48 protein-coding genes (1 of these 48 running past the window's edge) are annotated in these 57,671 nt (G+C 40.8%); 24 read left to right on the plus strand and 24 right to left on the minus strand.

Features of this window, described 5'->3' with window-relative positions; genetic code table 11:
• From FRX45_RS16890 to FRX45_RS16925, 8 genes are all read left to right on the plus strand, one after another.
• Positions 1–481: ExbD/TolR family protein (locus tag FRX45_RS16890; RefSeq protein WP_152269635.1), on the plus strand; the 481-nt coding region annotated here is incomplete at its 5' end.
• Between the two features lie 20 nt (positions 482–501).
• Entirely contained in the window at positions 502–1,881 is a 1,380-nt protein-coding gene (gene mnmE, locus FRX45_RS16895; protein WP_152269636.1) for a tRNA uridine-5-carboxymethylaminomethyl(34) synthesis GTPase MnmE, read from the plus strand.
• A gap of 255 nt (positions 1,882–2,136) precedes the next feature.
• Positions 2,137–2,514 (plus strand): helix-turn-helix domain-containing protein, encoded by a 378-nt coding sequence (locus FRX45_RS16900; RefSeq protein WP_152269637.1) that lies wholly within the window; start codon positions 2,137–2,139, stop codon positions 2,512–2,514.
• 21 nt (positions 2,515–2,535) lie between these two features.
• On the plus strand, positions 2,536–3,774 hold the full coding sequence (locus FRX45_RS16905; RefSeq protein ID WP_152269638.1) for a tyrosine-type recombinase/integrase: 1,239 nt from the start codon (positions 2,536–2,538) through the stop codon (positions 3,772–3,774).
• An 18-nt stretch (positions 3,775–3,792) separates the two neighbouring features.
• Complete coding sequence (locus FRX45_RS16910; RefSeq protein WP_152269639.1) at positions 3,793–5,088, plus strand: hypothetical protein; 1,296 nt, start codon at positions 3,793–3,795, stop codon at positions 5,086–5,088.
• Between the two features lie 79 nt (positions 5,089–5,167).
• Positions 5,168–5,500: a helix-turn-helix domain-containing protein gene (locus FRX45_RS16915; RefSeq protein ID WP_152269640.1), complete on the plus strand. Its 333-nt coding sequence runs from the start codon at positions 5,168–5,170 to the stop codon at positions 5,498–5,500.
• Position 5,501: 1 nt separating this feature from the next.
• Complete coding sequence (locus FRX45_RS16920; protein ID WP_152269641.1) at positions 5,502–6,575, plus strand: protein rep; 1,074 nt, start codon at positions 5,502–5,504, stop codon at positions 6,573–6,575.
• A gap of 203 nt (positions 6,576–6,778) precedes the next feature.
• Positions 6,779–7,909 (plus strand): hypothetical protein, encoded by a 1,131-nt coding sequence (locus FRX45_RS16925; RefSeq protein WP_152269642.1) that lies wholly within the window; start codon positions 6,779–6,781, stop codon positions 7,907–7,909.
• A 219-nt stretch (positions 7,910–8,128) separates the two neighbouring features.
• Here the strand turns inward: FRX45_RS16925 and FRX45_RS16930 are convergent, their stop codons facing one another.
• Together FRX45_RS16930 and FRX45_RS16935 are read right to left on the minus strand one after the other, a co-directional pair.
• Positions 8,129–8,962, minus strand: a complete 834-nt coding sequence (locus FRX45_RS16930; protein WP_152269643.1) for a GNAT family N-acetyltransferase — start codon at positions 8,960–8,962, stop codon at positions 8,129–8,131.
• 134 nt (positions 8,963–9,096) lie between these two features.
• On the minus strand, positions 9,097–9,831 hold the full coding sequence (locus tag FRX45_RS16935) for a helix-turn-helix domain-containing protein (RefSeq protein ID WP_152269644.1): 735 nt from the start codon (positions 9,829–9,831) through the stop codon (positions 9,097–9,099).
• An 83-nt stretch (positions 9,832–9,914) separates the two neighbouring features.
• On the opposite strand from FRX45_RS16935, the gene FRX45_RS16940 reads away from it, so the two are divergent.
• From FRX45_RS16940 to FRX45_RS23340, 6 genes are all read left to right on the plus strand, one after another.
• Positions 9,915–10,931, plus strand: a complete 1,017-nt coding sequence (locus FRX45_RS16940; protein ID WP_152269645.1) for a DNA-methyltransferase — start codon at positions 9,915–9,917, stop codon at positions 10,929–10,931.
• Between the two features lie 503 nt (positions 10,932–11,434).
• Positions 11,435–11,893 carry a mobile mystery protein A gene (locus tag FRX45_RS16945; protein WP_152269646.1) on the plus strand — a complete coding sequence of 153 codons (459 nt, stop codon included), beginning with the start codon at positions 11,435–11,437 and terminating at the stop codon, positions 11,891–11,893.
• The gene (locus FRX45_RS16950; protein ID WP_152269647.1) at positions 11,884–12,480 is read left to right on the plus strand and encodes a mobile mystery protein B; all 597 of its coding nucleotides are present in this window, start codon (positions 11,884–11,886) and stop codon (positions 12,478–12,480) included. The genes FRX45_RS16945 and FRX45_RS16950 overlap by 10 nt, the downstream gene beginning before the upstream one ends.
• A 671-nt stretch (positions 12,481–13,151) precedes the next feature.
• A complete protein-coding gene (locus tag FRX45_RS16955; RefSeq protein WP_152269648.1) occupies positions 13,152–13,490 on the plus strand; it encodes a 2Fe-2S iron-sulfur cluster-binding protein in 339 nt (112 codons plus the stop codon).
• 63 nt (positions 13,491–13,553) lie between these two features.
• The gene (locus tag FRX45_RS16960; RefSeq protein ID WP_152269649.1) at positions 13,554–13,802 is read left to right on the plus strand and encodes a hypothetical protein; all 249 of its coding nucleotides are present in this window, start codon (positions 13,554–13,556) and stop codon (positions 13,800–13,802) included.
• Positions 13,803–14,098: 296 nt separating this feature from the next.
• A complete protein-coding gene (locus tag FRX45_RS23340) occupies positions 14,099–14,764 on the plus strand; it encodes a transposase (protein ID WP_193311748.1) in 666 nt (221 codons plus the stop codon).
• A gap of 150 nt (positions 14,765–14,914) precedes the next feature.
• Here FRX45_RS23340 and FRX45_RS16970 read toward each other — a convergent pair whose 3' ends face one another.
• Complete coding sequence (locus FRX45_RS16970) at positions 14,915–16,663, minus strand: hypothetical protein (protein ID WP_152269650.1); 1,749 nt, start codon at positions 16,661–16,663, stop codon at positions 14,915–14,917.
• 180 nt (positions 16,664–16,843) lie between these two features.
• Positions 16,844–17,773 (minus strand): c-type cytochrome, encoded by a 930-nt coding sequence (locus FRX45_RS16975; protein ID WP_226805426.1) that lies wholly within the window; start codon positions 17,771–17,773, stop codon positions 16,844–16,846.
• A gap of 177 nt (positions 17,774–17,950) precedes the next feature.
• Between FRX45_RS16975 and FRX45_RS16980 the strand changes: the two genes are divergently transcribed.
• Together FRX45_RS16980 and mqnE are read left to right on the plus strand one after the other, a co-directional pair.
• Entirely contained in the window at positions 17,951–19,111 is a 1,161-nt protein-coding gene (locus FRX45_RS16980) for an FG-GAP repeat domain-containing protein (RefSeq protein ID WP_152269651.1), read from the plus strand.
• Positions 19,112–19,205: 94 nt separating this feature from the next.
• Entirely contained in the window at positions 19,206–20,360 is a 1,155-nt protein-coding gene (gene mqnE, locus FRX45_RS16985; RefSeq protein WP_152269652.1) for an aminofutalosine synthase MqnE, read from the plus strand.
• Between the two features lie 11 nt (positions 20,361–20,371).
• Here the strand turns inward: mqnE and FRX45_RS16990 are convergent, their stop codons facing one another.
• From FRX45_RS16990 to mraZ, 15 genes are all read right to left on the minus strand, one after another.
• On the minus strand, positions 20,372–21,085 hold the full coding sequence (locus FRX45_RS16990) for a head GIN domain-containing protein (RefSeq protein WP_152269653.1): 714 nt from the start codon (positions 21,083–21,085) through the stop codon (positions 20,372–20,374).
• A gap of 82 nt (positions 21,086–21,167) precedes the next feature.
• The gene (locus tag FRX45_RS16995; protein WP_152269654.1) at positions 21,168–22,100 is read right to left on the minus strand and encodes a TIGR01777 family oxidoreductase; all 933 of its coding nucleotides are present in this window, start codon (positions 22,098–22,100) and stop codon (positions 21,168–21,170) included.
• Positions 22,101–22,269: 169 nt separating this feature from the next.
• Positions 22,270–24,096, minus strand: a complete 1,827-nt coding sequence (ftsZ, locus tag FRX45_RS17000) for a cell division protein FtsZ (RefSeq protein ID WP_152269655.1) — start codon at positions 24,094–24,096, stop codon at positions 22,270–22,272.
• A gap of 150 nt (positions 24,097–24,246) precedes the next feature.
• Positions 24,247–25,620 carry a cell division protein FtsA gene (gene ftsA / locus FRX45_RS17005; protein WP_152269656.1) on the minus strand — a complete coding sequence of 458 codons (1,374 nt, stop codon included), beginning with the start codon at positions 25,618–25,620 and terminating at the stop codon, positions 24,247–24,249.
• 13 nt (positions 25,621–25,633) lie between these two features.
• On the minus strand, positions 25,634–26,470 hold the full coding sequence (locus FRX45_RS17010) for a cell division protein FtsQ/DivIB (protein ID WP_152269657.1): 837 nt from the start codon (positions 26,468–26,470) through the stop codon (positions 25,634–25,636).
• Between the two features lie 44 nt (positions 26,471–26,514).
• A complete protein-coding gene (murC, locus tag FRX45_RS17015) occupies positions 26,515–27,903 on the minus strand; it encodes a UDP-N-acetylmuramate--L-alanine ligase (RefSeq protein WP_152269658.1) in 1,389 nt (462 codons plus the stop codon).
• A gap of 12 nt (positions 27,904–27,915) precedes the next feature.
• Complete coding sequence (gene murG / locus FRX45_RS17020) at positions 27,916–29,004, minus strand: undecaprenyldiphospho-muramoylpentapeptide beta-N-acetylglucosaminyltransferase (protein ID WP_152269659.1); 1,089 nt, start codon at positions 29,002–29,004, stop codon at positions 27,916–27,918.
• A gap of 11 nt (positions 29,005–29,015) precedes the next feature.
• The gene (locus FRX45_RS17025) at positions 29,016–30,227 is read right to left on the minus strand and encodes an FtsW/RodA/SpoVE family cell cycle protein (RefSeq protein WP_152269660.1); all 1,212 of its coding nucleotides are present in this window, start codon (positions 30,225–30,227) and stop codon (positions 29,016–29,018) included.
• A 33-nt stretch (positions 30,228–30,260) separates the two neighbouring features.
• Positions 30,261–31,601 (minus strand): UDP-N-acetylmuramoyl-L-alanine--D-glutamate ligase, encoded by a 1,341-nt coding sequence (gene murD / locus FRX45_RS17030; RefSeq protein ID WP_152269661.1) that lies wholly within the window; start codon positions 31,599–31,601, stop codon positions 30,261–30,263.
• Between the two features lie 114 nt (positions 31,602–31,715).
• Positions 31,716–33,035 (minus strand): phospho-N-acetylmuramoyl-pentapeptide-transferase, encoded by a 1,320-nt coding sequence (gene mraY, locus FRX45_RS17035; protein WP_152269662.1) that lies wholly within the window; start codon positions 33,033–33,035, stop codon positions 31,716–31,718.
• A gap of 83 nt (positions 33,036–33,118) precedes the next feature.
• Positions 33,119–34,585: a UDP-N-acetylmuramoyl-L-alanyl-D-glutamate--2,6-diaminopimelate ligase gene (locus FRX45_RS17040; RefSeq protein WP_152269663.1), complete on the minus strand. Its 1,467-nt coding sequence runs from the start codon at positions 34,583–34,585 to the stop codon at positions 33,119–33,121.
• Positions 34,586–34,630: 45 nt separating this feature from the next.
• Positions 34,631–36,781 carry a penicillin-binding protein gene (locus tag FRX45_RS17045; RefSeq protein ID WP_226805427.1) on the minus strand — a complete coding sequence of 717 codons (2,151 nt, stop codon included), beginning with the start codon at positions 36,779–36,781 and terminating at the stop codon, positions 34,631–34,633.
• A 37-nt stretch (positions 36,782–36,818) separates the two neighbouring features.
• Positions 36,819–37,160 carry an FtsL-like putative cell division protein gene (locus FRX45_RS17050; RefSeq protein ID WP_152269664.1) on the minus strand — a complete coding sequence of 114 codons (342 nt, stop codon included), beginning with the start codon at positions 37,158–37,160 and terminating at the stop codon, positions 36,819–36,821.
• 26 nt (positions 37,161–37,186) lie between these two features.
• Positions 37,187–38,095, minus strand: coding sequence for a 16S rRNA (cytosine(1402)-N(4))-methyltransferase RsmH (rsmH, locus tag FRX45_RS17055; protein ID WP_152269665.1), 909 nt, complete (start codon positions 38,093–38,095; stop codon positions 37,187–37,189).
• A 79-nt stretch (positions 38,096–38,174) separates the two neighbouring features.
• Positions 38,175–38,633, minus strand: coding sequence for a division/cell wall cluster transcriptional repressor MraZ (gene mraZ / locus FRX45_RS17060; protein ID WP_152269666.1), 459 nt, complete (start codon positions 38,631–38,633; stop codon positions 38,175–38,177).
• Between the two features lie 392 nt (positions 38,634–39,025).
• On the opposite strand from mraZ, the gene FRX45_RS17065 reads away from it, so the two are divergent.
• On the plus strand, positions 39,026–40,252 hold the full coding sequence (locus tag FRX45_RS17065) for an S-adenosylmethionine:tRNA ribosyltransferase-isomerase (RefSeq protein ID WP_152269667.1): 1,227 nt from the start codon (positions 39,026–39,028) through the stop codon (positions 40,250–40,252).
• On the opposite strand, the gene FRX45_RS17070 is transcribed toward FRX45_RS17065, so the two are convergent.
• Positions 40,245–41,579 carry a sensor histidine kinase gene (locus FRX45_RS17070; protein ID WP_152269668.1) on the minus strand — a complete coding sequence of 445 codons (1,335 nt, stop codon included), beginning with the start codon at positions 41,577–41,579 and terminating at the stop codon, positions 40,245–40,247. The genes FRX45_RS17065 and FRX45_RS17070 overlap by 8 nt on opposite strands.
• A 236-nt stretch (positions 41,580–41,815) precedes the next feature.
• Here FRX45_RS17070 and FRX45_RS17075 point away from each other — a divergent pair, with 236 nt between their 5' ends.
• A complete protein-coding gene (locus FRX45_RS17075) occupies positions 41,816–42,367 on the plus strand; it encodes a YqgE/AlgH family protein (protein WP_152269669.1) in 552 nt (183 codons plus the stop codon).
• Positions 42,368–42,420: 53 nt separating this feature from the next.
• On the opposite strand, the gene FRX45_RS17080 is transcribed toward FRX45_RS17075, so the two are convergent.
• Positions 42,421–43,038 (minus strand): outer membrane beta-barrel protein, encoded by a 618-nt coding sequence (locus tag FRX45_RS17080; RefSeq protein WP_152269670.1) that lies wholly within the window; start codon positions 43,036–43,038, stop codon positions 42,421–42,423.
• Between the two features lie 35 nt (positions 43,039–43,073).
• The gene (locus FRX45_RS17085; protein ID WP_152269671.1) at positions 43,074–43,721 is read right to left on the minus strand and encodes a DUF4136 domain-containing protein; all 648 of its coding nucleotides are present in this window, start codon (positions 43,719–43,721) and stop codon (positions 43,074–43,076) included.
• A 349-nt stretch (positions 43,722–44,070) separates the two neighbouring features.
• Here FRX45_RS17085 and FRX45_RS17090 point away from each other — a divergent pair, with 349 nt between their 5' ends.
• The 3 genes from FRX45_RS17090 (at position 44,071) to FRX45_RS17100 (ending at position 47,517) form a co-directional block, all read left to right on the plus strand.
• Positions 44,071–46,218, plus strand: coding sequence for a PAS domain S-box protein (locus tag FRX45_RS17090; protein WP_152269672.1), 2,148 nt, complete (start codon positions 44,071–44,073; stop codon positions 46,216–46,218).
• Between the two features lie 18 nt (positions 46,219–46,236).
• Complete coding sequence (locus FRX45_RS17095; protein WP_152269673.1) at positions 46,237–46,869, plus strand: response regulator; 633 nt, start codon at positions 46,237–46,239, stop codon at positions 46,867–46,869.
• A gap of 222 nt (positions 46,870–47,091) precedes the next feature.
• Positions 47,092–47,517, plus strand: a complete 426-nt coding sequence (locus FRX45_RS17100; RefSeq protein ID WP_152269674.1) for a response regulator — start codon at positions 47,092–47,094, stop codon at positions 47,515–47,517.
• A gap of 186 nt (positions 47,518–47,703) precedes the next feature.
• Here FRX45_RS17100 and FRX45_RS17105 read toward each other — a convergent pair whose 3' ends face one another.
• The gene (locus FRX45_RS17105; RefSeq protein WP_152269675.1) at positions 47,704–49,212 is read right to left on the minus strand and encodes a RagB/SusD family nutrient uptake outer membrane protein; all 1,509 of its coding nucleotides are present in this window, start codon (positions 49,210–49,212) and stop codon (positions 47,704–47,706) included.
• 11 nt (positions 49,213–49,223) lie between these two features.
• Positions 49,224–52,325, minus strand: coding sequence for a SusC/RagA family TonB-linked outer membrane protein (locus tag FRX45_RS17110; RefSeq protein ID WP_152269676.1), 3,102 nt, complete (start codon positions 52,323–52,325; stop codon positions 49,224–49,226).
• A gap of 935 nt (positions 52,326–53,260) precedes the next feature.
• On the opposite strand from FRX45_RS17110, the gene FRX45_RS17115 reads away from it, so the two are divergent.
• The 3 genes from FRX45_RS17115 to FRX45_RS17125 form a co-directional block, all read left to right on the plus strand.
• Positions 53,261–54,169: a helix-turn-helix domain-containing protein gene (locus tag FRX45_RS17115; protein ID WP_152269677.1), complete on the plus strand. Its 909-nt coding sequence runs from the start codon at positions 53,261–53,263 to the stop codon at positions 54,167–54,169.
• A 282-nt stretch (positions 54,170–54,451) separates the two neighbouring features.
• Positions 54,452–56,926, plus strand: a complete 2,475-nt coding sequence (locus FRX45_RS17120; RefSeq protein ID WP_193311749.1) for a DUF1549 domain-containing protein — start codon at positions 54,452–54,454, stop codon at positions 56,924–56,926.
• Positions 56,927–56,964: 38 nt separating this feature from the next.
• Positions 56,965–57,671, plus strand: the 5' portion of a protein-coding gene (locus FRX45_RS17125; RefSeq protein WP_152269678.1) for a DUF1501 domain-containing protein. The gene runs 733 nt beyond the window's last position; the window shows 707 of its 1,440 coding nt (coding positions 1–707); it begins with the start codon at positions 56,965–56,967; the stop codon falls past the right edge of the window.

Below are 57,671 nucleotides of genomic sequence, written 5' to 3' on the forward strand. Positions count from 1 at the left end.
CGCTTCTTTAGCCAGGGCATTACGCATAGACATGACACCCATGGTTGACCTGGGGTTTTTGCTCATTACATTTTTTATTTTTAATTCGGTGGTAAGCAAACCGTCGGCTATGCAACTGTTACTGCCTGCTGATGGGCCAACCACTCCTTTTGCGGCAACCCGAACGCTTACCGTATTATTAGGAAACAATGGCACTGCAATATGCTATGGAGGCTTTGCACATCAGCCATCCGGTTTAAGTGTGGTGAACCTCTTTTCGGATCAACAGGCTTTGCGTAATGTCATCGTAAAGCAGCAGCTTACCGTTAAACAGGCATTAGGTAATCAAGCTTCGCTGACGGTTATTATTAAGCCGGGTTGGCAAAGCAACTACCGGCAACTTGTAGCTGCATTAGATGAAATGACCATCAGCGGCATAAAAAAATATGCCATAGCAGATATGGATGAAGCCGATAGAAAATTACTCGCGTTCCCACATTAGCAGAGTTGTATTTTTGCGCCATGTCGCACACATTTTCAACATGGGATGATACAATTGTGGCCCTTGCAACGCCCCCTGGCATTGGAGCCATAGGTGTTATACGATTGAGCGGACAAAACAGTATTGCCATTGCAGATATATTATTTACGGGCAAAAATCTTTTGCACCAGGCTTCTCATACCCTGCATGTGGGAATGCTAAAAAATGAAAACGAGGAACTGGATGAGGTGGTGATATCATTGTACAAAGCGCCCAAATCCTATACAGGCGAAAATATAGTGGAGATCAGTTGCCATGGCTCACCCTTTATTCAGCAGCAGATCATTGAAGCCTGTATACAAAAAGGCGCCCGCCTGGCTAAGCCGGGTGAATTTACCCAAAGAGCATTTTTAAATGGAAAGATGGATCTTACCCAGGCCGAAGCAGTAGCAGATGTAATTGCAGCGCATTCCCTGGCTGCTCAACAAACAGCGCTTAAACAATTGCGGGGCGGCTTTTCTTCCGATTTAAAAGAGCTACGCAACCAGTTGATCGGGTTTGCGGCCCTCATTGAACTGGAACTCGATTTTTCGCAGGAAGATGTGGAATTTGCCGACCGTTTGCAATTAGAACAACTCATAGCCAGGTTAATGCTGGCGACTACTCAGTTAATCAACTCTTTTAAATTAGGCAACTCAATAAAAAATGGTGTGAACGTAGCTATCATTGGCAGGCCCAATGCAGGCAAATCAACCTTGCTGAATGCATTGTTAAATGAAGAAAGAGCTATCGTAAGCGAAATTGCAGGAACCACACGCGATACCATCGAAGAAGTATTGAACATCAATGGCGTATTGTTTCGCCTGGTAGATACAGCAGGTATAAGGGAACATTCAACCGATAGCATCGAAAACCTGGGCATTGAACGCAGCAAACAAAATGCTGAAAAATCGGATATTATTATTCACCTGGCAGATGTTACCTGTGAAGACAAGGAAGAAATTACATGGTTGAAAAATTATAGAAACAAGGTTATTGATGTATTCAATAAATATGATGAAGCCTGGCCGGGCTATCGCAATGCCAGTGCTATAGCCGAATCCGCAGCAGGGATATACATATCTGCTAAAAACAAGCAGGGCATTGAAGAGCTGAAATCAATGATGTTTGAAAAAGCCATTGGTGAAACCATTCAAACCGAAAACACTATCGTTACCAATGCCCGCCATTATGCCGCTTTAAAAAAAATATCAGAATGCCTGAACGATATTAAAACAGGGATGGACAATAACCTCACCGGCGACCTGCTGGCGCCCGACATCCGCCGCTGCCTGCATTACTTAGGCGAAATAACGGGGCAGGTGGAAACAGACCGCGATATACTGGGAACAATATTCGGGAAGTTTTGTATTGGAAAGTAACTGCCATAAACAATCAAATAATAAACATTTAAGAAAACACTATAAAGCCCTGTAAATAGGGCTTTATAGTGCCTATTGCCTGAGGTTGTTTTGTTTTAATAGTGGTTTGTTACGGTAATAATTGTACCTTCATTGTACCTCTGAGCAATTAAATCGATTTTTCGATTTTTTTTGTACCTCAAAAAGATAGATTAGGTAACTTATTTACTCTTATGGTAGCTTAAAGGAATCTAAAGGAATTAAATATAGGGTGAAATGAGCGGTTCAACTTTTAGGATATTGAAACAGTGTATTCATTGCGGCAACATGTTTGAAGCCCAAAAAGTAACTACAGCTTATTGTTCGCACAAGTGCAATTCAGCACACTACAAGCTAAAAAAGAGGCTGGAACGTAAGGAAGAGGCTGAAAAGGGTTTAGATAAGACCCGATCATTCAAACCTAAAATAACGGCTTTAAATAGAGCAATGATTAACGACAAGGAGTTTTTGACAGTAAAGGAAATAGCTGTATTGTTTCAATGTTCGCCAAAAGCGGTTTATTCCTTTATTCGATCAGGTGTTTTGGCAGCTACCAATTTAGGCAAGCGGAAAACACTTATAAAACGCTCAAATATTGATAAACTGTTTAGTTAATTGACGGTAAAAAAAATCAAAATGGCAACCAAAGTCAAACTAAGACAAAAACCAATTTCAGGAAATAGGCAAAGTTTGTACCTAGACTTTTACCCAGCCATTCCCCATCCTGAGACCGGGAAGCTAACGCGAAGAGAGTTCTTAAATATGTTTCTGAGAAATGAAACTGAAATAGAGGAACAAAAATATTTTGATGGGGAAGGTAAAGAGCTAAAAAGGTTTATTCCTGTATTGGATAAAAAGGGAAATCCAAAGAAAATAAAGCTCAACCCTATTGAAAAGCAGCATAACAAAGAAACTTTACAGCTTGCCGAACAGATAAGGCAAAAGCGCGAGAATCATATAAATAAACCCGAAATATACACTGGCTACGAAAAGGAACAATTAAAAATAAAAGAGCTTGGTGAGCGCAATTTTATTGCTTATTTTAAAAGTCTGGCTGACAAACGTAAAGCTTCAAATTATGACAACTGGATTTCCGCGTATAAATATCTTGACGCCTTCACGAACGGGAATTTAAAGTTTGCAGACCTCAATGAAAAGTTTTGTGATGAGTTTAAAGAATATTTGCTCACCGCCAAAAGCAACAAGAGTAAAAAAGTAACTCTTTCGCAAAATTCAGCGGTTTCCTATTTCAATAAATTGAAGGCGACAATGAAACAAGCCTATAAGGATGGATATTTAAAAACGGATATTAACAATAAGGTTGGGTCAATAAAGCAAGCCGAAACGAAAAGGAATTTTTTGACAATTGAGGAAATGAATAGCCTTGTAGCAACAGATTGCAAAAATCCCTTACTAAAACGCGCAGCCATATTTTCGGCACTGACAGGGATGAGGTTTTCAGATATTCAAAAACTTGTGTGGGGGGAATTGGAATATATTGAGGGCAGTGGATATTTTATTCAATACAAACAGCAAAAAACAAAGGGAGTTGAGAGGATGCCTATTTCTGAACAGGCTTTTAGCTTACTTGGGGACCGCAAAGATCAAAACAGCAAAGTATTTGAGGGACTTACTTATTCGGCTTATGAAAATAAGCATTTATCAAAATGGATAGGACTTGCAGGAATCAATAAGGATATAACTTTTCATTGTTTTCGCCATACCTATGCTACCCTACAACTTAGTTATGGAACCGACATTTATACGGTTTCAAAAATGCTTGGTCACAGAGAACTAAAAACAACTCAGATCTATGCAAAAATTATTGACCAAACAAAACGTAATGCAGCTGATAAAATTAGATTGGACTTTTGACGGAAAATTTATTAATAAATGGACGAATATTTTATAAAACCAGAGTTTTTTGAAAGTGACTCAATCAAAAAATTTTATGAATATAAGGTAGATGGCAAGTTGAGAGGAATGAATGTAAAAGCTAATGGTAAGACATATAAAGTCTATGTTCGTGAGCTTTTTGAGATTCTCTCAAATAAAGAAATACCTTGCTATCAAGGGTTATTAAATGGGTTCCCGCTCATAGAAGATTACGCTAAAGGATTTAATAAGGGAGTATCATATTTTAATAATGAGTATGCCGCAAAGCCAGACACCATTTACAGCAATAAAGAAGATTATATAAACAATTTGCATTTATGCTTTTTTCATAAAGCGCCAGAACAGAATAAGGGCTGGATACATTGGATTAACAGCTATCCTTTTATAATAACTAATAAGGTTATTGAAGAATATGGATATTATGCCGGGATTAATAACTCATTGGAGAGATTGAAGGAAAAGCATTCTGTTTTGTTCAAAGATTTTGAAATTCATCCAGAGTCTAAACCAACTAAATCAATGCCTTCGGATAAAAATAATAATGAATTAAGGCTTAGTGATTTGTTTGAAGATAATTCATTTTACGAAAGATTAATTTCTGAATTCGAAAAAAAGCTTGCAACTACTGCTGTGTTTATTTCCGAGATTGAATTCATAAATAGCGAACGAGACAGGATTAACCATCTGTATTTGAATCCAATAGAAGTTAAATTGTTAGATGACGGTGCTGCTAAAATGGGTCCCCAATTTAAGTTTGATGAATATAGGAGATATGCATTTGATTGGTTGATGCAAGGAGATAATCGTATTTTAAGAAATATTCTAGCGGCTGCGCAACGAAATTATTTAGTCTTGTTTCAATTAAATGATGTCCCACCTGACTTCGACCAATCCATAGTTACGCACTTAAAAGCTGGGGTAGCTTATGTTGCTTATTATAAATTTTTGAGCCAAAAGTTAGATGAATTGTCAACTAATAATAATTCAAAAATTAAGCATAAATTAAATACTCTAAAAGATATTTTCTCTAACACAGAATCTAAAATTTCTGTTATAAAAGAAGCCATCAAAGATTTAAATATAACAAAGGATTTGAGTGAAAGAGCCATAACCGGCTTTATTAACGGATGCAAAGAAGCCGATGCTCTACCGCAAATTAATGATACTGATTTATTAAGGATTGTTTTTAATGAAATTGGTAAAACCTACGGTAAAACAAATAAGCCTCGTTACGATAAAGATACCTATAGTCGTTTTTTGAAAGATACAAAACGATACTTCGGAATAAAATAAAGGTCTTTTGGGGTCTTCCCCCTTATTCCCCCCTATAATTTTTTCTATTTGTGCATTGTTAATTTCAAAAATTGAAGCAATGCAAATTGTAACCGTTTCCTTTCATGACTTACAGTTATTGTTAGATAGAACTGCAGAAAGGGTAATACAAGCCATTAAAGATAGAAGGGAAGAACTAACTTCAGAATGCTGGTTTGATCTAAATGAACTTTGCGATTATTTGCCTGATAAGCCAGCAAGAGCTACAGTATACGGTTGGGTACACGATGGTACAATACCTTGTCACAAGGGAGGAAAAAAACTCAGGTTTCTAAAGTCTGAAATTGATGCCTGGCTAATGCAGGGCAGAAAGAAAACTCTTAAGGAAACCTATGAGGAAGCTGCCGTTTATATAAAAAATAAACTGGTGTAACATGAAACGCAAGCCGCATTCTAACGCCTTTTCGGGAAGCTCTCTCGATACATTAGCACAAACCGAGACAAGTTTTGCAAGTGGAGATGCTATAATTGTCAATGGGAAGGGCAGTGACGTAAGTAATATCAAGAGTTTGAAAGGAAAAGCAAAACGAAAATTAGTTACTCAAAAAATGATTTTTAGTTTGTTGGACGTGGCCAAGAAAAACGGGAGCAAAGACAGAGTAAAAGGTTATTACAATACTTTTCATTGTCAGAATAAAATCGATACAGCAAATGGTAGGTCATACGGGAAATACTGCAAAAATAGGTTTTGTACTTTGTGCGCAGCAATCAGAAAAGCTCAGATCATAAATAAATACCTGCCAGAGTTACAAAAATGGAAAGCGCCATATTTTGTGACAATAACTGCTAAAAGCGTTCATGCAAAAAGTTTGAAAAAGAGAATGCAGGATATGAACAGAGGTCTAAGGATACTAACAAGTAAGTATCGCAAACGTGCAATAAGGGGGACCAATATAAAACTTATCGGAATTAAATCCTTAGAGTGCAATTTCAATCCTAGGGATAAAACTTACAATCCACATTTGCATATTATAGTAAAAACCAAGGATATGGCAGATATCTTAGTAAAGGAGTGGCTGCAGCTTTGTACACCTAAGTTTGCACGAAGCTTTGGGCAAAAAATCATAAAAATTAAAGACCTTGAAAAGCAGTTGATTGAAACCATAAAATATGGAAGTAAGGTTTTTACCGAACCCGATGTAAGAAAAAAGGGCAAGAAAAAGGAAGGTAGCGCAGACATAAGAAACATCTACGTAGTGGCTTTGGATAATATATTTGAGGCGATGAAAGGCTTAAGAATATTTGATCGTTTCGGCTTTAACCTTCCTCCAAATCTGCTTAAAAACGAAGCGCATTCAACTCTGGTAACAGATTTTAAGGAATGGGTATATGACATTAAAACTTTTGATTGGCGCAATACTAAAACCGGTGAATTCTTAACTAAATTTCATCCAATGTTTAATTTACTTGTTCTGTTAGAATTAGGTATTGATGTTGAAAAGGAGTAACGGTAAATGAAATACAAATCCCAACTACAAATAGTATATGGTTATTAAAAAACATTAATATTTAATAGCCCGCTAATTGATGGGACTTTGAGTTGTCAACAAATATACTACCATTAATTTTTGCACTATTTGAACTGAAGGAATTAGATTTGTGCTACTTCACCCAAGCCTAAACTGTTTAGAAGCAATCATAACAAGATAATTTGGAAAAAATAGTATTTTATTCTTGGCAATCAGATTTGCCAAATAACACAAATAGGACTTTTATTCAAGTAGTAATTGAAAGAGCAATCGGACAATTGAATAAAGAGAATTTACATTTGGAATTGGTGTTAGATAGCGATACCAAAAGAACTGAAGGTGCCTCCGAGATAGCGAATACGATACTATCCAAAATTGGAAAATCCAAGATTTTTATAGCCGATGTGACAATTGTGTATTCCGATAATAATAAACGCAAATGTCCAAATCCGAATGTTCTAATAGAATTAGGATACGCAGCAAAATCCATAGGCTGGTCGAACATAATTTGTATATGCAATACTCAATATGGAGCTATCGATGATTTGCCATTCGATATTCGGCACCGGAAAATCATATCATATAGTACAGTCGATTTCGCTACTAAAAGAGAGTCCCAAATCATCTTGACTAATAAAGTCAAAGAACAAATATCTTTAGTCGCTAAAAAGATTGAGGGATTACAGACTATTACCAACTATATTAAATCGGCTGTTGACAAAATAATACTAAGCATCTGTAACGACCTTTTTAAATTGGTCCATCAATACGAATATCAATTTGATCCAAAAACTGTTTGGGATTTTCTGTCTATTAATCGGGACGATTTAAATAGGCTATTGGGCGGAAATAAATTTATAGGCTTTTCATTGTTCAAAACTTGGAAAGAATATTCAGACGAGATAGCGAAAATAATTAATCAACCACTTTTTATTGAGCACAGTACTCAAGAACTAAAGGGAAGTTGCATAAGAGTAATTGAAAATCTCAATTTATTTTCCCATTTCCTAACTGACTCAACTTATTTTAAGAGTACTGGTCTTAAAGCCAGTGAGTTCGAAATTGTCAGCGGACTATCATTGACAGATGAAAATCCTATTAATAGCTTTATTCTTGGGAAAAAAACCGATTCACAGCATCTTGTGGTTGTTGACTCCTGTAATCTGAATAAGCATGCTTACTTAAACGCACTGAATATAATTGAATTAAATGAGAAAAAATCAGATGGCTTTTTGTTTTCACTTGCAATTTTGATTCTTTCCATTAAGAAATTAATTGAAGAGAATGGCAATTCAATACTTATCCGACCTTAAGTATATAATAACTGTAATTAACATTTTTTGCCAAAAGTTTGACTAAAGTAGCTTGTAGCATACCGTCTGGATTAAGCGTTGCTGTGTTGACCTATAAGTTAAAGCAGTTAGATTAAATTGCCGCTAATTTGATTATAGTATTGAGACGGATCAATAGGTAAACCATATCAGACATGTCAGCCGACATTAACTTTTAAATATTTTGGATACAGATTTGTTTTATTCATTATCCTTATATGCAAGGATATATTCGCCTGCATTGTGATACCCGACTTTAGTAAAAACTCGGTTGGATTGAGGAGTCAAGGCATTAGTTTGCAGCATCACAAATTCATTCCCAGTATTTAGAAGACCTTTTGTTATCTCTTTTACTAACGAAGAGCCATATCCTTTATTTCTATAGGCAGGATCGGTGTAGAAATGCCCAATTACTGGGAATTCAAATTTATTATAAATAGCCTGAGCGATTGCGCATAATTTACCGTTGTCAATCCATTGATACAACGTTTCTTCTTGTATACCAATGATAATTCTTCTAGCTGCTTCCGGAAATGTGACATTTCTACCATAGTAGTCTTTTTCAAATCCTCTGCTTAATAATATCAGATCATCCAACCTTTTCATTTCAGCCATCTCGATAGAGCCTGAAGCAGCTACTAAAGATTTATTGACTTCGGCGCATTTATAGCAAATGCGATGTTTCTGTGTTTGGTAACTGGCATGATTTATTTCGAACAACTTTTCTACAGTGTATTTGGATCCAGCAAATTGAAATTTTTTGAACTTTTCGAATTCCAATTGTTTAGAAAGTAGTGGGATTAGAGTTTTATCATATTTGTTATCATAAATCAGACATACCTCTGCGGTTTTCAATACAGCAATTTGATTCAGACCATTGCTGATATTAAATAAATCATCAAGAATTTCCTTCCCCTTTGCAAGCCGATCAATCATTTGCTGCAAGAAAAAATATTGCATAGGATTTGATTCAATCAAATCCTGGTTATGGCTCTTGAAATCCGCCAAATTCGAAAATCTTATTGCGTGACTCATTGCATAATTTAGATATAATCAATGAATGCAACTGACGACTAACAAAGTTTATCTATTTTTAGAACTATAATCAATTTGTAAAATACTAAACACAAAACGCGAAAACCCATACTGAAGACAGTTATTCAGAATGGTCATATGTTGTTTGGGATGTATTCTATTCTAAATAATAACTTTCCAACTTTCCTCACATAGCTCAAGGGTATTTTGGGGTTATTAATATCACCTGAGACTTTCCACTTAGCTTCCCATCCTAAATAGTAGGGTTCAAGTTGTTCAGGAGTCAATTCAAATATTTCAATTAATTCAATACCGCTGTAAACGGCAAATATCCAATTTACTTGTCTATATTTTGCGATTATCGCTGGGTTCATGTGATGATGAGTTGAGAAACTTTTTGTCTTTTTAATGTTTAAAGATTTAAGTTCATACTCATTTCCGCAATCATCAATTGCGTCATTACCTTCTCTTCCTGTTGAAACTTTTAATCCAGTGACCATTAAAGTTTGAAGAAGCTTTCCTCCATTATCCTGGAAAATGTCGTCAATACCATGTTTATCAGCTAATGCCTGGTATTCCACAATAAAAGGCATAAGTTTGTTCATTTTTAAAATCTCGGCATTAGAACTACTTTCGTATTTCTCCAGTAATTCACTGTCTAAGAGGTCATGAATACTAACTCCTAATGCGTTTGCTAATTCTAATGCCTTTCCGAGAGTAATGTTATATTTTGAATTTTCAATATAACCTAAATAGCTTCTGTCAATTCCAGCATTTTGAGCCAATTCATCTTGGGTTAGGCCCATCTTTTTTCTTAAATAAACTACATTGCGAGCAATGATGTCTAAAACTTGTTTATTGGTTTCCATTATTTTTCCAAGATCCCAAATGGCTGCGAAAATCCCTACCGAGTATATTCGGTATTTTTAAATACTTATATCTTTGAATTCTTATGAAAGATGAAAAACTGGTAAATCAGTATCCGGTATATACCACGGCAATGGGTGGCAACTACCAAGGCGACTCTTTAGACTTAATGAAAAATATGAAAGATGAGTCTATTGATTTGATTTTTACGAGTCCTCCATTTGCCTTGTTACGAAAGAAAGAATACGGAAATAGGGACCAATCTGAATATATTGATTGGTTGGCTGAATTTGCTAAAATTGCGTATCAAAAATTGAAGTCTACTGGAAGTTTTGTGTTAGATCTGGGCGGTGCATACCAAAAAGGAGTTCCTATTAGAAGTCTGTACAATTTTCGAATACCCATTAAATTTTGTGATGAGATAGGGTTTCACTTGGCTGAAGATTTCTATTGGTTTAACCCTTCAAAGTTGCCAAGCCCAATTGAATGGGTCAACAAAAGAAAAATTAGAGTAAAAGATGCCGTAAATACTGTATGGTGGTTTTCAAAAACGGAATGGCCAAAAGCTGATGTAAGAAATGTTTTAGTAGAGTATAGTGATAGAATGAAAAAATTGATCAAAGATCCTAAAGCTTTTTATAATCCAGCAATCAGACCTTCAGGACACGATATAGGTGAGTCATTTGGAAATGATAATGGAGGTGCTATACCATCCAACTTATTACAGATTTCAAATTCCGAATCAAATAGCAACTATTTAGGATTTTGTAAGCAATTGGATTTAAAAGGACATCCAGCAAGGTTTCCACTACAATTGCCGGAGTTTTTTATAAAATTTCTAACTGATGAGAATGATTTGGTAGTCGATATATTTAGCGGTTCAAATACAACTGGTCAAGCATGTGAAAAGTTGAACAGGCGCTGGTTGAGCATAGATTTGGATCTTAAATATATTGCAGCATCTTCATTTAGGTTTTTGCCGAGAACGATGGAGGTTGACAAAGTGAAAGGAATATATGATGAATTATTAGCTAACAAAAGGACTGTTGATTTATCCTCTTATCAAAAAAGGGCTTCAGTAACCTTATTCGATGGCAATTAGAATAAAAGTCTTCCAAAAATATTAAAACAGTTTCCCTTAAATTTTAAGTTAGGCTTTCTGATTTACAACTGGAGGAAGTCCAGATACGTGCGAGTGAATATCATTTCTAAAAGAATAATTTTTTGCACTATCTAACGATCCCAAATTTGAGTGAATTACCTGTACTCTAAATATTGAGACCCTTTCTCTTTGAGATGGCTTTCAGAGTATTTCACTTATCCTTGTACCTTATTTGTACCCACGTTTTATAATATATTGATAATCAATTTAAGTTATATTTTGTATCGGAAAATAATCATCTTTCCTTTCAAATCTGCCACGAGCGTTTCCGCCGCAAGAATTAAAGCAGGTCAGTACCAGCGAGTTTAAATGGCAAGCATTACTAGTAATCAATAGTATATTACCCCACATTGTTAGTCAAGTTATAACTTTACTTTATTGTTTAATTTGTCAAGTATTACCTTTACTTTTGTCATGTAAAAGTAAACCTATAACTTTACTTTATGGGCAAAAAATCATTACAACTGCAACAGCTAAATAACAAAATGTTGGGCTTTGCAACGCTAAAGCAGGTAGCCGTTCCGCCTACAGGATGGATAAAAGCCATCCGTACTGCCATTGGCATGTCTATGCAGCAATTGGGTAACAAATTATCTGTTTCCAAACAGGGAATATTGGATATGGAAAGGCGGGAAAAAGACGGGTCTATTACCATCAGGTCGCTGAAAGAAATAGGCAGGGCTTTGGATATGCAATTGGTATATGGCTTTATTCCCAATGATGGATCATTAAACGCTTTGATTGAAAAACGGGCTACCGAATTGGCCGCCAAAATTGTGTTGCGCACCTCCAATACCATGAAACTTGAAGACCAGGGCAATACCAACCAGCGTATTGAAAAGGCCATTAAAGAAAGGGCAGAAGAAATTAAAAACGAGATGCCTAAAATTTTATGGGATTAGATTTGGAATACATAGATAGACAAACCCCCTTACACGAAGAAGAAAAAGATGGCCTGCTCATTCCCTCCATTGCCACCCGTGGTGAGTTAGACGAGTTTGAGCAACAGAATATTGAACAGGCAATACAATGGGCGCTGGGGCGGTCACTCAAGCTGAAAGTAATTTTTACTGAAGAGTTTATCCGCACTGTACATAAGCGGATGTATGCAGATGTGTGGGCATGGGCGGGCGAGTTCCGTAAAACCAATAAAAGCATTGGAATTGACAAATGGCAAATACCCACGGAACTGAAATACCTGTTGGATGATGCAAGGTATTGGCATGAAAACAATATCTATTCACCCGAAGAAATTGCCGTAAGGTTCAAGTACCGCATTGTAAGCATTCATTGCTTCCAAAACGGGAATGGAAGGCATAGTCGGTTAATGGCCGACATCATCATTGAGAAAATGTATAGGCAGCCGGTTTTCAGTTGGGGTGCTGCCAATCTTTCCGGCGAAGGCGATACCCGGTCAGCCTATCTCAAAGCCATTAAAGCTGCCGATAAAGGCGATTACAGTTTGCTGCTGGCTTTTGCCAGGTCATAAGGCATTGTAACCATTCAATTGAAACATTTTTAAAAGCCTCCACCGGGGGCTTTTTGGCCAAACGCCCTTTCTTTTAGGAGAGGGTTGGGTGATTCGGACTTTGCAACTTTGAGTGCTTCTCTATTTACCGGGTACGATTTTTGGGTTCTTTTGCTCTGCCCTTTGAGCCTGCTGCAACTTTGTCCTATCTTCAATCCATACTCCTCCATCCTCCATAAGAAAAACTGGAAGAACTGGTATTCGCTGATCACAAACGGTACAGAGTGCTGAAAGCCATTGGAACATTATTGCCGCAGCATTGCAGCCATTCAGGGTAGTAGATGATTTTTATTTTCAGATCAACCGGTTTCCTGTTTTTATCGCCGAAAAATAATCGCCAAACCGGCCGCTTTGCAGGGAGGAATATTCTACTCAACCGTTCACCAATTCAGGGAATAAGTCATTTGCATATTCCCTTTTGTATTTAAGGAAGATATAAATCCTGCCGGAACAGTTTGTTATTGTTTATGGTTTTCTTTACAACAAAAATAAAAGTAGACGTATGCTTTTATTAACTTTGTATTTGCTGCTCAATTAAGCAGAGTGAAGGAAGCAAGGATGAAAAAATATTTGGGAAAGAAGGTATTTGCCCGGAACCGGGAATGTGAGCCTGCTGTAAATAGATTTTTGCAATGAATGGAGAAAGAAAGATCATTTCGTTTACTGTTATCAGTTTTGGAGAGAAGTATGCAGTGCAAACCTATGAAAATGAATACCGGAACCTGATGGTGTTGTTGAATGATAAAATTTATACTGAGGATTTTGGACAATGCGGCGGACAGGGCAGATGCGCCACCTGTATGGTGGAAGTAACAACGCCTAATGAGTCACTTTTAACCCTGGAGCGGAACGAGCAGTCAACAATAGCAAAGAAGGGCGAAGTAGGAAAAAACGCCAGGCTATCCTGCCAGATCTTTATCAACAATGCTTTAGACGGCGCAATCATCAACATTCCGGATGATTTGTTTTGATTTCAGAATCAATGTGAATGAAGATGATAACCCAATCATTTGTTGCGCTATAATGTAACAATTATGGATACACGATTAACACTTAATGAGAAGCAATCTTTTTTTCAGATCCTAAAGCAACTGCATGCGGATCAGGCCAAAGTATCATTGTTGTACGACAACAACGGATTAACCCGTTGTGAAGGCATGATCAATTCCATTCTAACCGGCTCATTTCAGCCTTGCTTGCTGATACAGGATGGATCGGAAATTGCTGTCTCATCTGTAATTGCAGTAAATGGAATTTTTGCTCCTGATTATTCGGAATGCTGAATAATGAACAAGTATAGAAGCATAAAGAGTTGCGTAGGACGAAGGAATGCATTTTAAATTTTTCATCGGTTTCTGCCACTATTTGCGGCTATTATAGTTCATAATTCATTAATTTGTGAGAATAAGGTTCTTGCAAATGAATCAACAAAGCCCCGAACAGCTTGCCTAGTCCAAAAATATATCACCGGCGTTCTATCCGTTTGAAGGGATATGATTATTCTAAAAAGGGTTTATATTATGTTACGATTTGTGTTAAAAACAGGGCATGTTTGTTTGGAGAAATAATTAATCATGAAATGATTTTAAATGCGGCGGGGATGATGGTTGATGAATGGTATGCTGAATTAGAGCATAAATACCCTGATATTAAATGCCATGAACATATTGTGATGCCCAATCATTTTCATTGTATTGTTGAAAATACCGGTTCCGTAGGGGCAGACCTGTGTGTCTGCCCGGAAAATGCAGACCTGTGTGTCTGCCCGGAAAATGCAGACCTGTGTGTCTGCCCGGAAAATGCAGACCCTGAGGTCTGCCCGGATGATCAAAAAAATGAACACGCGCAGCCGGCACAAAATCCTGGTCAGGCACCGTCCCCCAATGATGAAATTGATCATACGATATGGGATGAACACATGTTCAACGAACATGTATTGGGCGAACATGTATCGGATGAAAATATATGGGATGAACACATGTTCAACGAACATGTATTGGGCGAACACATAGGTTCGCCCCTACAGCGGGTGATGCAATGGTTCAAAACCATGTCCACAAACGAATACATCCGTAATGTAAAAACCAATAATTGGCCCCGTTTTGATGGGAAATTGTGGCAACGAAATTATTGGGAACATATCATCCGTGATGAAAAATCATATTCTGCCATCTCTGAATACATCATCAATAATCCATTGAAATGGAATAATGATTCTATTAATCCAGGTCACCAAAAAATATAATTAAACCGGTTCTTTAATCACCCTTTCTGAAAGCGGAGCTGCAAAACTTCAGAGGCCATCATTGCTTCACCGGGCAAAAATGAATAAAAAGTTGGTTCATTTTCTAAACCAACTTTTATTATGTATCAATTACAAGGGCGGATCCTGATATTAATTAGAATTTTTAAAAGTAGCCGCTACTCCGCCATCGGTTTCATAATGGCTCGGGTTGCCTGTGCCGTCCCAGGCTTCAATAAGTATACCCGAAGAAAGCCTGTTGCTTGATAATTTGTCTGTGCCCATAAGTTTTAAACCTGTAGTACCTGCAAATTCAAAGTTGATCGGTTCATTGTGGAAACCTTCCAAACCAACACCAAGCGTTTTTGCCGGATCCAGCGAGCTGCCATTGCAATCGGAGCGTTTTACACGTACGCCGGTAAGTACATCATTGATGATATAATCAATCTTCACTTCAATGCCTCCTTCTATATCCTTCACATAACATTTGAAGCGTGACCCATGGCTGGATACAGTAAGCGGATTTACCGGTTGTATCCCTGAACTTGTGGGCAGGGTAACACTGGTGGTTATCGGGCATTTTATGTTGGGTGTAGTTACTGCAGCGCTGCCCGATAAAGTAAAATGAGACTCCGTGCCATCGGCGAGCCCGGCATTAAAAGGAATTAATGTAGTAACCTCAGGCGGACAAGGCTTTCCGAATCCCCTGTATACCAGGTTAAATTGAGTGGTTTCTTTCAACGCACCGGAACTACCTGCATTCGCCAGCCCTCCATGGAATCGTTCATATAAAAATTTGCCGGTGAATTTACGCAGTACGGAATTCGCCACCACTTTACCATTCGCCGAAATTTCTATAGCGCCGTAAATTTCGCGGTCAATCCTGCACCGGATAAGGGTAGGCGCCCAAACATCGGCTTCCACGCTGGTGCCATCAATTTTCACCGAGCGTTTTGCAGCACCGGGGTCGTTGCCAAAGGACCCATACAGGTATAATACACATTGTCCGTTGTTGCCCTGCTTTATGTAGTCTTCGTCTACCTGCAGGTAGTCTATACCGTTATCGGCTAAAACCGTAATGTTGCAAACCAGCATAAACTGTCCTTTGCGGTGCATGTTTATATTTACGGCAACAGCTTCAGGATTGGTTTCGGGTTCATGGTCGGGTGCTGTATAAAAAGCCTGTGCCGCTCTTGATACTAAAATGCCATCCCCGCTGTAACTCCAGCCTTTGATCTGGTCGGGCCTCAGTTCTCTTGGTGTTGTATACACCGGCACGGTACCAGGTGGCGCATCATCGGGATCAATATAAGGAAATGTTGTTGTTACCTTAAGATCCACTGATCCGCCTTTTTCAACCGTAGCCTGCACAGGATCAAGCACAATACTTTTAAAAAAGCCCCAGTCGCTGAAATGCGTGGTGGTTACTGAAATTTTTTGCTGTGCTTTATCAATTGTAGAATTGATGTTAGCCTGCCAGGTTCCCTTTTCATCCTGGTAAGCAATAGCCAGCAATTCGGGCACTGTATTCAAAACTTCTTCCTCTTTATAATGGAATGTAATGGTAACAGGTTTGTTAAATTGTTCCCCATGTGGTGTGAGCCGGTATGCAGTGCCGACTCCGGAAGCAAGCTCATTGCTGATGGGCTGAATGCTGATCTCTGTTGCTGTGTTCAGCGCGCCGGCAGGTATAATAATTTCTATCGTTCCGTCTGCACTGGTAAGCTTGCCTCCGGCGGCATCAATTGTTTTCCGGGAGACTTCACCAATTGGTGTTCCCACGGGAGTAACGGTGTTGTCATCGTGTTGCTGGGGCGGACTCATATCCTTGGTCTTTTGACAGGAACTGATCAGCAACATGCATGCGATGGCCATTCCTGTAATGGAAAATATTTTTTTCATAATAAATGTTTACTTGTTATGGTGTATAAGATTGTATTTGTGGCGAAATCCGCGGGTTGCTGATTTGCGGTAAGCGTTGTATGGTGAGCGGATCAACGCAATCAAATTAAAAACCCGATAGTGATGTTGTGTGAATTAATGCTGTAAAAATTACAGGCCCACGAACAGGCGCCTTCAGTATTATTGTTTTATCTCAGCCGTATTCACCGGCTTAAGTGTTTTTAAATAATGGTAGATGGCTGTGAGCTCATCATCCGTCATGCGTTTGAAGGAGTTCCACGGCATAGGGCTTTTAGGAATGAGCTTGCCCATACGAAAACGTTCAATAAACAATTCCTTGCTCCAGTTGAAAATTTTGCCGCTTGAATCGGGTGTAAGATTGGGCGTAATAAATCCATCAATTTCATTGCCACCGGCAAAGGGCTCGCCAATGAATTCGCCAGCTAAATTCCTTTTGGTATGACACCCGCTGCATTCTGCCACGCTTAAGGCCAGGTATTTACCATAAGTGGCGGTGGTATCGGGGATAACAGTTTTAGGTGGTTCCCCGGTGGGCCCTACAGGCTTTACCATAAATGCATTTACTGTTTTACCCAGGGCGTTCAATTCATGATCGGGTACTTTATTTTTTACCGGCTTTTGCGCACGCAGGTAAGAAATGATAGCAGTAAGATCTTCATCGCTGGTATTATGAAAAGGCATGAAATCAAAAACTGCTGTACCGTTGGGATGCACACCATAGCGTAAAGCCCGTGCAATTTCTCCATCACTGTATCTGCCGATACCGGTTTCTTTATCGGGCGTAATGTTTTTGGAATAAATTTTTCCTACAGGAAGCTCAAATGCTACTCCGCCACTCAAAGGAACTTCCTGCCCTAAATGGATCAGTGAATCTGAATTCTGTTTATTATGGCAATCAATGCAATGGGCAGAACTGTATACCAGGTGCTTTCCTCTTGCAATAACAGCACTATCCGTTGATGCAATGATATCGGGATAAGGCGCTTCATATTTTACATTTTGTCGTGCCATTACGGTAATGGCCAATCCGCCAATAAGCGCCAATACAATAATGCCTGTCCATTTAATTGTTTTTTTCAACTTTTTCATAAACCTGTTTTTTAAAACTGCTGCAAGGTAATAGGGGGCTTATTGCAGGTATAGCGGGTTATGAATGAGTTGTATAAAATGCCGTATGGATTGGAAATAAATATAAGAAGTGCAGGGTCTTGCCGCCAAAAAATAACGGCCAAACAAAATTCAAAACAAAATCAATAACTTTAGTACATGCTTTTTATCTTCTTTATACAATGGTGGCTGCCATTTTTTGCACCCACTGCACCACAGTTCCGGGAGCAGGTTATAGACAGCACTGTTTCTATAGGGTATGGTGTAGCGCTGGGCGATGTGGATGGCGATGGCAAACCCGATATTTTACTGGCCGATAAAAAGCAGATCGTATGGTACCGCAATGGCGACTGGAAAAGAAGGGTGATGGCGGAAAGTCTTACCGAACATGACAATGTGTGCATTGCAGCACAGGATATTAACGGAGATGGAAAAGTAGAAGTAGCTGTTGGGGCACAATGGAATCCTTCGGAAACAAGTAATGCGGAACAGTCCGGCGCGGTATTTTTTTTAAAAAATCCTGCCGATCCTAAGCAATTGTGGGAGCCTGTAAGGTTGCCGCATGAGCCCACTACCCACCGCATGAAATGGGTAAAATCAGCAACCGGGCAATATTACCTTGTTGTATTGCCGCTTCACGGGCGGGGCAATAAAACAGGCGAAGGGGAGGGGGTTAAGATAATGGCTTACGAATATCCGGCTAATAAAAATGACGAATGGAAAACATATATCTTAGATTCTGCGATGCATCTTACACACAATTTTGATTTTAAAGCATCCAGCAATGAAAAGCAAAGTGGTTTATATGTAGCAGGAAAAGAAGGTGTTAGATTTATAGAAACCAATTTTCTCAAACAAGCCGTTGGCAAAGCGGCAACAATACGGGGTATAGAACAGGGTGCGGGAGAAGTACGTGTGGGAGATATTGCGGCAGGCAAAAATTTTATTGCCGCCATTGAGCCGATGCATGGCACAGCCGTGGTGGTATATTTAAAAGATGATGATGCAAAAAGGATTGTGCTGGACGATGATGTAAAGGAAGGACATGCACTGGCTGTGGCCGATTTTTTGGGTGTTGGAAGCGACCAGGTGGTAGCGGGGTGGAGATCGCCGGATAAAGAAGGAAAAGTAGGTGTGAAGCTGTATATGAAAACAGATGCTGATGGTATGCAATGGCAATCGCACTGGATAGATGATAACGGAATGGCATGTGAAGATATACAGGTTATGGATATGAATGGAGATGGCAAACCAGATATTGTTGCTTCCGGAAGAGCAACCCAAAATCTCAAAATTTACTGGAATACATCAGGCCAATAACCTTTCCCCGCGTAGTGCATGATCTCACCTCATAAACATAACTGATTTTTCGACCTTATCTTTGTGCCTTCTTATCATAAAGGATTATTATATTATGGACAGACATTTGTCGGTGGAAAGATTCCTTCTTCAACCGGGGCTTTTGCCGGAGTTGCGTATATCAGGCGAAAAAATTTTAAATAACGAAAGGTTGTCAGAAGAAGATGGTCTTTTGCTTTTTGAAAAGGCCGGTTTACCTTTTGTTGGCGCTTTTGCTAACCTGGTGCGGGAAAGACTGCATGGCGATAATACCTATTTCAATCGTAATTTTCATATCGAGCCTACGAATGTATGCGTATTCAGTTGTAAATTTTGTTCTTACAGCCGTTTATATGCGAACCGCGAAGAAGGGTGGGAACTGAGTGCTGAACAGATGATGGACATTGTACGCAGTTATGATAACAAAGCGGTTACGGAAGTACATATTGTAGGTGGTGTGCACCCAAAAATGAACCTGCATTTTTTTGCAGACCTCATGCGGCAGATCAAAGCGCATCGTCCTGACCTGCATATCAAAGGTTTTACACCTGTTGAACTGGATTATATGATCCGTAAAGCAAAGCTTTCGGTTGAAGAAGGAATGCAGCTCCTGCATGAGGCGGGTTTGGATTCTTTGCCAGGCGGTGGGGCGGAAATTTTCCACCCGGAGATCAGGCAGCAAATATGCGATGATAAAGTAGATGCAGAAGGCTGGTTACGCATCCATGAAGTTGCCCATGCATTAGGCATGCACAGCAATGCTACTATGCTGTATGGTCATATTGAAAAATACTGGCACCGCATTGATCATATGAAAAGATTGCGCGACCTGCAGGATAAAACAGGCGGGTTCAATACATTCATTCCTTTAAAATTCCGTAACCGCGATAATGAAATGAGTCATGTGCCGGAGTCATCCGTCATTGAAGATATGAAGATGTACGCTGTGGCGCGTTTGTTTATGGATAACTTCCCGCACCTGAAAGCGTACTGGCCGATGCTGGGCAGACAAAATGCACAGCTCACCCTGTCGTTTGGTGTAAATGATATGGATGGCACCATTGATGACACCACGAAGATTTATGCCATGGCAGGCAGTGAAGAACAAAATCCGGCAATGAATACGAATGAACTGGTTGCACTTATAAAGCAGGTAAAACGTAAGCCTATTGAGCGCAATACCCTGTACGGGGTAATTAAAGATTATGATACGGAACCGGAAGCCCTGTAACCTCCAGCCTTTTAATCAATCGCTTTTACCGTTCCGCTACCATTTATTTTTGACGAAACAGAACCTCCTCCTTTGTAAGCAATATCGCCACTGCCGTTAATTGTTGCGTCTAATTTTACACTGGCGAATACCCTGATGCTGCCGCTGCCCAATGTTCTTACGGTTGCATTTTCCGCCTTTAGTTCAGTGGCATCAATTTCACCGCTGCCGGTGGTGCTGCATTTAATATTTTTGGTATTGCCACTAAGATCAATATCGCCTGAACCCGTTATTGACGCTTCCACTGCAGGAGCATCCAGCTCAAGTTTTATATTTCCCGACCCGGTTACCTCAACCATCATCTCATCATTGCTTGAAAATTTGTTTTCCCCGGTAATATCTCCCGAACCGGTAACATCAATCTCATCCAGTTCAGGCACGGTTACGTTTACTACTACGTCTTCACGGGTATTGATGTTAATATCATCCCTGTACTTTACGATTAATTTCCCATCGTTTATATAGGTTTCCACGTACGGAAGAATATTCTCTTCTCCTTCAATGGTTACGGCACGATCCGTGCCTTTTATAAGATGCACGTTCATGGACCCGCTGAGCCGAATGCCTTTAAAGCTACTTACTGTTCTGGATTCCGTGATGGTGTTACCATTTCCCTGAACCGTTTCACGATAGTCGCAGGAAATAAAAAAAATAATGGCTATAAGTGGAAAGCATATATTTTTCATGTAAAGGAGCTTTTTTGCAGACAAACCTAATATAAATCTCTAACAACAGGAAGCAATTTGAAATTTGAGATTTCAAATAATTTCATACCAGGTCGTTCAATGCGGCTTCAACAGAAGGAAAGATGAATTGAAATCCCGTTGCACGAATTTTATCATCGTTCAGGGTAAGGCTTTTAACCAATTCAGTACTCATTTCTCCGAGCATCCATTTTAGAATAAAACGCGGAACAAATGCTGCAACATAAAACGATCCTTTCATTTTTTTTGCCAGTTCAATAACTAAGGTTTTATTGTCAACAGGCCTGGGTGCAACCGCATTGTAAGCGCCATTGAGCTGCTCATTTTCTATGGCGTGAATATAAATACGGCATATATCCTCAATATGTATCCAGCTTTGCATTTGTTTACCATTGCCCAATATGGCTGCTATCCCGAAACGTACCGTTCGGGCAAATTCTTTTAATGCTCCGCCTTTAATACTGAGTACCAGTCCTGTTCTTATTTTTACAAGCCTTTTTCCTATTGCTGTTACAGGTTCAATGCTTTCTTCCCATGCTTTACAGGTTTGGCCCATAAAACCGGGTGCGGCAGGCATATCTTCTGTAAATGATTTGGCTTGTTTTTGTAACCGGTTGTCATCGCCATACCAGCCCATAGCAGAGGCATTAACAACAGCTTTTACTTTGTTGGCATTTTCCTTTAAGATCCTCACAATGAGTTGCCCGCTTTTTATCCTGCTTTCGGCAATTACCATTTTTCTTTTAGCCGTCCATCGTTTATCTGCAATGCCTGCTCCTGCAAGGTTAATAATATAATCAGCTTCCTGTATCGCTTCCGCATCTATAATTCCTTTAGCGGGGTTCCATATGGCATAGGAAGGATTTGAAGCATTGTCTTTGTTCTGTTTCTTTTTGTTCCTGGTTAGAATAATAACCTGGTATCCTTTTTCAATAAGCAACCCGGTAAGTCTGCTGCCTATTAAACCTGTTCCACCTGTTATGAGTACTGTTGCCATTATGATCAGTAAAATTAAGAAATGTTGGCACTATCAAAAAAAGAGACGGCAGGTATAAGTCCTGACGTCTCTCATAAATATATGCCGCGAAAATGCATTTTTTTGTGGGGCTAAAGCTACATTTCAATTTTGTATTTCACTCACCACTCACTATTGACTACTCCCCATATCAGTCCGGTTTTTTTCCATCTAAAAAAGTATTGATGGTGCTTATCTGCGTTTTATCATTTTCGTCCGTTTTAACCGTATAATTGCTGTAAAATTTCTCAACCGATGCCAGTGCATCCTTTAAATGAAAATTGCGGCGAACATAAGCCGGCACAGTTTCAAACTCATTGTTTTGGTCGGCAGCATTTACATTGTACGACAAGTTGCGCAACTTGTTTAAACGTTCTGCTGCACGGCGCTTTTGATCTTCAACCTCGTCCTGCATCGCAGGTTCCTCGGCAGAATAGCTTTCGCTTTGAGCTGATCGTGCCACGGGCTTGTTCGCCGCATTAGGATCTTTAATCACCATTTGCATTTCATTCATCTGCCCGTCGGCCGGTGTATTCGTTTGCAAAGGCGATGGTTCTTCAACAGGGTTAGTTTTGGATTGTAATTGATCAGATTCCTCAGCATAGATATTGGATGGTTTTGATAAATAACCACCTGACGTCGGGGTGGTGCTAGCTTCTTTATTTAATATGGTATAATGATCAGCTTGCGAAATTACGGGTTCAGTGCTTGCAGGTAAACGCTCAGTGTTGGTTTCAATGGCTATGGAAGGCGATGAAGGTAATGAAGTTATTGATAAACTCAATATTTCTTTATCATCGTTTTTTGTTTTTTCGATGGATGGAGAAACGGCAGCTAAATCCATAAAATCCTTTGTTTCAGCTACTTCTATTATTTGCGGCGCCATGGGATCTATTATGGCTTCCACCACCACAGGCGCTTCTTTTTGCTTTGGCTCATTTCCGTCAAGGGTAAGAATGATCTTTTCCTCTTTGTCCTGTTCCTTTTTTTCAATGGGATCATTGATGGCAGCTTTGTTCTCAAAGCCTGTTGCAATGAGGGTAATACCTATTTTATCGCCCAGTGAATTATCATAACCCAATCCCATAATTACATTGGTGTGCTCACCTGCCTGGCTTAACAAATAGTTCTGAATCGTATCTACCTCATCCATTGTAAATTCAGTTCCGCCTTCGGCAGAATTGATATTGATCAATATCCATTTGGCGCCGCGGATATCATTATCATTGAGCAACGGAGAATTAATAGCATCCTGTATAGCTTTTTGCGCACGGTTTTCGCCATCCGCAGTAGCGCTGCCCAGTATGGCCACACCACCGTCACGCATAACCGTACATACATCAGCAAAGTCAACATTGATCTGCCCGGTTGAGTTAATTACATCTGTAATACATTTAGCCGCAGTGGCCAGCACATTATCCGCTTTTGAAAAAGCGGCACGCATGGTAAGGTTACCATACTGGTGACGCATTTTATCGTTGCTGATCACCAGCAGGGTATCAACATAATCTTTTAATTTATTGATACCTTCTTCGGCCTGCGCAAATCTTTTTTTGCCTTCATAGGCGAAAGGTGTAGTAACTATTCCTACGGTAAGTATCCCCAGGTCTTTGCATATTTTAGCCAGTATAGGAGCGCCTCCTGTACCTGTGCCGCCGCCCATACCTGCAGTAATAAATGCCATCTTGGTGTTTACTTCCAGGATGCGTCTTATTTCTTCCAAGCTTTCTTCAGTTGCCTGCCTTCCGATATCAGGATTGGCACCCGCTCCAAGCCCCTGTGTGAGCATGGGCCCCAGTTGCACTTTATTGGGTACTTTACTTAATGCCAGTGCCTGCGCATCTGTATTGCAGATAATAAAATTTACGCCTTCAATATCCTGGCTAAACATGTAGTTCACTGCGTTGCTTCCGCCGCCCCCAACGCCAATTACTTTAATGATGGAGGATTTCTCTTTAGGCAAATCAAAGTGTATCATAATAACGGTTAATTTAATCTTATCAGTGCTTTACTAAATAAGAGATTGTGAAGTAATGGGTGGTTCGTATTTTGAAATGATGGTTTTAATGAAAATGGTTTACTGCTTGTGAAAGCCTGCTGCCTGCGGGTTCGCTTTTTCACCCGCTTATTATTTCAGTTGTTCGTCTCCTTCCTCTTTAAACAATTCTATTAACCCGCCTTTAATGGAATCCATAAATTCTTTAAGACTTTTAGTACGTTTTTTTGTTTTTTCAGCACCAATGCCTTTTTCTTTTGCTTTTGTTTTCCGGGTATTGTGCTCTTCAGCTTTTTCTTCCTTTGGGATGAGCGTTTTATATTTTTCTTTATCTATGGAATTCTCGTATACATTATATCCCTTTAATATTAATCCTATACAGGTGGCATACATGGGCCGGGTTAATTCTTCAATATGTCCGGATGCCAGGTGTTCGTTGGGGAAACCTATTCGTGCATCAAGCCCGGTTACATATTCGGCAAGCTGAATAAGATGTTTAAGCTGTGAGCCGCCGCCGGTAAGAATAATGCCACCATTGAGCATTTTGTTTTCCAGCCCCACCTGTTTAAGATGGTAGGTAACAAAGTCTAATATTTCGCTCATTCTGGCCTGTATAATGCCTGCAAGATTTTTTACGCTGATCTCCTTCGGCGTCATGCCTCGAAGTCCCGGAATAGTGATATAGGCATTGCTTTTGGCTTCCTCTGCCAAAGCGCTTCCAAACTGCACTTTCATTTGTTCTGCCTGTGTTTTTAAAACACCCAGACCGGTTTTAATATCATTGGTAATATTTTCACCACCAAAAGGAATAACGGCTGTGTGTTTTAAAATGCCTTCATAAAACACAGCCAGGTCCGTAGTGCCACCACCAATATCCACGATCACTACGCCCGCTTCAAGGTCCTGTTCGCACATTACAGCGGCAGCCGATGCCAGGGGTTGCAACACCAGGTCTTTTACGGAGAGTGCAGATTTTTCCACACTCCTGTTGATATTGCGGATAGCATTTCTGTCGCCCGTAATAATATGAAAATTGGCGCCCACTTTTACACCGCTGTAACCTATAGGGTTGGTGATATTCTGAAAATTATCTACGGTAAATTCCTGCGGTATCACATCAATAATCTGGTCGCCTGCAGGAATATAAGTTTTGTACTGGTTGTAAATCAACTGGTCAATTTCGCTTTGTGCAATTTCTTCATCAGTATCATGCCTTACAATATCGCCCCTTGTTTGCAAACTTTTAATATGATGACCTGCGATGCCTACGTACACTTCGCTGATCTCGAGATGCGGATTGGAGGCATAACAATTTTCCAGTGCAGATTGAATGGCTTTAATGGTTTGATCAATATTCAATACCATGCCATGTTGTACGCCATTGCTGTTGGCACGTCCAAAGCCTAATATTTCTAATTTGCCGTATTCATTTTTTCGCCCTGCTATGGCGGCGATCTTGGTAGTTCCGATATCCAGTCCTACAATAATGGGTTGTTCAGTGTTCATGGTGGTTGGTTTATTACTTTGTGTAACTGTTGGTATTGTTTGATTGGTTTCGAATGATAATATTTCGTGTGGTATCTCTCCGTGTAGCTACCACCTGTCCCCTGTACTGCACATTAATGGCAGAGTAGGTATTCCATCCTGCTTTTGCCAGCACTTCTTTATAAAATATATACAGCTTTCTGAATTTCGATTCCAGGTTATACCCATCTCCCAGTACAATACTATGCTCCCCGATTTGCGGTGATAATTCAAATTTTTTTTGCTGTGTATAATCCACCTGCTCTATTTGTGCTATCCAAAAAGGATCTGATCTTATAAATTCACTTATCGCTCTCACCTGTAGCAGTAATACGCTGTCTGCCCTGTTCCATTTTGTTTTGTCTAACGGGCAGTTGGTGAAAACGGGTACAATTGCCGAAAACTTACTGCTCAGCGGCAGGCGCACAAACTCCTTATCTATATAATAGCTTTTGCCGCCTGTTGTAAAGATCCTTGCTAACGGCTCCCGTTCTTTTATTTTCACCTGCAATACTTCATTGTTATCAAAGAACAATTCAGCATCTTTTATCCAAACATTACCTTCCAGGGTTTGCTCCATCTGCTGCAGGTTGAATTCAGTCAATACTTTGCCTTTAATAGCAGGCATCATATTGGTGAGCATTCCCTTTATATCATTCTTATCCGCAAAAAGGTTATTCTTTATATCGGTGATCTCTATTTCCAGCCCGCTGCATACTTTATCGTCCCTCTTGCGTATAGCGGCAATCAGCAGCACCACCAGTGCTACTCCTGCCCCTACCCATAAGGTGGCAGCAATAAACCTCCATATTTTTCTTTTGCTTAGCCGCATATTGTTAAAGACGTTTTTATCTCTCCCCATTCACTATTCACCACTCACTGCCTCATCTTCTCCAGTATTTCTTTTACAGGCTCAACCAGTTGATCAATGTCTCCCGCTCCTGCAGTAATTAAAAGGTTGGGGTTGTTTTGATCATACTTATCTTTTATCCAGTTCAGCACTGCTTCCTTATTCAGCAGATGTTTATAGTTGTTTTTCATTTTGTCAAATATCAGCCCGCTGGTTACTCCTTCTACCGGTAATTCTCTTGCAGGATAAACCGGTAACAATACCACTTCATCTGCCATGTCGAGACTTGCCGCAAATGCTTCAGCGAAGTCCCTGGTACGGCTGAATAAATGGGGCTGAAAAACCACTGTGCATTTTTTATTCGCGAACAACAGTTTCGCGCCTTTTATTAGGGCTTCCAGTTCTGCAGGGTGATGCGCATAATCATCAACATATACCGTTGCATTTTTTTCTGAAGGAGGGATGATGTATTCAAACCTCCGCTTTACTCCTTTGAAAGCTGCTACGGCCGCTTTAATTTTTTCATCTTCAATATGCAATTGCTTTGCAATAGCAATGGCAGCAACAGCATTTTCAATATTGTGCAAACCACCCATATTCAGTTCTATATCCTTTAGCCATTCGTTTTTTATATGCATGTCAAATACATAGCCTCCTTCCTTATTCCTAATATTAGCTGCGTATACGTCAGCGTTATTGCTCTGCAGGCTGTACGTAAAATGATAATCTGCTTTAAGGTCATTTTCTCTTGTTAGTCCCCATTTGCTAAATAGCACACCTCCTTTTTTTACTTTACCTGCAAAATCAACAAAGGCCTGCTGCATTTCGTCTTCTGTACCATATATATCTAAGTGGTCGGCATCCATTGCGCTGATAACAGCTATATCGGGATGGAGTTTTAAAAAGCTTCTGTCGTATTCATCTGCTTCCACCACGCATACATTTCTTTCACTGCTCCAGAAATTACTGTTATAGTTGGCTGCTATGCCGCCCAAAAAGGCATTACATCCATAACCCGAATGGCGGAGCAGATGCGCCGTCATAGTAGTAATGGTCGTTTTGCCATGTGTTCCTGCTACGCATATGTTAAAAGAACTTTTGGTGATCTCACGCAGCACATCGCTTCGCTTTAAAAGGGTATAGCCGTTTTGCTTATAATACAGCAATCCTTTATGCCCTTTCGGAATAGCCGGCGTATATACTACTATGTCAGCTTCTTTAGCTATATGTTTTTCATCATCTTCATAGTGCACTGTTATTCCTTCTTTTACCAGTTGCTTTGTTAACGCTGTTTCCGTTTTATCGTAACCACTTACTTTTTTCCCCTTTGCTTTAAAATATCTTGCCAGCGCACTCATGCCTATCCCCCCGATACCTATAAAATAAACTTCCTTTATGTTATTAATTTCTTTCATTTTTCTATCGGTTCAAATCGCTTCCAGCACTTCTTTTGCAATCATTTCATCTGCATTGGTTACAGCCAACCGGGCGATATTGTTTTTTAATTGCTGCCGTTCTGTATCATTTAAGGCCAGCGCTATCGCCTTTCCTGCTAAAACGGTTTTTGCTTCACTGTCTTTAACAACCAGCGCGGCCTGCTTTTTTGCTAAACGATCAGCATTTACCGTTTGATGGTCTTCGGCTGCAAACGGAAAGGGTACAAATATTACCGCCTGTTTTGCTACGCACAATTCCGCAACCGACATGGCTCCCGACCTGGATATTACTACATCAGCAGCAGCAAAAGCATTTTCCATCCTGGTTATAAAATCATTCGTCCATATATTTTCCTTTCCGCGTGCCAACTGTTTCGCCTGTTCCGCAAATGGTTTCCCGGTTTGCCATATTAACTGCAGTTCATTTTTTTCAAAATCCGGTATATGTGCTGCAATAGCTTCATTAATAGATTTCGCACCAAGACTTCCGCCGGTTACCAAAATCGTTTTCTTTCCGGGGTCCAATCCAAAAAAAAGAAGCGCTTCCTCCCGGCTGATGCTGCTCTTCACGATCGCTTCCCTTACAGGGTTACCGGTAACCAATATTTTCCCGGACGGGAAAAATTTTTCCATACCATCGCTGCCTGTGAAAATCTTAGTCGCTCTTTTGCCCAGCAGTATATTTGTTTTTCCGGCAAATGAATTGGCTTCATGGATGAAAGTGGCTATGCCATTTTGCTGTGCATAACGGAGCACGGGAAAGCTGGAATAGCCGCCAACCCCAATTACCCCATCGGGCTTAAATTCATTCACGATCTTTCGTACCTGCAAAAAGCTTTTAATGAGCTTAAATGGCAATCCAATATTTTTGATCAAAGAACTGCGGTTGAATCCTGCGATATCCAAACCCCTAATGGTATAGCCGGCCTGCGGTACCTTTTCCATTTCCATTTTTCCTTTCGCTCCTGCAAACAGTATCTCTATAGTACTATCCCTTTTTTTTAATGCATTGGCAATGGCTATCGCCGGAAAAATATGCCCTCCTGTTCCTCCTCCTGCTATAATTATTTTTTTTGCCAACGCTTTTTATTTTATAATTCACCGTTTTTTTGCGTGTCTTCAGCCGCTGCTTTCCCTTCTAATTTTTCCGCGTTTCTTGCCACGCTTAATATAATTCCTATAGACATACAGGTAAATAAAAAGCTGCTACCGCCCATACTCACCAACGGTAAGGGTACGCCCGTAACAGGAAACAGGTTTACGTTTACCGCCATATTAACCAGTGCCTGTATAACCAGCGTAAAACTCAGGGCCAGGGCCAGAAAAGCGCCAAAAGCAAAAGGGCATTTTTTAAAAATGCGTATGCTCCTGAATAAGAACAGCAGGTACATAAACAATATCAGCACGCCACCCACCAATCCGTATTCCTCAATAATAATGGCATATATAAAATCACTATAAGGATGCGGTAAAAAATTGCGCTGCTCACTATTGCCGGGTCCAAGTCCAAACCATCCGCCTTTGGCAATGGCGATTTTTGCCTGCTGCACCTGGTAGGCGGTTTCTATTTTATCGGCATAAGCAAAATCCTGAATGCGTTTTATCCATGTTGGTATACGGCCAACACTCAACACGGCCGGCAAATCTTTTGATTGATGATCTGCTTTGTCGTAATAAGCAAAAGCAATACTTACTAAAAAAATCAATGGTATTAATGCAATGCCTATAGTTGCTGCTATGTGCTTAAGGTTTACCCTGCCAATGAACATTAACATCAGGCTGGTAGCTCCGATCAGTAATGCGGTTGATAAATTAGCCGGCGCAATTAATGCACAGATAATAGCAACAGGTATGATAAGCGGAAGAAACCCCTGCTTAAAGTCTTTAATATCGTTTTGCGAACGGCTGAGCTGCCGCGACAGGTACATGAATAACGCCAGCCTGGCAAGGTCCGAAGTTTGAAAGGTAAGATTAATGATGGGCAGTTTGATCCAGCGGCTGCCTTCATTAATTTCGGCTCCAAAAAAAAGTGTATAGATTAATAATGGTATGGAAATAACAAACAGGATTAATGCGGCCCGTGAGTATAATGTATAGTTGATGCGGTGCGCAAAGTAAATGATCATAAAGCCGATAGCTGTAAACGCGAACTGCTTGAACAGGTAGGATTCGGCACTTTTAGACAAACGGTAAGCAAGGGTGCCTGTACTGCTGTATATGACCAGCAGGCTGACCAGGGCAAGCAGTATTACCGCTACCCAGATCACTTTGTCGCCCCTCGTTTTATTAAATAATGCCTGCATAATTAATTTGAAATTGCTTTTACTACTTACTACTTATAATTCCCTTACCGCTTCTTTAAACTGCCTTCCCCTGTCTTCATAGTTTTTAAACAGGTCAAAACTCGAGCAGGCCGGACTAAGCAACACCACATCGCCTTTATTGGCCAAATGAAAAGCGGCATGAACCGCTTCTTTTGCGCTGGCCGTATTTACCATCACTTCCACATCTTTACCAAACGCTTCATGAATTTTCCGGTTATCAACACCCATGCACACAATTGCTTTTACTTTTTCTTTTACCAGTTCCAGCATGGAACTGTAATCGTTGCCTTTATCAATTCCACCCAGTATCAGTATTACCGGCTGATTCATACTTTCCAGCGCGTACCACGTGCTGTTGACATTGGTGGCTTTGCTGTCGTTAATAAACTCAACGCCCCGCACGGTAAGTACTTTTTCCATGCGGTGTTCAAGGCTTTCAAAATTTTCAACAGCTTCACGGATTTTTTCTTTTCTTATACCGATGGTCATTCCTGCCAATCCTGCCGCCATGGTGTTGTACTGGTTGTGCTTTCCCTTTATGGCAAAGTCCAGCACACTCATAACAAATTCTTCTTTATCTAAATGCATTATCATATTATTTTCGCTCACATAAGCTCCTTTTGGTAGTTCGTATTGCATAGTAAATGGCAGTGGGTTAGAAAGTAATGGATTTGTTTCCAGGTGCTTTGTTATCACAGGGTCGTCTGCACAATAGATGAAATAATCTTTGTGCGTTTGGTTTTTTATAATATTGAATTTTGAACGGATATAATTTTCAAACCTGTATTCATAGCGGTCTAAGTGATCTTCCGTTATATTCAGCAACACCGCTATATCCGCATTAAAGGTTTCTATGTCATCTAACTGAAAGCTGCTGATCTCCACCACGTACAGCGGTTTTGGATCCAGCGCTACCTGCCTTGCAAATGAATAACCAATATTGCCCACTATGGCACAATCCATTCCGCCTGTTTTGCATATATGCCCTGTTAAAGCCGTAGTAGTGCTTTTTCCATTGCTACCCGTAATGGCTATTATTTGGCTCTCACCTTTATAGCGGTATGCCAGTTCTATCTCGCTGATCACTTTAATACCCTTTGCTTTTATTTTTTGTACCAGTTCATTTTTTTCCGGTATACCCGGGCTTTTTACTACTTCATCCGCATTTAATATTTTTTCTTCTGAATGTTTCCTTTCTTCAAATACAATATTATGCTGCTGCAATTCGTTTTTATAGTGCTCCTGTATGGTGCCGGCATCCGAAACAAAAACATCAGCTCCCTGCTTGCGGCAAAGGATAGCTGCTCCAACACCGCTTTCGCCGCTGCCTAATATGACCACTCTTTTTGCCATTCACCTCTTATTAAAAAAAGGGTTTTTTAAACGGATTGATATTCACTGTAATATTTTTCATGCTGTCTTTTTATACTTCACTTATACTGTTGTTACTAATCATTTTCTTTTGGTTTACCGCATTTTAAATGTGGCTATAGCAAACAATACACACAACACTGTTACAATCCAGAAACGTACGGCAATCTTACTTTCGTGATAACCCAGTTTCTGGTAATGATGATGGAGCGGGCTTATTAAAAATATCCGCCTCCCTTCGCCGTATTTTCGCTTCGTATATTTGAAATAACTCACCTGCAGCATTACACTCAGGTTTTCTACCAGGAACACACCGCAAAAAATAGGTATCAGTAATTCTTTGCGTACAATAATGGCCAGCGATGCAATGATACCTCCAAGTGCAAGGCTGCCGGTATCGCCCATAAATACCTGTGCCGGGTAAGCGTTATACCACAAAAAGCCTATGCATCCCCCCACGAATGCACCAACAAAAACAGACAATTCCCCGAGGTTGGGGATATACATGATGTTCAGGTATTCTGCAAACCGCGTACTGCCGCTTACATATACAAATATGCCCAGGCAGGCGCCGATCAATGCGCTTACTCCCGCCGCAAGCCCGTCTAATCCATCGGTAATATTGGCCCCGTTGGATACTGCCGTTATAATAAAAGTCACCGCTATAATATATATAATCCAGGTGTACTTATCCGCCCCTTCACCTATCCAGCTAATGAGCCTGCTGTAATTGAACTCGTGGCTTTTTACAAAGGGAATAGTGGTGATGGGTGTTTTTACAATAGCATACCGGTGTTCTTTTCCTTCCATGGTTACTATAGTATCGCCTACTTTCTTTTCACCCCTCTTCAAAAAATCTGCTTTGATGGTAGTAGCCTGGGGATCATAGTACTCTCTCCACACTACTACTCTGTCATTAAAATATAATGTTGCTCCTATAATAATCCCCAGACCCACCTGCCCGATGATTTTTGTCATGCCTGCCAGCCCGTCGCTGTCTTTCTTTTTATATTTTTCTCCTTTTGCAATAGCGGTTTTCCTGGCTTTCAACTTCAGGTAATCATCCATGAACCCGATAAAGCCCAGCCAAACCGTGCATAAAAGCATCAGGTGTATGTATAGTTTGCTTAAATCGGCAAACAGCAGGGTGGGAATAAGTATAGCCAGTAAAATAATGATACCGCCCATGGTAGGCGTTCCTTTTTTTTGTTGCTCTCCCTGCAAACCCAGTTCACGTACACTTTCGCCTACCTGTTTTTTTTGCAGCAGGTTAATAATGCGTTTGCCATACAGGGTAGATATTAAAAGCGACAGCAATACCGCCAGCAATACCCTGAAAGTAATGAACTGCATCAACCCGCTTCCCGGGAATTTAATGCCCTCATCTCTTAACCAGTCAAAAAAATAGTACAGCATGTGCGCTTTATTTTTAATTAACCCTTATTTTTATTTTGTCCGCGAAGCAAAAAAGCAATCTTGTTTTAACGCTTTACAGCAGCTTATTTTTCCAGCAATGCAAACATCTCCTTCAACACCTGCTTGTCGTCAAAAGGATATTTTACTCCTTTGATCTCCTGGTATTTTTCGTGCCCTTTCCCGGCTATCAATACTATATCTTCTTCATCTGCCAGGGCAACTGCTGTTTTAATGGCTTCTTTTCTGTCGGTAATGGATATATACTTTCTTTTTGCCGATGGTTGCAAACCATTTTCCATATCCTGTATAATAGCATCCGCTTCTTCGCTTCTTGGATTGTCCGATGTAAACACCACTTTATCGCTGTGGTTGCAGGCAACTTCAGCCATTACCGGCCGCTTCGTTTTATCCCTATCGCCACCACAACCCACTACCGTTATTATTTTTTCGTGTCCCTGCCTTAATTTTTTTACAGTCGTCAATACATTTAATAATGCATCAGGAGTATGCGCATAGTCTACTATGCCAATGATTTTTTCTTTTGGAGAAATAATATATTCAAATCTTCCCTCGGCGCCCGTTAGGTTGCTCAGAATCTGCAATACTTTGTATTTTTCTTCTCCCAGGCACAGGGCCGCACCGTATACAGCCAGCAGGTTATAGGCATTAAATTCACCAATAAGCCTGAAATGGACTTCCTGGTCATTTATATTAAGCTGTAAACCGGTAATGCTGTTATCTATTATCTTTCCTTTGAAGTCTGCCATTGTACGCAGGCTGTAGAAATATTTTTTGGCAGCAGTATTTTGTAACATTACCGCGCCTCTTTTATCATCTGCATTGCTGATGGCAAACGCATCAGGATGCAGGTTGTCGAAAAATGATTTTTTTACACGGATATATTCATCAAAGTTTTTGTGATAATCCAGGTGGTCGTGTGTGATATTGCTGAACAGGGCGCCTGAAAAATGCAGGCCCGTTATCCTGTGCTGGTGTATGGCATGGCTGCTGCATTCCATAAATACATGTGTGCACCCTTCTTCAAGCATTTGCTTCATTAAAGCGTTAATGCTAATTGCATCGGGTGTGGTATGCGTGGCAGGAACAATATTTTCGCCTATCTGGTTTTGTACTGTCGAAAGTAATCCGCAGCGATATCCCAGTTCGCTGAATAATTTGAAAAGCAATGTAGCGATGGTCGTTTTTCCATTGGTTCCGGTTACACCTGTTACTTTCATTTTGGACGAAGGAGCGCCAAAGAAATTATTGGCCATATACCCCGCAGCTACAGCGCTGTTTTCTACCTGCACATAGGTAACCGTTTCTTTTTTTGTTGCCGGCAATTGTTCGGCAATAATAGCTGTTGCTCCTTTTTGAATAGCTGCATCAATATATGCATGCCCGTCCTGCGCATTTCCTTTTATAGCAATAAAGCAGCTTTTTTTCGACACTTTTCCTGAGTCAATCTGTAAATCCTTCACCACGGCGCCCATATTACCCTGCACCGAACGAATATTTACCCTGTACAATATGTCCTGTAATGCTGCCATATCTTTTATACCAACCCCCTTTTTCTTATGTCTTTTACCGCTGTGCTAATTCAGTTCAAGTGCTATGGTTTGCCCCCTGTTGAAGCCCAATCCGGCTTCCAAAGACTGACTAACCACTTTGCCCTTACCCTTAACCGCTACTTTCATACTCATGTTTTCCAGTAAATGCAGGGCATCTTTTAATCCCATTCCCGTTACATCGGGTATGGTTTGTTTACTGATGCTTAAATGTTTTATTACCGGCGTGTACTCATTATTGGTTACCACGCCCCATTTACCGGTTGTTATTGAATCTTTATACTGAACATTCATTGCTTCCAGCACATTTTTAATTTCGCTGCCATAACCGCTCCACCTGTAATTATTACTGTCGGTGGCTGCTTTTGTAATGAACAACTGTTGTTCATCTGTACTTTCGGCATATAACTTGTCGGCAATTTCCCTGAATACAGGAGCCGCTACTGCCCCGCCAAAATATTTGGCTGCGTGAGGCTTGTTTTTAATGACTACTATACAGGAATATTTTGGGTTTTTGACCGGGAAATAACCTGCAAATGAAGACTGGTATACAGCATCTCCATATTTGAATTTTCCATCGTTCACTTTGGTTGTACCTGTTTTTCCTGCAGCATAGTATACCGCATCCTTAAAAACCAATTTAGCCGTACCTTCTGTACAAACAGCATTCAGACAATCTTTTAGCTGCCGCAGTGTTTCTTCTGAGCATATATTTTCATTCAGTGCCTGTGGTTCAAACTGGTGTAGCACATTGCCGTCTTTTTCTACCTGGCTTACCAAATAAGGTTTCATCAGTTTGCCATTGTTGGCAACGGCATTGTATACCATCAGCAATTGCAGGGGGCTTAGCATTACTTCATACCCAAAACCCATAGAGGGAAGTGTTTGCAAATGCCAGTCTTTACGGGATGGATTTTTTACCAGTGGCCTGAATTCTTCTTTCAAGTCTATACCTGTGCGTGAAGTAAGCTGCAGTGCTTCATAATGTTTTATAAACTGTGCAGGATTTTTGGAATAGTAATTATAAGCGAGTTTGGCCATAGCGACATTACTGCTGTGCTCAAATGCTTCCTTTATAGTAAGCAAACTTTTTGGCGACTTTTCCGCATCCCTGATCTTCCTCCCGTTCAGTATCCAGGTGCCATCATTGATATCAATCATATCTGAAGTAGTAGCGTATTTATCTTCCAGAACAGCCAGGAGCGTAACGAGCTTTATAACAGATCCCGGTTCGGATGTTTTTAATGCATAGTTGTCTATTTCAAAGTAGGAGCCATCGGACATGCGCCCCAGGTTGGCAATCGCTTTTATTTTTCCTGTAGCTACTTCCATTACCACCGCGCAACCTTCTAATGCTTCATTAGAAATCATCATCCGCATTAAAGCGGTTTGCGTAATATCCTGTATGTTCACGTCAAGGGTGGTTACAATATCTTTACCATTCTCAGGTTCAATTTCAGATCCTTCAACCGGCACAAAAGCGCCGCCGGATATGCGGCGAACCAAACGTTTACCCGATACACCTTTTAACAAACTGTCGTAGGTTTTTTCGAGCCCTACATTTTGGGTTACCACCTGCTTATCATTATTTACATAGGCTCTGGACAGGCCAATGGTGCGGTTGGCCAGCAGCCCAAAAGGGGTAAGGCGTTTTTCCATATCTTCTGCAATGAACCCGCTTTTGTTCCTGCCCAGTCTTACTAAAGGCAGCTCACGTAAAGCCTGGTATTGTTCGAAACTCACTTTTTTCTTTAGCAGAAAGTAGCGCTCTTTTTTGCGGTATCCTGTTTCCAATAATTTTTTGTATGCCGCGGTGTTCTTGTCTTTAAAAATATCTGCCAATCCTGCGGAAAGGGAATCAATATTTTCCTTAAATCTTTTTCCATCCTTTTCGCGGAGTCCGTCTGCCATAAAATCAATACGGATGTCAAAGAATGGAATGGAAGTACTTAACATGCTTCCATCTTCACTGTAAATGGTTCCCCTGTCTGCATCAAGGGCACGGTATTCAAGATGAAGGCTATCACTCAGGTCTTTCCAGTAGTTACCCTGGAATTGCTGAATGTAAAAAGCCTTGCCTATTACGCAAAGGCTCAATACCACTATGCCCAGAAAGCAGAGGTAAACCCGCCATAATATGTCTTTTTTTATTTCCAAAATGGTATCGGCAGCCGTCATTCATGTTTAAACTTTTGACGGGCCGTTTTTGTTTTATTTATTTTTCCTTTTCTATAATTTTAACCGGGGGTTCTTTCAATTCTTTTAAACCTAATGGTTCAACAGCTTTTGCCAGTTCACTTTGTTTGCCCCGCATCATCAGTTCGCCTTTTACTGTTTTGTATTCGTACTGCAATTCTTTTAATGCTTTGGCACTGCGGTTGATGTCTTTAATGGTATTTTCTGCATAATGCCCGTTATATATATATACAACTGCCAGTATGGCCAGAAAAAGAAAAAAGTATATGTTTTTAACCACCCACTGGTAGTTAAGCCATTTTTTAACTCCACCTGCTAAGGATGAAGGTTCATCATACTTGATATTTTCTGTATCCGGCATTATATATATTTATAAATACTGTTGTTTTATTTTCTTTCTGCTACTCTTAGTTTCGCGCTGCGGCTTCTTGGATTTGCGGTTATTTCAGCCGTTGAAGGCAGTATTGGTTTTTTAGTAATGATAAGAAAAGGACTGTCTGGTTTTGTGCCATATAACGAATCGGTTGCTGTTTCCTCAAAACTTCCGTTCCGAAAAAAAAGCTTTACCATCCTGTCTTCAATACTGTGAAACGTTATAATGGCTATACGGCCACCTTTCTTAAGGAGAGAAGGGAGTTGTTGCAGCATTTCCCGTAAGGACCCCATTTCATCATTCACTGTAATGCGCAAAGCCTGAAATACCTGGGCAAAGTATTTATTGGGATTACCTTTTACCACCGAAGAGACTGCATTTTTAAACTCATTTACCGATTTAATGGATACCAACTGCCTTTGTTGTACAATTGTTTTAGCAAGGGTTTTGGCGTTCGTTACTTCTCCATACTGTTCAAACATTTTATGCAACTGTTGTTCGGTATAGCTGTTGATTATGGCGGCGGCGGTAAGTTCCTGACGCTGATCCATGCGCATGTCTAACAACGATTCATCAAAACGGGTAGAGAACCCGCGCGTAGCTTCATCAAACTGGTGACTGGATACGCCAAGATCGGCTATTATGCCATCTACCGTCTCTATTTTATGAAGCCGGAGGAATTTTTGAAGATGACGAAAATTATGCGGCACAAAGATGATGCGGGGGTCATCGGGTACATTGAGCCTGGCATCCTGGTCCTGGTCAAAAGCAATGAGTTTGCCTGCATTGTTTAATTGAGACAGGATGGCCCTGCTGTGCCCCCCACCGCCAAAAGTACAGTCGGTATATACCCCATCGGGTTTAACTTGCAAAGCCTCAATAAGTTCACCGGCCAAAACAGGTATATGATATGCTTGATCCATTGTGGTAAATTAAAGGTGAAAAGCCAGTGTGGAAAATGGTGGTTTCCGCTTTGACCTTTCACCTCCTGACACTATGCTATTATACCTGCCCGCTTTTATCCGTCATTACTTCCTGAGCCAACTGGCTGAATGCTTCGGGTGAAAAAGTGTCAAAGAACTGCTGATACTTACTTTTATCCCAGATTTCAATTTTATCGAAGGCCGAAACCAATACAATATCTTTTTGCAGGCTGGCGTACTCCATCAAATTTTTGGGTAACAACAATCTCCCTGCACTATCCAGTTCCAGCGTTATCCCATTTAAAAAGTAGCGGCGGAATTCGCGTACTTTTGGATCAAAATCACTTTTTCTTCCTATGTCTTCAAAAATTGGTTCCCAGTTTTTCATCGGGTACAGGGTTAAGCAACGCTCAAATCCCCTGTTAATAAAGAAGCTACCGGTTTCCCCTTCCGGGATTTGCCTTTTAAATCCTGTTGGAAGGAGAAACCGACCTTTTGCGTCCAGAGTAGCTTCATATTCCCCTAAAAACCGTATCATTTATAAAGAGTTATACTTAATTCCCATTTATCCCCACAAAATAACACATTTTCCCACCTAAAACGCAGGTTTTAATTTAATTATTTTATCCACAGTAAACTTTTTTTTAGAAACCCTTTACCACAAAGTATTTAAGCCGCTTTTTAGGATATGATTTTATGATAATACCTGCAAATAATGTGAATAGCTGTGGATAAATGTGAATTGTTATTAAGGATAGCCGGCTTGCGCTTGCTATACTTCGGGTCCGGAGGCAGTTTTAACCTGTTCATTTCCGAGGTGGTGTTGAATGAGGTTGTGCCAAGTACGATCCGATCCCGTTATTTGCTGTGTAAGGCTAATTAAGCCAAATGGGTTTAATTTGCAAAAAATTACCGCTGCATATTTACTTCATGAATCCGAAACAACTCCAGATCAAAGATTTTACCTACACTTTACCGGAAGAAAGGATCGCCATTTACCCCTTAGCGGATCGCGATGCTTCAAAACTATTGATATATAAGCAGGGAAACATTTCCGAAGATGTATACCACAATATTGCCCTGCATTTGCCGGAAGGGGCTTTCCTGGTATTGAATGACACGCGGGTAATGGAAGCCAGACTGCTGTTTCAAAAGCCAACAGGAGGGAATATTGAGATATTTTGCCTGGCTCCCCATACACAATACGCTGATATTACTACTGCCATGCTTCAAAAGCATAGGGTATGGTGGAACTGCCTTATTGGGGGTGCATCCAAATGGAAGCGGGGAACCGTGCTGGAAAAGAAGATCGCTGCCGGTAAGGATAATATTATTTTACAGGCCTCCATTGCAGAAAGATCGGCGGATAATTTTACAGTTGAAATGTGCTGGGAACCCGGCAACTTGTCTTTTGCGGAAATATTGCATTATGCAGGTGTGATTCCGCTTCCTCCCTATATAAAGCGGGAAGCCGATAAAAAGGACGCAGAAAGATATCAAACCATTTATGCCCGGCAGCAGGGATCGGTTGCTGCACCAACAGCAGGCCTGCATTTTACGGAGAACATTTTCCAGTCTCTCGGCAAAAGGCATATTGAACATGATTTTTTAACCCTTCATGTAGGCGCCGGGACTTTTAAACCGGTAAAGTCGGAAAGCATGCAGGATCATATTATGCATGCAGAGTTTATAGATGTGCATTATGAGACCATTGAAAAATTGCTTCAAAATACCGGAAAGGTTTTTTGCGTGGGTACAACCTCTTTGCGCACTGTAGAAAGCCTGTACTGGATGGGGGTTAAAATAAAAAGAGATGCAGATATTACTGTTGATAAGCTGGCCATAACACAATGGGAAGTATATGAAGAACTTGGCGCACACAAAATACCTGTACACGAATCTTTACTGGCGGTACTGGAGTGGATGGAATACCGGGATATGAAAAGACTGCTTACACAAACACAGATAATAATGGCGCCGGGGTACGATTTTAATATTATTTCCGGGCTCATCACTAATTTTCATCAGCCACAATCCACCTTGCTGTTACTAATTGCCGCGCTTATTGGTGACGACTGGAAGAAGGTATACAGTTATGCGCTGGAAAATAATTTCAGGTTTTTAAGTTACGGAGACGGTTGTTTGTTGTTTACCTGAGCAGGGGAAACTCAAGCGTAAATGTAGAACCTTTACCCGGGGTACTTTCAACCTTTATTTTCCCCTTCTGTGCTTCCACCATGGTTTTAACATAGCTTAGCCCCAGCCCAAAGCCTTTTACGTTGTGAAGATTGCCGGTATGCGCCCTGTAAAATTTTTCAAATATCCTGTTCACCGTTTCTTTGGTCATGCCTATGCCGTTGTCTTCAATTTTTATGCGGATCGCATTACCCGTATTCTGGGTGCAGACGCGGATATGCAGCCCGCTGTCTTTTGAATATTTAATGGCGTTGTCAATAAGATTGCTAAGCAGGTTGGTAAAATGTACTTCATCGGCCTCAATTACATCTTTTGCGGCGCCGGCACTCAGCTCCGCTTTGCCATTTTTGTCTTCCATCTGCAGCCTGAAATTATCCATTACACGGTTAATAACTTCATGTACATGCTGCGGCTTCATATTAAGCTGTACTTCCTGTTTATCCAGCAAGGCAGCCTGCAATATGGTTTCCACCTGCTTGTTCATCCGTTTGTTTTCATCTTTGATGATGCTGCTGAAGTAATCCATTTTTTCCTTACTTCGCCATACTTTATCATTTTTTAATGCATCTACCGCCAGCGATATAGTGGCCAAAGGGGTTTTAAATTCGTGCGTCATATTGTTGATGAAATCGCTTTTGATCTCACTCAGCTTTTTTTGCCGCAGCATAGTTCTAACAGTAATAAAAAATGCAGTACAAATTACAAGGGTAAACAATACAGATCCCGTTATCATCCAGCTCATGGACTCCAGCAAAAAGCTTTTTACGTTTGGAACAATCACCCATAATTCCTCATCTGCAACCAGTCCTTCGGCGATGCTTCCCGAAGGGGCCGAAAGCGGAAACCAGAAGGTACGGTTTCGTGCAGTATCCGCAAGCAGTTTGCTGAAATTAAGGGTTTGCATTTCATAGTTATTGGTAATGCTGTTGCGGTTAAGTATGGCAAATTCAAAATTTGTTTTTTTTAACCCGTGCTTTTTTAACGACATTTTCAGTTTATCATACACCTGGTTGGGAGTATACCGTTGTGCAACAGTAGGCGTTTTAAGCAATTTTAAAAACTGGTCTGATGGCCATTCGGGCGATAATTTAGGGAAGCCTGAGGAGGGGAACCTGCTTGTTTGTTCTGCTATTTCCTGACCCACTTCACCTACGGCCAACTGGATATTCTGTTCGAGTTGTTCGTTTTTTATGATAAGGGCATTCTTAATGGACATGATCTGTACTACGATAATGCCAATAAGCGAAAGGGTTATAAGAATAATGATCAGTAAGTAAATTTTCTTCATCGGCCTGTAAAATTACTTTGATATTGAGTTGGGTTTAGCTTTGGTGAGTGTGATTTAACGCAATTTTACACAAGATAAGATTACAGGAAGTAGTTTGCTGTTAGCAATGATACAAAAATTAGCAAATTGCCGGCGCATTATCTGTTAAAACTTGGTTTATAAATGGATTAAACTTTTTTAAGTGATTTTTACAGCTTTAATTGCCGGGCAAAATTTTCTATACTAACTTAGAACAAATGCTTGAACCTACAACGGGTATATTATTAATTGCAGAACCTTTTCTTAAGGATACTAATTTTATGCGGACGGTTGTACTATTGTGTGACCACCAGGAGGAGGGTAGCTTTGGTTTCGTTTTAAACAAACATATTAAGCACACGCTTGATGAAATTATCCCGGAACTGGAAGGCATAAAAATACCTCTTTTTTTTGGCGGGCCGGTACAGGCTGATACACTTCATTTTTTGCATGTTTGCCCCGACCAGATACCGGGCAGCCATGAAGTAACGGATGGTATTTACTGGGGGGGCGATTTTGGGATCATTAAGGACCTGCTGCTAAAAAATAAACTCAATCAAAAAGACATTCGGTTTTATATAGGCTACTCGGGATGGGGCAGCAACCAGTTGAATGAAGAATTAAAAGGCAAAAGCTGGATTACCACTATGGCAAAACAGGACCTTGTGTTTAATTACAACGCCGAAGATATATGGAAGGAGTCGCTTAAATTACTTGGCGATGAGTATAGCTTAATGACCAATTTTCCTATTGATCCGCAATTGAATTAAAAAAAGTCCTCCGGCATTCACCTGGAGGACGCACACGCACACAGCCAGTTATTTTATTTGAGGGAGAATTTTATACCTGCATATACTCCCCAGTTGTTTAAATCTTTTGCATCTCCGTATGTATAAGGCATGAAATTGTATTTAGCGCCTGCCGTAAATGCTGATGCGCCATGTTTGCTAAAGGGTATCATGATGCCTGCTTCGGGGGAAGCGGCAAAATAAATGCCCGATTTGCCGCTCGCAAACTCACCCAGGTATTGGTTATACGATACAAAATTACCGCCTGCACCAACGCCTATATATGGTTGTACTATGCCTGAAGGTGCCAGGTTGAATCTTCCCTTTATCATTACGGGCACTGTTTGTATGGAATTGGTAAGCACTGCTGAAACGGAGCCGCCTTTAGTATCATATACCTGCCGGGGATATTTCTGGTAATAATCTGCAAAGCCTGCTTCAAGCCCCAGCGAAAGTTTATCTGTAACACCATACAATATGTTGGCGTTCCAGCCGCGGAAGGAAGTTTTATTTACAAGGTCCGATTTAAAATTTCTCACAGGAGTATTTACAGCATAATTGATATTCATGGTCAGCTTTTGCTGCTGTGCAAAAACCGGTAATCCCAATCCTGTGCAGACCATAATGATTAAGAATATTTTAAACGATTTCATGACTGTTCATTTTTTTTGTTCAACTGCATGTTTTTTTACTGATTGTTTCTGATGTACGGCGATTGGTCAAATAATGCTTTTACCTGCGAGGCAGCGGTTGACGCATTAAAAATAGCTTCTCCTCTTATCAGCCCGTTCCACACGCCTTCAATTTTTTTGTCGTTGCCCGCGTCTTTCAGATCAACCATATCTACCGATAACGCGCCTTCGCGTATCTGGTATACCGCGTAGGAAGCATAAGGGAAATAATAGTCATAGCCGCCATAGCCCCAGTAATAAGGATCCCAATAGCTGTTGTAATAACCCCAGTACGAAGGATAGCTGATTACACCTGTTTGATTGTTGAATACACTGCTGATATTTATGCCAAGATCGGGATGCTCATCTTTTGTTACCAGTTGATACCCGCGCTCCTGCATATTATCTTTTAGGGCTTGTATAAAGGCGGCATCTGTTTCTGTTAATGTCTTTTTTTGAAGCGCCCCATTACTCACTACGGCCACGGAATCTGAAATACTATATGTTTTGAAAGAGCCAAAATGTACAGTGCTGTCGTAGTTGGTAATATAAATCCGGCTTTCTTCATTGGTCATATTTTTTAAGGGGTCTTTCGTGCAACCACCCAGCAGCCCGATGCATACCACACCTGCTGCAAATGCCAGGTATATTTTATTTTGTTTCATAGTTTATGCTGTTTTTCAATATACAGACGTTGTTAAGAATGTAATGTTTAATCATTAATAACTGGTATTAACAATGCCCTAACATTGCTTTTGGTGGCCGAAGTTTGGGTGTAGTAACATTTCATTTATCTGTTGTATTTATTTGAATATCGAAACAGGTATAATTACCTTCTTTATTCTTCCTGTAATAGTTTCTACTTAGCTATTCCTTGCTGAAATGCAGATTCGTTCTATTTTTTTGATTTATTTGCGGATACATATGGAAGTTGTTTTGTTTTTATGTAATTTCCTTACGTTAAGCGAAGTTGAAATGAATACTACAGGTACACACTTTTTATTGTTACATTAAATGCAATTATTTACAGGAAAAATATTGCTTTTAATACTTTTTTTCATAGCTGCTACAGTGGCTGTGGCCGTATATTTTTCTATACTGCAGTCAACGGAAGTAAACAAAACTTTCTTAAATATTTCCGTTTCGCAAAATGTACTGTATCACACACAAAAATTGCTTTCCGCCACCAAACAAAATGAAAGTGCGGTACAGGAATATATTTTAACAGGAAATGAAAGTGTTCTTAATTCCCTGCCGGAAATTTATGCTGCTGTTAAAAACGAATATGAGCAACTGGCAGTTTTTACCAAAAGCAATCCCCTCCAGCGTAAAAAAATGGATTCGCTTTCTTCTTATATTCAAATTGGACATTTATGGTCTGATAGCATAGTAGCTATGCGCCGCAACCAGGGGCAGGCCGAAGCAGCGCAATGGATAACCAGCGATACGGTAAAAAACCTGGTAAGCAAAACCAATGAACTTATAGCTGGTATTGAAATGGAAGGGCAAAAGCTGCTGGAGTTAAGGCAGGAGAACAATGCAGTTGCTATGGCGGGGTTCAAAAAAACCTGGTATATAGTAATAGCCCTGCTGATGGTGCTTATAATTATGCTTACCCAAAAGTTAAGAATTGACGTGCTGATAGGTAAAAAAGCAAATGCGGCAATGCAGTACAATGCATTGCTGATGGAACATATTAAGGATGCCGTTATTTCTACGGATAAGAATTTTGCCATAGTAAGCTGGAACCGGAGAGCAGAAAAGCTTTCGGGCTGGAGCGAAGATGAAATGCGGGGAAAAAATCTTGTTAAGATCGTAAAACCTGTGTACAGGGAAGAAGGTACTGAATCTGTTGTTGTAAAAGAGCTGCTAAAAAATGAATCCTGGGAGGGAGAAACCAGTTTTCAAAAAAGGAATGGTGAGCAGGCTACCGTGCTGGTTTCGGCTGCGATTATAAAAGATTACAATGGCAGGCTGAAAGGAATTGTAGCTATTATAAGAGACATCAGCGCGCAAAAACAGTTGGAAGCACAGTTAACAAAATTTAATTCGGAATTGGGCAAACAGGTGGAAGACCGCACATTGGAAGTAAAACGCGTAGTGGATCAATTGCTGGGATCAGAAAAGAAATACAAGCTATTATTTGAGCACAACCCTTTGCCTATGTGGATGATTACCATGCCCGACATGAATATTACAGATGTTAACGATGCAGCGGTACATCATTATGGTTACGCAAGGCACGAATTTTTAAACCTGAACTTGCGGGATATACATCCCCAGTCGGATGTGAACGCTTTTCTCCGCTATATGAAGGAACAATCTTCGGGTTATCATAATGCAGGTGTTTGGCGCCAGTATAAAAAAAACCGTAACATCATTTTTGTTGAAATATATGCTTACAGCATGAAACTGGAAGGCAGGGATATAAGGCTGGTTTTGTCTCATGATATTACTCAAAAAATCGAAGCCGAAAAAAAGCTTAAACAATCGCTCGGACAAATACGGATGCTTACCGGGCACCTGCAGGAAGTGAGGGAAGAAGAACGCAAAAATATTGCCAGAGACATTCATGACGAACTGGGGCAACAGCTCACTATTTTAAAAATGGATGTGGCATGGATTATAAAAAAATTGCAAAATCCAGACGAAATTTTAATAGCCCAGTTAAAGGGATTGCTTGATACTATTGACGGTACGATGAAATCTGTTCGCAGAATGTGTTCGGAGTTGCGTCCGGCCTTATTAGATGATCTTGGGCTGATTGCGGCCATGGAATGGCAGGCGCGTGAGTTTGAAAAGAATACCGGTATTATCGTGGAGTTAACATTACCGGCTGAAGCGCTGATGCTTGTGCCTGAAATTAAAACAGGTTTATTCCGTATATTTCAGGAGTCGCTTACTAATATTGCCCGGCATGCACAAGCACGGGAGGTAAAGGTGAATTTACAGGAAGAAGATAAATCGCTTGTATTAAATATCGGGGATAATGGTAAAGGATTCGATACGTCTATACTGAATGAAAAGAGTACCCTGGGTATCCTGGGGATGGAAGAAAGAAGTTTAATGATGGGTGGAAAATATGTAATTGAAAGCGAACCGGGGAAAGGCACAACGGTAAAAGTAACCGTTCCCGTGAAAAGGAAAAATACGATTATCTAAATCCGAAAACCAGGTATTATGATGAGGATTCTCATTGCTGATGATCATGCTATTGTACGAAGAGGATTAAAACAACTGATTCTTGAAGAATATCCTTCTGCGCAGTTAGCCGGCGCGAAAGATACGGAAGAACTCATGTCCAAACTAATGGAGGAGCCATGGGATATTGTAATCTGTGATCTGAATATGCCCGGGCGAAGCGGGCTGGATGCGCTGCACCAGATCAGGCTGTCTTATCCTTCGCTGCCTGTGCTCATTATGAGCATGTATCCCGAAGATCAGTATGCCCTGCGGGTATTAAAAGCCGGGGCTTCAGGCTATTTGGGTAAGGATAATATACACGAAGATATTATTAAGGCGATACATACTGTTTTGCTGGGCAAAAAATTTATTACCCCTTCAGTAGCCGAGAAATTAGCCCAGGCCTTTGGATCCAAAAACCAGGAACTCAACCTCCACGAAAAACTTTCAGACCGGGAGTTTGATGTGTTTAAACTCCTGGCTGGGGGCAAGGCTGTTTCAGATATTGCAGAACAACTTTCATTGAGCGTTACTACGGTAAGCACCTACCGGGCACGCGTACTCGAAAAAATGAACATGAAATCAAACGCAGATCTTACACGCTATGCGCTCAACAATAGCCTTATCTGATTTTAATAAAGTGTGAGGTATGGGGTATAAGGTATAAGGCATCAGCCCTCAGCTATCAGCAATACCTCTCACCGCTGACTTCTCACTATTCACCATTCACTACTCACCACTGACTACTCACCACTGTAGTAGTTTGTCTACAAATTTTCGGCTTTTCACTCTACACCTCAACCCGGAATAGTTGCCTAATTTTCTCCCCGCGCTAAAGCCCGCGTACACCGTATGCTCAGGATATTAATTGCAGATGATCACGAATTTATCCGTAAAGGACTTAAACAGATACTTACGGAAGAATATCCTGATGTATATATAGGGGAGGCAGAAGATACGGGAACCTTACTGTCAATGGTTTTTTCGGAACCCTGGAACCTGGTGGTATCAGATATTTCCATGCCGGGTGGAGGAGGGCTGGAGGCGCTGAACAGTATTAAACAGCAATTGCCCGAAATGCCTGTGCTGGTATTGAGCATTTATCCTGAAGATCAGTTTGCGCTGCGCGTATTGCTTGCCGGCGCTTCCGGTTACCTTAATAAAGATTCTGCACCTGAAACACTTTTAAAAGCCGTGAAAGATATTCTCGCCGGTAAAAAATACATTACTCCTGCTGCCAAAGGGTTTACCCAGCGGGGTGATAATGATAAAAAGTAACACTGCAATACCCCTTTTATTACAAATTTTTTTCTCTGAATAACTGCATAACCTGCCTCGAAAAAGCAAAATCGAACTTCCGTTTTCCGGTAAAAAGAAACCGTTCCATTGTGGAACGGCTTCTTTTTGAAATACCCGTGTGCAACTCTACAAACAGGTTTACAGTAACAATATCCTTTGCTTCATTTAGTATCCGTCATTCTGGGTCAGTTTATCATTGATCAGAATTTGCGCAGCCGGAATGGGGAGAATGTATTCGGTGGCTTCGTATATATAATCCAAGTTATTAAAGGCCACACCGCCTCTTGGAACAGTAGGATGCGCTTTTTCTTCCGCACCATGCGCGTTCATAAAAGTGGCGAGTTCCGCAGGCGTCATTGTTCGGGTTAAATCAAACCAGCGGTGGTTTTCAAATGCCAGCTCTACTCTTCTTTCTTTGAGCACGGCGGTTCTGAAAGCATCTTTGCCCAGGCCGTTCAGCGGATCAAGTCCTGCCCTGTCGCGCACCTCATTAAGGTAGCCTTCTGCTTCTGTGGAAGGTCCTGTAGCCTCATTAATAGCTTCAGCCAGCATAAGTAATACATCAGCATACCTGTAAATCGGCCAATTATCATTGGTGCGACCGGCAATCGTATGCGGGTGATTGAATTTGTTAACATACGGAACAGGATAAAATACTCCATCTTTCGTATACCCTGTTTTTAAAGAAACATCTTTACGCAAATCGCCTGCTTCGTAAGCAGCGATCATATTATTCGTGGGAATATTGCGCCCGTTTAATCCTTGTCCGGAAAAGCCTACTATGGCATTACCTGATTCTCTTGGTGCAAATACATACATGAAATTACTGTTTTCGCCAAGGTCGTTATCGCCCTGGTACTGGATCTCAAAAACGGATTCTGCATTGTTCTTCAATGTTGGGCTGAAAACATCTGCGTAATCAGGCATCAAACTATAGCCCATCGGTAATATATCCTTCAATGCACTCACTGCTTCAGGATATTTTTTTACAGTGAGGTACATTTCTCCCAGCATAGTAAGAGCGGATCCTTTGGTAGCACGACCTCTTTTTGCTCCAGCCTGATCTGCCTTAGTAGGCAGAGCAGCTACCGCTTCTTTAAGATCACTTTCAATCAGCGCATATACTTCTGCTACTGACTGGGTTCTTTCCAGCAGAAAAGCTTCGTCCGGTGTTTTAAATGTGTTTGTTACAAGCACCACATTGCCAAAATAACGCACCAGGTCGAAGTATAAAAAGGCCCGCAGAAATTTTAATTCGCCATCGAGTTCCTTTTTTACAGCATCATCAATTGTTGATTCAGACAATTTCTCAATGCTTAAATTAACATTATATATAGCACTGTAATACCTGTTCCATAAATTAGAAATTTCTCCGTTTCCGGAATTTACAGTAGAGTATTCAAAAGCTTCCCAACCTGCGGCACCACCCCGGTCAGAAGGGTTCATGTCAATGGTGGTGTTATCGGATGTCATTTCTTTAAAAATGTAATTTACATTGGTAATACCCTGCAACTGGCCGTAAACGCCATTAATAGCACGGTTCACCTGGGACTCATCTTTGAAGAATATATCCACACCTATCCGGGTTGGATCTGTTTTGTTCAGAAAATCTTTTTTACACGAAAAAAGAACAGAACAAAAGACTAAGCTGATTATCGGAATTATATATTTCATGTGAAATAGCTTTAAAAGTTAAGTTTAGCGCCTATTGCAAATGTTCTTGGAACCGGGTAGGCCTCGTCATCATTTCCTCCCTGGGTACTACCTCTCTGGCTTACATCCGGGTTATTGCCGGGGTAATTGGTAATCATGAACAAATTGTTGGCGCTTACAAATACGCGAATGTTGTTGACGAATTTTGTTTTGGGAAAATTATATCCAATGGTTACATTCTTCACCCAGCCATAACTTGCATCGTATACATACCTGTTGCTGCTTTCACGCGACCATTTGAAATAACTGGTACCGCCCTGTGCATGTACATCATTGGGGTTGCTGCCCGGATTTTCAGGCGATCTCCACCTGTCTTTGGCCTTGTCCAATACATTAAACACGCCATCCATATTCATGGTAGATGCTTCAATATTCCTGTATACATCGAAACCCTGTGCGCCCATAAACAGCACATTAAAATCAAAACGTTTGTAATCGCCGTCAATATTAAAGCCCCAGGTAAATTTAGGATTAGGATTACCTATCTCTACCATATCTTTGGTGTCGTAGGTAATTTCACCATTTCCATCCGCATCACGGAACTTCATTCCACCTGGAATTACACCATCCTGCTTTGGCGATTTGTCAATTTCTTCCTGCGTATTAAAAATCCCTATCTTATCGTAACCATAGATCATTCCAATGGGTCTGCCAACTTTTTGTACATTATAGCCACCATAAAAGCTACCACTATACAGTATATCATTGGCCCCGTTTATTTCAAGTACTTTGGTTTTGTTGAAGGCGATGTTAAATCCTGTTCTTAAATTCACTTCACCAATATGCTCACGGTAATTGATAGCCAGTTCCACTCCCCTGTTCTGTACCTTTCCTATATTGGTTAAACTGGTGGTAAAACCGGAGATAGCAGGTATGCTAACCGATAATAACATGTCGTTGGTCTGTTTATTATAGTATTCGGCGGTTACAGTTACTTTGTTACTAAAGATTGAAAGATCCATACCAATATTAACCTGGTCAGACTTTTCCCATTGCAGTGCGGAATTTGCAAATGCACTCACTACTGCGCCAGGTGCAAATGAATTGTTGAGAATATAATTATTTGCGCTTAGGAATGAGAGGCTACTATAATTTCCGATGTCATTGTTACCTGTTTTACCATAACTCGCTCTTAATTTCAGGTCAGATAGCCAGTTAATACCAGACATAAATTCTTCTCCACTTATTCTCCATCCTACAGAAGCTGAAGGAAAGTCCCCGTATTTATTCTGAAGTCCGAACCGGGAACTGCCTTCCCTGCGGAAAGAGGCAGACAATAAATATTTGTCTTTATAGGCATAGTTAGCTCTTGCTATATAGGCCAGTAAACTCCATCCATATTCCGCAGAACTGGAAGAGCGTATGGCTCCCGCATTCAGGAAAGGCGTAAGATCGTCCGGGAAAGTATTGGCATCCCCCCTGATATTTTTCACTGTCTCTTCCTGTGCGGTAAAACCAGCTAAAAAGTCTAACTGGTGATCATCGCCAATGTTAGGCGCATAGGTAAGCAACTGGTCAGCAGAATAGTTGAGCAGCCTGTCGTTTATTTCAATCGCGCTTGCTGTTTGCGGAGGGGCGCCGGATGTTCCGGTAGTGAGGCCTCTTCCAATGGTAGATGGTTTGTACTCCTTATACGTATTGTAGTTTAACCGGATGTTTACAGAAGATCGGAATTTCAGGTTTTTTAATATCGCAACCTCAATATAAGCATTGGACAGCACATCGGCTATATCTCTTTTCTTGGAGTAATTCTCCAACAGGAAAAGTGGGCTGGGATATGCGAATACCCCATCCTTGCCCCCAATAAAGGGTCTTATTTTTCCATTTTCATCATAAGCGGGTTCCCTGGGATCTATCAGGTAGCTTGAGCCTACGATGGCATCGCGCCCGTCTGTACTTGCCTGGTTTTGCCGGGTATAGCTTCCGTTAACATTCAACCCTAATGTTATAAAATTTCTGACCTTACCGGATATATTGGCACGCGCAGAAAAGCGGTCATAATCGGTAACTTTAAGCGCACCCTCTTCCTTATAATAACCTACAGATAACAGCGAATTAACATCGCCTTTGCCCGAGGACAGGGTGAGGTTTACATCAGTATAAGGCGCATTATTATTTAATATTTCATTAAACCAATTGGTAGAATATTTGGTTTGTTCCGGGTAACGGTAACCTTCAGGAACTTCATCAATAGAAGGTTCTCTATGTTCGAGGATGCGGATTTTATCCATGAATACGTCTTTCTTAAACTGGGCGAATTCCGGCCCGTTCAATACTTTTATTCTTCTTGATTTTGGAACATTCTGTATCCCGTAATCAACCGACAGGTTTAAGTTTGTCTGTCCTGCCTTCGCGCTTTTTGTGGTAATCAATACCACACCATTGGATCCGCGGGCGCCATAAATGGCTGTGGCGGATGCATCTTTTAAAATAGAGATGCTTTGAATATCATTAGGGTTAAGGTTTTGCCCTACACTGGTACCTACTGCAAACCCGTCAATAACATATAAAGGGGAACTTCCTGCTCCCAGGGAACCGATGCCTCTTATTCTTACTTCAAATTCTCCGCCGGGAGTTCCGTTTCTTTGCGTGGCAACCACGCCAGGCGCCTGCCCCTGTATCATTTGTGTTACATTTCTCGAAGGCAGTTCACCCAGGTCGTCAATGTTAACACTGGATACCGCTGCTGTAATATCTCTTTTCCGTTGAGAACCGTAACCTACTACTACTACTTCTTCCAATCCTTTGTCTGCTGCAATAAGCCTTATGGTAAGGCTGGTATTGCTGCTTACCTTTACTTCGCTTTCCTGGAAACCAACAGAACTAAAAACCAGCGTAGCGCCCTGTGGCGCTGTGATACTAAAATTTCCTGCCTCGTCGGTTGTTGTTCCATTTTGTGTACTTTTAACCGTTACGGTTACGCCCGATAAAGCGCTTCCGTTTGATGCGGCAACAACCTTACCCGAAATGGTAAGATTTTGCTGGGCGAAGAGGGCGGCACTGAACAGTACGGCCACAATAAACGCCATCATGTGCTTACCTCCATAGGAGGTGTGTAGATGCATTTTAATCATAATAGTTGTTTTGATGTTTAATAATTGATAGAGGCAATACGGAGAACGATTTGATTTTGCATTATTTGTATTAAATGATGTTACGTGAATGGAAGAGAAAGTGAAAAAAAGGAGTATAGATAATTGTTTGCTGATACGCTATACAAAGGGATACTGGTAATTGCGGGCGGCGTTTTAATTAACCCAATACCCGCAGGCATCGTTAATGCCAGAGTTGTTTTCATTTGCAAGTTTTTCGTTATTCACAATAATTTTTCCCACACAAGGATGAATCCTTAAATCCTGGCCGAATTAATTATTTTACAGTTAAAATTAATTACATAATTCCGCACCTTCATCCTGTACTCACCTGTCGGAGAAAAGAAATTCCAATACTGTTTTTATTTTTAGTGTAAAAATGTAAACTTCTCCGTCATGTTTCTCTTTCTTAAATAACGGCATCAGGATTAGTTCGCCGCATTAATATACCTGTACAAGTTGCTAAAAGCCGCAATTGTTTTTCCACTTAATGACCTTTCGGGATACAGATTCTTTCATTTTTTACCTGAACCAAACATAAAGAAATTAAATTTAATTAAACAATTTTAAATAAAATAAAAGTATTTGAAAGTTAATGCTGTGTAAACAGGCATAAATTTTAAAAGCTTTTGAAATCATAGAACTTAGATAAAAACGCCATTGGTTGTTAAACGAGGGAGCATAGATCCCTGGTTATTGCACGAGGCGTGCCTTATGTTGTGTGTAAATATTTACAACCTTTTTTTCAACAGCAGAGCAAAATAAAATTGCTTTGTATGCTATACCAAACATATTACAGGTAATAATTTTTACATTAAGAGGTGTGGCAAAATACAGCTTACTGTTAATGTTTTTTTGTGTGGTAAGCTATAGTGTATTTTTGCGCCGTTGTTACACGCCAAATACATTTGTTGTTCATGCTTACCGGTATACCACCCTTACGTATTTATAAAGCCTGCCTGGAGAAAGATCCATTGCTGCTGCATGTAATGGAAGTTTCGGAAAAAACATGGAAAACCCATTCTAATTACCTGAGCATTGTATGGATAAAAAGGGGAGAAGGCATGATTGAAACAGATTTCTTAAGAACAAAATATTTCCCCGATAGCATTTATTGCTTCAATAACTACCAGGCTTTTTCCCTGTTTCCGCAGCATACTACCAGCGTTGAACTGCTGTTGTTTCATCCTAATTTTTTTTGTATTGAAACCTACCAGCATGAAGTGGGCTGCAACGGTGTTTTATTTAATGAGGTGTATCACGCTACGCCTGTTATGGTACAGCAGGAAGATGCAGATGATTTAACACAATTGCTCAACAATATCCGGCAGGAAAAGGATTGGGAAAACGCTGCAACAAGAGAGCTGGTGTTTTCTTATCTCAAAATTTTCCTGGTAAAATTAACCCGCCTTAAAACCATACAAAAAGTACCTGCGGCTTCACCAAAAAGCGTATCGGTAAATGCAGAACGGCTGGTAACCCTGATCAATGAGAATTTTATAACACAGCATAAGCCTTCTTTTTACGCCAATGCCATGCACCTTAGTGTAAAAGCATTGGGTAATTATTGCAGGCTGTATTTTAAAAAAAGCATCTCTGTTTTAATTAATGAGAAATTATTGTTGAAGGCCAAATGGGAACTGCTGCATACCAATAACCAGGTTAAATCAATAGCGGATTCGCTATGCTTTAAAGATGAATATTATTTCAGCCGGTTTTTTAAAAAGCATATTGGAATATCTCCAAAATATTTCAGGGAAGCGGAGTGGCAGATGCGCAAAGGGTACCTGGCTATTCCTGAAGAGATGGACAAAACTATTGTTTAACTTTGCAATAGCCTTATTTACGGAATGAGCGTAAAGCTGAATCCGGTAGCATGGAAAAACGATATATATGAAAATATCATGTTGTAAAGCAGGACGGAGCAGGACATGCGATAATGCAGTAAAATGTAATTTGCCTTAAAATAAAGTTGGGGTGGAGTGATATTTTTTTACCATTATGTTAAACGTGAATTGCCGCCTTGCAGTGAGATGAATGATTACAAACCTTTGAGGAAATACAGTTTACTATTATTGAATAAAAGCAACGATTGAATATTCAAGATCATGAAGCGAAAGAATGCCATAAAGAAGAAAACAACCCGCTTTCTTACAACCCGCAACATAGGATTAGCCTTTTTATTGCTCCTTATAGCCGCAATTATAAATCCTGTTATCGGTAAGGATACAGAAATTGCCGCCGGCACACCTTTTTGGGTTTGGTCTTTCCTGGGAAGATTGCACCCTTTAGTAGTGCATTTTCCGATCGGACTGCTGGTTGTGGCCTGGTTGATGGAATTATTGGTTTGGAAAAGGAAGTCGAATGATTTTGGCCCGGCCATCAGGGTATTAATGGTTATTGGAACCATTTCATCGGTTATCGCTGTTGTATTCGGCCTGTTGTTAATTAATACAGAAGAATACGGCGGAGATATATTGCCTGTTCACCAGTGGACGGGTATTGCTACTATGGTATTGGCAGCCATCACCACTTATACCTATTTCCGGAAATCGCGGCGTATGCAAAAGCTGTTGCTTACGCTAACAGTGGCAGGTGTAACGGTTGCCGGTCATTATGGTGCATCATTAACGCATGGTGAAGATTACCTCACAAGCGTATTGCCCTCTGCCCAACCGGATGTTGCCGCTAATCAGCCCACATTTGTGTTGGCCAATCAAACAGGTCCTTTAAATGAAACGCAGGTACAGGAACTGAACCTGCAAATCCGTTCCATTTTTGCGCATAGCTGCACCAATTGTCATGGGGAGGCTAAGCAAAAGGGTGATTTAAGACTTGATTCAAAAGAAGCGATTTTAAAAGGAGGAGAAGATGGTCCTGTGCTTGTAGCCGGTGATCCGGAAAAAAGTGAATTGATCAGGAGAATTAAATTGCCCCGTAATCATAAGGAGGCCATGCCATCCAAAGGAAAGGGGTTAACTCCACAGGAGATAGCCACCATTGAATATTGGGTTAAACAAGGTGCTCCATGGCCTACCGGCGAATTAAAAAGTATTTTCCGTGTAGCAGCATTAGAGCCCCGCATGCCTGAGATTCCCGCCGCAACCGGCGACATAGTAAGCCCGGTTGATCTTTTTGTAAACGACTATTTTAAAAAACATAAGGTTGAATGGAACAAAAAGGTAGATGACCGCACTTATATACGCAGGGTATATCTGGATGTAATAGGGTTGGTGCCTGCCGCAGATACCATAGATGCTTTTATAAACGATACGCGTCCCGATAAACGTGAAATATTAGTAAGCAACCTGCTCAGCCGTAATAGCGACTACGCCCAGCATTGGCTTACTTTCTGGAATGATGCCTTACGCAACGACTACAGCGGAACGGGTTATATAACAGGCGGACGTTACGACATTACAGAGTGGTTGTACAGCTCCCTGCGGGATAATAAGCCGTATAATATTTTTGTAAAAGAGTTGATCAGTCCTACTGAAAAATCAAAAGGCTTTATAGCCGGTATTAAATGGAGGGGAACTATTAATGCCAGCCAGCGAACAGAAATGCAGGCGGCCCAAAATGTGTCTCAGGTTTTCCTTGGGCTCAATTTAAAATGCGCTTCCTGCCATAATAGTTTTGTGAGCGACTGGAAATTAGAAGACGCATATGCCTTTGCCAATGTATTTGCCGATAGTGCGCTGGAGATTAACCGCTGCGATAAACCCACCGGTAAAATGGCTCCCACCCGTATGCTGTACAAAGAGTTGGGGGAAATAGATTCCAATGCTGTTACACAGGACAAACTAAAGCAATTGGCCGAATACCTGGTGCAGCCTAAAGACGGCAGATTATACCGTACCCTGGTTAACCGTGTGTGGGCGCAATTGATGGGACGTGGTATTGTGGAACCTGTGGATGTAATGGATAATGAACCCTGGAGCCAGGACCTGCTGGACTGGCTGGCATCCGACTTTGTGGCAACAGGGCACGATGTGAAAAAGCTCATCTATAAAATACTAACTTCAAAAACCTATCAACTGCCATCGGTAGGCATAAAAGAAGCTGAATTAATTGTTGCACCCGATTATGTATTTACCGGTATGTTACGCAGACGGTTAACCGCAGAACAGTTTACCGATGCGGTAAGCAAGGCTATTCAACCGGTTTATGGCGATAGCGCTATCGTATATAAATTATTGCCGGAAGATGTTAAGACAGATATTCGTTTTCCACGGGCATCGCTCGTTAAAAATGATCCTTACCTTACAGCGCTGGGCCGTCCTAACCGCGAAACCGTTTCCACCAGCCGCCTCTCGCAGGCCAATTTGCTGCAGGCGCTTGAGCTTACCAATGGCGACCGGTTCAACAATGCAGTAAAACGAGCCGCTGTAAAATGGAAACAGGAATATCCGGATGCGGAAAAAATGGTAACTGAAATTTACAGGAGTACATTGGGAAGGCCGCCAGCTTCCGATGAGGAGTCGGTTGCGCTGAAAGTACTGGGCCAAACGCCTACTGAGGCTGCCGTGCAGGACTTTTTGTGGGCTATGACATTACATCCCGAATTTCAGTTGATCTATTAGTAAAGCAATTTAAGTACGCCATTTAAAATAGTCAGATCATGAAAGCCAATTGGAACAGAAGAGATTTTATTAAAAAATCCAGTGCAGCCACGCTTGCAGCTTTGGCGGCAGGTGCGCCAGTAGCGGGCCTGCTGAGCGGATGTGGCAAAGGAAAAAAAATTGCTGCTAATACTTCTGCCGACACCGTAATATTATTGTGGTTAGCCGGTGGAATGGCGCATACAGAAACTTTTGATCCCAAAAGATACACGCCCTATGAAAATGGGCTGGAAGGCAACCGCGTGCTGAGCACATTCAAGTCTTTCCCTACTGCTTTAGATGGCATCCAGTTTTCTGATGGGCTGCAATCCATAGGCAGTGTAATGGATAAGGGCACTTTGATCAGGTCGTACGTTGCAGCCGATATGGGGCATATTCTCCATTCCAGGCATCAATACCACTGGCATACCTGTTACGAACCGCCTCAAACGGTTGCCGCGCCGCATATTGGCGCATGGATCGCTAAAGAATTAGGTCCCAAAAACCAGGTGATCCCGGCCTTTATTGATATCGGACAACGGATGACCGTTGGCGAATCCGAAGAATTAAAAGCTTTTCATACTGCCGGGTTTTTAGGCAATGAATTTGGCCCGTTTTTAATCCCCGACCCCAGCCAGGGGCTGGAAAGTGTACGCCCTCCTGTAGGCATGGATGCCAGGCGTTTTGAACGACGCAACCAGTTGTACAATGATCTGATCAGCAAAAG

It is taken from the genome of Agriterribacter humi, assembly GCF_009192765.1.
Classification (GTDB): Bacteria; Bacteroidota; Bacteroidia; order Chitinophagales; family Chitinophagaceae; genus Agriterribacter; species Agriterribacter humi.

Bases quoted from the DNA above. Each gene is read 5' to 3' on its own strand.
- mqnE (WP_152269652.1), top strand. From the start codon at position 19,206: ATGGACAGACATTTGTCGGTGGAAAGATTCCTTCTTCAACCGGGGCTT.
- FRX45_RS16960 (WP_152269649.1), top strand. From the start codon at position 13,554: ATGGATACACGATTAACACTTAATGAGAAGCAATCTTTTTTTCAGATC.
- murD (WP_152269661.1), bottom strand. From the start codon at position 31,601: ATGGCAAAAAGAGTGGTCATATTAGGCAGCGGCGAAAGCGGTGTTGGA.
- mnmE (WP_152269636.1), top strand. From the start codon at position 502: ATGTCGCACACATTTTCAACATGGGATGATACAATTGTGGCCCTTGCA.
- FRX45_RS23340 (WP_193311748.1), top strand. From the start codon at position 14,099: ATGATTTTAAATGCGGCGGGGATGATGGTTGATGAATGGTATGCTGAA.
- FRX45_RS17120 (WP_193311749.1), top strand. From the start codon at position 54,452: ATGAAGCGAAAGAATGCCATAAAGAAGAAAACAACCCGCTTTCTTACA.
- FRX45_RS17010 (WP_152269657.1), bottom strand. From the start codon at position 26,470: ATGCGGCTAAGCAAAAGAAAAATATGGAGGTTTATTGCTGCCACCTTA.
- FRX45_RS16900 (WP_152269637.1), top strand. From the start codon at position 2,137: ATGAGCGGTTCAACTTTTAGGATATTGAAACAGTGTATTCATTGCGGC.
- FRX45_RS16995 (WP_152269654.1), bottom strand. From the start codon at position 22,100: ATGGCAACAGTACTCATAACAGGTGGAACAGGTTTAATAGGCAGCAGA.
- FRX45_RS16930 (WP_152269643.1), bottom strand. From the start codon at position 8,962: ATGAGTCACGCAATAAGATTTTCGAATTTGGCGGATTTCAAGAGCCAT.
- FRX45_RS17050 (WP_152269664.1), bottom strand. From the start codon at position 37,160: ATGCCGGATACAGAAAATATCAAGTATGATGAACCTTCATCCTTAGCA.
- FRX45_RS17040 (WP_152269663.1), bottom strand. From the start codon at position 34,585: ATGGCAGCATTACAGGACATATTGTACAGGGTAAATATTCGTTCGGTG.
- FRX45_RS16915 (WP_152269640.1), top strand. From the start codon at position 5,168: ATGCAAATTGTAACCGTTTCCTTTCATGACTTACAGTTATTGTTAGAT.
- FRX45_RS16905 (WP_152269638.1), top strand. From the start codon at position 2,536: ATGGCAACCAAAGTCAAACTAAGACAAAAACCAATTTCAGGAAATAGG.
- FRX45_RS17100 (WP_152269674.1), top strand. From the start codon at position 47,092: ATGCTCAGGATATTAATTGCAGATGATCACGAATTTATCCGTAAAGGA.
- FRX45_RS16945 (WP_152269646.1), top strand. From the start codon at position 11,435: ATGGGCAAAAAATCATTACAACTGCAACAGCTAAATAACAAAATGTTG.
- mraY (WP_152269662.1), bottom strand. From the start codon at position 33,035: ATGCTGTACTATTTTTTTGACTGGTTAAGAGATGAGGGCATTAAATTC.
- FRX45_RS16990 (WP_152269653.1), bottom strand. From the start codon at position 21,085: ATGAAAAATATATGCTTTCCACTTATAGCCATTATTTTTTTTATTTCC.
- murC (WP_152269658.1), bottom strand. From the start codon at position 27,903: ATGAAAGAAATTAATAACATAAAGGAAGTTTATTTTATAGGTATCGGG.
- FRX45_RS16980 (WP_152269651.1), top strand. From the start codon at position 17,951: ATGCTTTTTATCTTCTTTATACAATGGTGGCTGCCATTTTTTGCACCC.
- FRX45_RS17105 (WP_152269675.1), bottom strand. From the start codon at position 49,212: ATGAAATATATAATTCCGATAATCAGCTTAGTCTTTTGTTCTGTTCTT.
- FRX45_RS16935 (WP_152269644.1), bottom strand. From the start codon at position 9,831: ATGGAAACCAATAAACAAGTTTTAGACATCATTGCTCGCAATGTAGTT.
- mraZ (WP_152269666.1), bottom strand. From the start codon at position 38,633: ATGATACGGTTTTTAGGGGAATATGAAGCTACTCTGGACGCAAAAGGT.
- FRX45_RS16910 (WP_152269639.1), top strand. From the start codon at position 3,793: ATGGACGAATATTTTATAAAACCAGAGTTTTTTGAAAGTGACTCAATC.
- FRX45_RS16955 (WP_152269648.1), top strand. From the start codon at position 13,152: ATGAATGGAGAAAGAAAGATCATTTCGTTTACTGTTATCAGTTTTGGA.
- FRX45_RS16940 (WP_152269645.1), top strand. From the start codon at position 9,915: ATGAAAGATGAAAAACTGGTAAATCAGTATCCGGTATATACCACGGCA.
- FRX45_RS17025 (WP_152269660.1), bottom strand. From the start codon at position 30,227: ATGCAGGCATTATTTAATAAAACGAGGGGCGACAAAGTGATCTGGGTA.
- FRX45_RS17080 (WP_152269670.1), bottom strand. From the start codon at position 43,038: ATGAAATCGTTTAAAATATTCTTAATCATTATGGTCTGCACAGGATTG.
- FRX45_RS17110 (WP_152269676.1), bottom strand. From the start codon at position 52,325: ATGATTAAAATGCATCTACACACCTCCTATGGAGGTAAGCACATGATG.
- FRX45_RS16975 (WP_226805426.1), bottom strand. From the start codon at position 17,773: ATGAAAAAGTTGAAAAAAACAATTAAATGGACAGGCATTATTGTATTG.
- FRX45_RS17070 (WP_152269668.1), bottom strand. From the start codon at position 41,579: ATGAAGAAAATTTACTTACTGATCATTATTCTTATAACCCTTTCGCTT.
- FRX45_RS17045 (WP_226805427.1), bottom strand. From the start codon at position 36,781: ATGACGGCTGCCGATACCATTTTGGAAATAAAAAAAGACATATTATGG.
- FRX45_RS16920 (WP_152269641.1), top strand. From the start codon at position 5,502: ATGAAACGCAAGCCGCATTCTAACGCCTTTTCGGGAAGCTCTCTCGAT.
- ftsZ (WP_152269655.1), bottom strand. From the start codon at position 24,096: ATGATACACTTTGATTTGCCTAAAGAGAAATCCTCCATCATTAAAGTA.
- FRX45_RS17075 (WP_152269669.1), top strand. From the start codon at position 41,816: ATGCTTGAACCTACAACGGGTATATTATTAATTGCAGAACCTTTTCTT.
- FRX45_RS17085 (WP_152269671.1), bottom strand. From the start codon at position 43,721: ATGAAACAAAATAAAATATACCTGGCATTTGCAGCAGGTGTGGTATGC.
- rsmH (WP_152269665.1), bottom strand. From the start codon at position 38,095: ATGGATCAAGCATATCATATACCTGTTTTGGCCGGTGAACTTATTGAG.
- FRX45_RS17090 (WP_152269672.1), top strand. From the start codon at position 44,071: ATGCAATTATTTACAGGAAAAATATTGCTTTTAATACTTTTTTTCATA.
- FRX45_RS16970 (WP_152269650.1), bottom strand. From the start codon at position 16,663: ATGAAAAAAATATTTTCCATTACAGGAATGGCCATCGCATGCATGTTG.
- ftsA (WP_152269656.1), bottom strand. From the start codon at position 25,620: ATGAACACTGAACAACCCATTATTGTAGGACTGGATATCGGAACTACC.
- FRX45_RS17095 (WP_152269673.1), top strand. From the start codon at position 46,237: ATGATGAGGATTCTCATTGCTGATGATCATGCTATTGTACGAAGAGGA.
- FRX45_RS16950 (WP_152269647.1), top strand. From the start codon at position 11,884: ATGGGATTAGATTTGGAATACATAGATAGACAAACCCCCTTACACGAA.
- FRX45_RS17065 (WP_152269667.1), top strand. From the start codon at position 39,026: ATGAATCCGAAACAACTCCAGATCAAAGATTTTACCTACACTTTACCG.
- FRX45_RS17115 (WP_152269677.1), top strand. From the start codon at position 53,261: ATGCTTACCGGTATACCACCCTTACGTATTTATAAAGCCTGCCTGGAG.